The sequence below is a fragment of the Aeromonas sp. QDB39 genome, from assembly GCF_027707585.1.
GTDB lineage: Bacteria > Pseudomonadota > Gammaproteobacteria > Enterobacterales > Aeromonadaceae > Aeromonas > Aeromonas hydrophila.
In genome coordinates this window covers 1-56,473 of the sequence record NZ_JAPCIV010000007.1, presented here as the reverse complement: position 1 = coordinate 56,473, position 56,473 = coordinate 1, and the positions used below count along the sequence as shown (strand labels likewise).

The following is a 56,473-nucleotide window of genomic DNA, read 5'->3' as shown; positions in this document are numbered from 1 at the left end:
AACTCCCATGCCCGCATGACCTACACCAAGGTGGCGGCGATCCTGGAAGGGGATCCCAAGCTGCGTCAGCAGTACGAGCCGCTGGTGGGTCACATCGAAGAGCTCAACAACCTCTACAAGGCGCTCAAGCATGCCCGCCATCAGCGCGGTGCGGTGGAGTTCGAGAGCGAAGAGACCCGCTTCATCTTCAACGCCCAGCGCAAGATCGACCGCATCGTGCCGCTGGTGCGCAACGACGCCCACAAGATCATCGAAGAGTGCATGATCCAGGCGAACGTGGCCGCTGCCCGCTACATCGAGAAGAACGAGGCCGCCGCCCTGTTCCGGGTGCACGACCGTCCGGGCGAAGAGCGTCTGACCGGTTTTCGTGACTTCCTGGCCGAGCTGGGTCTGGAGCTCAAGGGGGGCCTGGAGCCCGAGCCGAAAGATTTCGCCGACCTGGCCGCCAAGTTCGAAGGGCGCCCGGATGCGGAGCTGCTCTCCACCATGCTGCTGCGCTCCATGCGTCAGGCCATTTATCAGGCCGACAACATCGGTCACTTCGGTCTGGCCTTGAAGTCTTACGCTCACTTCACCTCGCCGATCCGTCGCTACCCCGACCTCATTCTGCACCGGGCGATCAAGTATCAGACCGCCAAGGAGCAGCAGGCCAACCTGCGCCACAAGTGGACTCCGAGCGGTGGCTACCACTACCAGCTGGAAGAAGTGGACCCGATGGGCGAGCACTGCTCCATGACCGAGCGCCGTGCCGATGACGCCACTCGCGACGTGGCCGACTGGCTCAAGTGCGAGTACATGCTGGATCACGTGGGTGACGAGTTTGACGGCGTCATCGCCAGCGTCACCGGCTTTGGCTTCTTCGTGCGTCTGGCCGAGATCCACATCGACGGTCTGGTGCACGTCAGCACCCTCACCAACGACTACTACCAGTTTGACCCGCTGCACCAGCAACTGATCGGCGAGAACTTCCGCCGCCGCTACCGTCTGGGTGACAAGGTGCGGGTCAAGGTGATGGGCGTGAATCTGGATGATCGCAAGATCGACTTCGTGATGGTCGAAGAGCCGCTCAAGGCAACTGGCAAGAACGCCAAAGAGATGGCGCGCAAGCAGGCAGAGATCAAGAAAGAGAAGGCCAAGAGCGCACAGCGTCACGAAAAACGTAAAGAGGGCAAGGATCACGGCAAATCCGACAAGGGCGGCCGCGCCAAACCGAGCAACAGACGACCGAGCAAAAAAGCTCGCGATAAGGCCAAGAGCACTAAATGAGTACTGAACTGATCTACGGCATTCACGCTGTATCCGCGCTGCTGGAGCGCACCCCGGAGCGTTTCATCGAAGTGTGGGCCCTCAAGGGGCGCGATGACGACCGGCTGCAACCCCTGCTGGCCGAGCTGGATGCGCTCGGCCTCAAGGTGCAGAGCGTGAACCGCAAGACGCTCGACGACAAGGCGGAGGGCAACAATCACCAGGGCATCATGGCCCGGGTGAAAGAGGCGCCGAAGCTGGCCGAACACGACCTGGCCAGCCTGCTGGACAAGTTGGCCGAGCAACAGACTCAACCCTTCCTGCTGGTGCTGGACGGGGTGACCGATCCGCACAACCTGGGCGCCTGCCTGCGCAGCGCCGATGCGGCCGGAGTGCATGCGGTGATCGTGCCGCGCGACAAGGCCACCGGTCTGACCCCGATCGTGCGCAAGGTCGCCTGTGGCGCCGCAGAGGTGGTGCCGCTGATCCAGGTCACCAATCTGGCCCGCAGCCTGCGCGAGCTGCAGGAGCGTGGCGTCTGGATCGTCGGTACTGCCGGCGAGGCGGATCACGACGTGTATCAGGCCAAACTGACCGGCCCGATGGCGCTGGTGATGGGCGCAGAGGGCAAGGGCATGCGTCGCCTCACCCGCGAGCATTGCGACGAGCTGGTGAGCATCCCGATGGCAGGGGCGGTATCCAGCCTCAACGTCTCGGTAGCGACCGGCGTCTGTCTGTTCGAAGCCGTGCGCCAGCGTCGTGCCTGAGGCAAGCTGAATGGACAGACCCCCGTTTTGCCGGGATCGGGTCACAGATGAGCAGGAGGCCGCGCGCCTCCTCTCTTTTGCCCGTCCGCTGACCCTGAGCCCCCGTGCCTGCCTCTGGCATGCCGGCGATCGACCCGATCAGCTGGTGATGGTGGAGCAGGGGCTGCTGCGGGCCAAGGTGGTGCTGGCGGATGGCCGCGAGTACATCAAGGAGTTCTACTGGGAGGGTGACGAGTTCCTCGACTTCCACCACCTGCTCAGCGGCGAGCCGGCCCGCTACAGCGTGGAGGCGCTGGAGCCCTGTCGGCTCTTGCTGTTCAATCTGGCCGATCTGCGCACGCTCTCCTGCTGGCCCGCCTGGTATCAGCATCTGCTGGCGGTGCAGCTGCGCATCAAGGAGGAGAAGGAGCTGCTGCTCTTGACCGAGAGTCCGCAGGCACGCTATCAGCACTTTCTGCGCAGCTTCCCCGCGCTGGAGGCCAGGGTGCCCGATCACCAGATCGCCGCCTACCTCGGCATCACCCCCATCAGCCTGAGCCGCATTCGCAAACGGCTGAAGGATCTTAACAAAGGTTAATGCCGACCCGTGTGTGGCTGGCTATGCTGCCCTTCTCATCATGAGCAAGGAACCCCCATGAACTGGTCTCTCAAATCTTTCGAACAACTCGACGTCAACGAACTCTATGAACTGCTCACCCTGAGATCCCGGGTCTTCGTGGTGGAGCAGACCTGCGTTTTCCTCGATATGGACGGCGTCGACAAGCGCCCCGACGTGCTGCACCTGCTCGGCTGGCAGGATGGGGCACTGGTGGCTTATGCCAGGCTGATGGCACCTGGTGTGGCCAAGGCGCAGCAGGTGGTGATCGGTCGGGTGGTGACGGCGCCCGAGGCGAGAGGTGATGGCCTGGGTCACCGGCTGATGCAGCAGGCGCTGCAGGAGTGTGCCCGGCTGTGGCCCGGGGTCAGCATTTATCTCGGGGCCCAGGCACACCTGCAAGGTTTCTATGGTCGTCACGGCTTCACTGCCGTGGGTGAACCCTATCTGGAAGATGACATTCCCCACATCGGCATGAGCTCCTCTTAATACCTTTTAAGCATAACAATGAAATTATTATGTCTTGAGGTAGTAAAGAAAACGGGTGCTCGGCGCCATGTTAGTGGGTACCCTCTGAGTGATTAATCGGCAACAGTTGATGGATAGGTTTTAAAAATGGTCTTTTACCCCATTAATTCAGAACAAGATTCAGCGATTGAGCCGTTGAGCCATTTTATTAGCGTTCGCCACTCGAGCGGCTGTCGCTGATGGAGTTGTTGCGCAAGCGGTTCGCACTGGACCTGCAAACCTTCGCCATCATCACCCTGGTGCTGGGCAATCTGGCCCAGGCCTTCTCCGATGTGCTGGTCAAGCTGATCGGCCCCGGCTTCAGTCCCTTCCAATATATGTTCCTGCGCCAGCTGCTGACCCTGCTGGTGCTGCTGCCCTTCATGCTGCGGGTTCCGCGCTCGGCCTGGGGACTGGGTGCCTGGAAGTGGCACCTGCTGCGCGGCCACCTCTGCCTGCTCGGCGGGGGCGGCATGATGCTGGCCCTGACCCAGCTGCCGCTGGCCACGGCCAACGCCATCTTCTACGTCTCCCCGTTGCTGACGCTGCCGCTGGCGGCCTGGCTGCTCAAGGAGAAGATCAATTCCCGCGTCTGGTTGCTGGGAGGCATGGGGCTGCTCGGCGTGGTGTTCGTGCTGCGGCCGGGGGATTTCCATCTGGCCGGGCTGGGCGCCCTGGTTACTGCCTTCACCCTGGCGCTGTTCAACATTACGGGTCGCAAGTTGCCAGCCGGGATCTCGGTGGTGGCGACCCTGTTCTGGGCCAACCTGCTGGCTCTGCCGCTGACCGCCGGGCTGGCGGTACATCAATGGCAGCCGGTGGACTGGCAACTGCTGGTGCTGATCGGCGGCAGCGGCATCATGCAACTGCTCTATCATGCCAGCTGCTTCTACGCCTATCGCCAGGTTGAGGCCAACCGCATCGCGGCGACCGAGTATTCTGGCCTGATGTTCGTGGTGCTGCTGGGGGTCTGGCTGTTTGGCGAGATCCCGGCGTGGAACCTCTGGGTCGGGGTGAGTTTTATCCTGCTGGCCATTCACTGGCAGCGCCGAGTGCGCTGATGACATCCCCATCGGCAGCAGGCCGATGGGTGAGAAAAACAGGCATCTTATGAGGCCGCTCTCTGTCATGGCCGGGCAAACCGGCTATGCTGGGCGGCCTGTTGCTATCGGAACCCTGTCGTGACCCCTACCATCTTTGCTGCCATCCTGTTGGCCGCCCTGCTGCACGCGCTCTGGAATGCGCTGGCCAAGCGCCAGGCCGAGGGGCGCGTCAGCGTCTTGCTGGTTTCCCTCTGCTCCGGCCTGTTTGCCGCTCCCTTGCTGCCCTTGGTGGGCTGGCCTGTGGCGGCCGAATATCCCTGGCTGGCGCTCTCTATTCTGCTGCACTGCGGCTACTGTCTTTTTCTCGGTCGAGCCTACCGGCTGGGTGAGTTCGGCCAGGTCTATCCGCTGGCCCGGGGCAGTGCCCCTCTGGTGACCCTGCTGTTCGGGGCCCTGCTGCTGGGTGAAGTGCCGGGGATGGTGGCGGTGACGGGGGCCGTGGTGCTGGTGAGCGGCGTGCTGCTGATGGCGTGGCGCGGCGGTCTGCGGCTGGCGCCGGCCGCGCTGCAGGCGGTGCTCATCACGGCACTGTTTACCGCCTCCTACACCTTGTCCGATGGGGCGGGAGCCCGTTCGGCCGGTGAGCCGATACGTTACACCCTCTGGCTGTTCGCCCTCACCGCGTTGATGATGCCGCTGCTGATGCGCTGGCAGAGTCGCACCGCCTGGCGCGAGCTGGGGCCTGCGGCGTGGCGCAGCGGCGCCATCGGGGGCGCCCTGTCGTTGTTGGCCTACGGTATCGTCATCTGGGCCATGACCAAGGCGCCCATCGGCCTGGTGGCGGCCTTGCGCGAGAGCAGCGTGCTGTTTGCGGTGCTGCTCTCCTGGGGCTGGCTGGGGGAGACGCTGGGGCGGGTCCGGTTGCTGGCCGCCCTGGTGATCCTGGGCGGGATCCTGCTGATCCGTCTCGGCTAGGGGTAGGCGGATTAAGGCATCCGGGCCGGCCGGTCAGGGAGTGACCCGGGTCGTGAGGGTGAACCCCTCCTCACAGGAGGCCAGTTGCACCTGTACCAGCCCCAGTTCGGCCAGGCTGCCCACGTGGGTGCCGCCACAGGGGATGGTGACCTCCCGACCTTCCAGCGAGCAGTGCCAGTAACGGGAGTCGATGATCGCCTCGCCGGCCCGGCTGCGGCGGATCTCGCCACCGGCCGCCAGCCAGTCTGCCAACTGCTTGTTGATCATCTCTTCTATCTGCGCCAGGTCTGCCAGCAGTGCCTCGCTGTTGACTCCCTTCTTGCGCAGGCTCTTGCCGATCCGGTACTGCTCGCGCGAACCCATGGGCTCGACCCGCGAGGTCTGGATGGCGAGGCGATCGAAGTCCGGCTGATCCAGCGCGTCCTGCTCGTTGACCTCCTTGCGCCAGTAAGGCATCAGCGCCCGGTTGAGCGCCAGTGCCGCCAGATGACAGCCGCTGTGGCCCAGGCTCAGGGCGTGGCGGGCCTCGGCATCCACCCGCAGTGTCACCTGGCTGCCAACAGCCAGCACACAGTGGCCAGCCAGCGGGTGCACCACCACGAAGCGCCACCCTTCTGCGCCCCGCTTGACCGGGATCGCCTGGTCGACGAACAGCTCCCCATCCGGACTGATGGCCCCCATGCGGCAGGGGCCGACGGTCGCGTCACCGCCCTCCCAATGCACGGTACCCACGTCACCCGGCTGATCGGGCCAGAGGTGGCTCTGGGGATGAAAAGGGGTGAGGTCGGTGACCAGCAGGCTGGTGTCGCCGCTCTGGCAGCAGGTGACGCTGGCCTGCTCCTGATAGTGGCCCAGCACGAAGCTGGCTCGGGTATGTGGCATGGATGGCTCCCGCAAATCGAAGAGGAAGAGAGCCGCCAGCATACGCCAAAGCGCAAGCCGGCTCATTAACCTCGGTTAACGAGCCGGCCTTGGGAGGGGATGGCGGGCTAGATCATGGCGACCAGCAGGTAGGCGTTGAGCCCGATCACCAGGGCGACGATGAGGCGGCCGACTGCCTGGGTCACCGGGTGGTTGCGATATTGCCCCATCAGGGCGCGATCGCCGGTCAATATCAGCAGCGGAATGAGCGCCAGCGCGATGCCGAAGCTCAGCACCACCTGGCTCAGCACCAGGATTTCGGTGGTGTTGAGGCCCATGGCGATCACCACGAAGGCGGGGGCCATGGTGATGGCGCGGCGCAGCCAGAGCGGGATGGTGAAGCGCACGAAGCCCTGCATCACCACTTGGCCGGCCAGCGTGCCCACCACGGTAGAGCTGATACCGGAGGCGACCAGCGAGAGGCCGAACAGGGTGGCGGCCGCCTGCCCCAGCAGCGGGGTCAGGGTCTGGTAGGCCGACTCCAGCTCCGCTACCTGCTGGTTGCCGGAGCTGTGGAAGGCGGCCGCCGCCATGGCCATCATGGCCAGGTTGACGAAGCCGGCGATGGTCATGGCGATGGCCACGTCGACTCGGGTGGTGTGCAGCCGCTGGGGGACCGAGCCCTGATCCTGGGTGTGCTGGGTCAATGCCGAGTGCAGGTAGATGACGTGGGGCATCACGGTGGCACCGAGCACGCCGGCCGCCAGATAGACGGCGTCGCTGTTGGGCAGGCCGGGGAAAAGGGCGCCCTCCAGCAGGCTCGGCAGATGGGGGCGGGAGAACACCAGCTCGACGATGTAGGCCGCCGCCACGAACAGCAGCAGGCCGCCCACCACAAACTCCAGCGGTTTCTGGCCGCGGGACTGCAGCATCAGAATGCCCCAGGTGACCACGGCGGTGATGCCGGCCCCTTCCAGCAGGGTGACCCCGAACAGCAGCTTGAAGCCCACGGCCGCCCCGATGAATTCGGCCAGATCAGTGGCCATGGCGATGATCTCCGCCTGTACCCAGTAAGCCCAGACTGCTGGCTTGGGCAGCCGGTCGCGAATGTGTTCCGCCAGGTTCTTGCCGGTGACGATGCCGAGTTTGGCCGAGAGGGTCTGCACCAGCATGGCCATCAGGTTGGCCCACACCACTACCCACAGCAGCTGGTAGCCGAAGGTGGAACCTGCCTGAATGTTGGTGGCGAAGTTGCCCGGATCTATGTAGCCGATGGCGGCGATAAAGGCCGGCCCGAGCAGGGTCAGTTTGAATTTGCGGGCCGGGATGGCCGTGGTCAGCGCGGGTTGCATGGTATCAGCCTCCATAAGTGCATGGAGATAGAATAGATCTAAATGATAATTATTATCAATTGAAGTTTTGTATTGTTCTCATAGATAAAAACATCGGTGGCGGCTGGTTGCAGTGAGGGATGGGATTTTGTACAATACGCCGCCCTAGAAAAGCAGCGTCTAAACACCATTATGTTCCTTGCCTCCGAGGTCTGGCTGCACCTGGGCGGAGGCTGAATTAATCCGTAAGGAGCTAAAATGCGTCATTACGAAATCGTCTTCATGGTTCATCCGGACCAGAGCGAGCAAGTACCTGGCATGATCGAGCGTTACACCGGCGCCATCACCACCTCCGGTGGTACCATTCATCGCCTGGAAGATTGGGGCCGTCGTCAGCTGGCTTACCCGATCGACAAACTGCACAAAGCCCACTACGTTCTGATGAACGTAGAAGCAGAGCAAGCCGTTATCGATGAGCTGGAAACCAACTTCCGCTTCAACGATGCCGTTATCCGCAACATGATCATGCGCACCAAGCACGCCGTAACTGAAGTTTCTCCGATGGCCAAGGCCAAGGAAGAGCGCTTCACCCGTCGTGACGACGAGCGCCGTGAAGAAGCTACTGAAGCTGCTTCCGAAGAGTAATTCTGGATCACTGACTAGAGGATAAAGGCCATGGCACGTTATTTCCGTCGTCGTAAGTTCTGCCGCTTCACCGCCGAGAACGTTACCGAGATCGACTACAAAGATATCGTTACTCTGAAAAACTACATCACTGAATCTGGCAAGATCGTACCGAGCCGTATCACCGGTACCCGCGCCAAGTATCAGCGTCAGCTGGCACGCGCCATCAAGCGTGCTCGTTACCTGGCTCTGCTGCCGTACACCGATCTGCACAACAAGTAAGAATCGGTCCGGCGCTTAAGCCTAACTCAACGAAATTTATAGAGGAAAGGTAATGCAAGTTATCCTGCTCGACAAAATCGCCAAACTGGGCGGTCTGGGTGACCAAGTTTCCGTGAAAGCTGGTTATGCCCGTAACTACCTGATCCCGCAAGGCAAAGCTGTTATGGCTACCAAGGCCAACATCGAGACCTTCGATGCTCGCCGTGCTGAGCTGGAAGCCAAACTGGCTGCCGGTAAAGCTGCCGCTGAAGAGCGCGCTGCCAAGCTGGGTGAACTGGCTGCCGTTGTTATCGCCTCCAAGTCTGGCGACGAAGGCAAGCTGTTCGGTTCCATCGGTACCCGTGACGTGGCTGAAGCCATCACTGCTGCCGGCGTAGCCGTTGCCAAGAGCGAAGTCCGCATGGGCAACGTTCTGCGTAACACCGGTGACTACGAAGTTGTTGTTCAGCTGCACGCTGACGTCAAAGCAACCGTACAGATCCAGGTTGTTGCCCTGTAATAGCGATTCGCTTTTGCAGAAAAAACCCGCGCACTTGCGCGGGTTTTTTATTTTCAGGCCCAGGGTTAGAGTAAGGATCCGTTCTTCTGGAGGAGATCCCTATGGCCTGGGTCGAAGGTCGCGTCCTTGAGCGTATCGAGTGGACACCCACCCTGTTCTCCCTGCGTGTGGCGGCCGAGCTGGCCCCCTACAAGGCGGGGCAATTCACCAAACTGGCTCTCGAGCAGGGCGATCGCCGCGTCCAGCGGGCCTACTCCTTCGTCAATCCCCCGTCAGCCCCCTATCACGAGTTCTATTTCGTCGAGATCCCCGATGGGGAACTGACTCCGTCCCTCGGCTCCCTGCAAGCGGGCGACAGCCTGCTGGTGCAATCCCTAGCGACAGGTTTTCTGACCCTGGACGAGGTACCGGCCGGGCGCGATCTCTGGCTGCTCTCCACTGGCACCGCCATCGGCCCCTTCCTCTCCATGCTGGCCGACGGGGAAGCCTTCGCCCGTTTCGAGAATCTGGTGCTGGTGCACGGGGTGCGCAAGGGGGAAGAGCTGAGCTACCGGGAGCTTATCGCGGGTTTTGCCGCCCGCCACGGCGAGCGTTTTCGCTATGTGCCCTTCGTCAGCCGGGAGGAATGGCCCGAGGCGATGGCAGGGCGGATCCCGGCAGCCATCGCCGACGGCCGGCTGCAGGCGCGGGTCGGGCTGGAATTTGCTCCCGAGCTGAGTCAGGTGCTGATCTGCGGCAACCCGGCCATGGTGAAGGAGACCCAGCAGACCCTGCTGTCATTGGGGCTGACCAAGAACCTGCGGCGGGCGCCCGGCAACATCAGTGCGGAGAACTACTGGTAGAGAAATGGACACAGGGGCCTCGGCCCCTGTGTCAGGGTGACGGGGATGAGGATCAATTCTTCTTGCCGTTGCCGTTGCCGTTGCCGTTGCCGTTGCCTTTCTGCTTGTTGTGGCCCTGGCCCGGGTTGTTGCCGCTGTGGATGCTGCGGTTGTAGTGGTCCCGGTACTTGCCGTCCATCTTGTCGCAGTTGAGCTGGATGCGGCTGTCGCCGATGCCGAGATCCAGGCAGTTGCTCTGCCACCAGTCGTACTCTTTCTGATCCCAGTTGATGTCCAGCTTGATGTCGTCGGTGGAGAGTTTGACGCCATCGTTGTTCTTGGAGGGGGGCGCCGCCATGGCCACGCCTTGGACGAGCAGCAGGGAGAGCAGCAGGATGGATTTGTGCATGATGACCTCAAGTGCGGAAGGATTGGTCTCAGTGTAGAAGCTGGCGCCTTAACCGGGCCGGAACCGGGCACGACATCAGTTGGCGGGCATGTCATGCCGACTTGCCGCGGGCGGGCAGGCGATCAGGCTAGCGGGGTTTGCCGCGGCGGACAACGGGGAGGCGCCGACAATTTGCCCAATCTGGTCGCAGCCTGTCCGTTTGTGAAGGTATCTGAGTCAATTCAAATGATTAGCCTTCATTCTGTGGCTCGGCTGACTATAATCGGCAGCCAACTTTTCCTGCATATCGCACCCCCTTCATCATGACTACACAGGCTTCTACCGTGCTGCGCTACCCCAAGGGGTGGTTCGCCTTGACCACGGTGTACAGTTTTACCGGGCTGGCCATTCTGGCCTCCATCGTCTTCTCCCTGCTGCTGTTTCTCTCCATCGACGAGAACCCTCTGATGAAGTGGCTGTTCGGCGGCCTGGCCATCATCTTCGAGCTGGGCAAGTTCTACGTCTGGTACGAGTACGGCGAGTGCAAGGCGCGGCGGGAGCTGAGCGGGGCCTTCTGGTCGCTGCTGTTTTACAGCGTGCTGGCCGCCATCTCCATCGGTGGCAGCATCGGCGGCATCAACAGCGCCACCAACACTATCCTCAACCAACAGGCGCGCCATGAACGGGAGATCGCCCGCTTCGACGAGCAGATCGCCAGCATAGAGCGACAGATCCAGCTCAACGAGGAGGCGGCCCGCAAGTACATCGAGATGGCGCGTATCTCCAGCGGCGTCAGCGGGCTGCAGCAGGCCAACACCAAGCTCAGGCTGCGCCAGGACGAGCTGCGTCAGGAGCGCGACGCCAAGCCCATCAACGAGCAATCCTCCATGCTGGGGCTGATGAGCAGCCTGGCGGACGGGGTGGGGATGAGTATCAGCCAGGTGCAGTTTCTGCTGGTCTGCTTCCTCTCCGTGCTGCTCGACGTGTTCGGCGCCTTCTTCGTCAGCTTGATCGGCGAGGAGAACCGCTTTCGCCGCAGCTGGCTGTGGCAGCAGGCCAGGGAGCAGACCCTGGCCCGCCAGGCTGAGGTGGCGGCCATGGTGCCCGCCGTGATGGCCAGACCGGAGCCCGAGCCGGAAGTGGTGGCTCAGGTGCGCAGCGCGCTGGAGAGCGGCGAGCTCAAGTGCAGCAAGCGGCGGGTCGCAGAGGCGCTGTCGCTGTCGCTGGAGGAGGTGGATCGGGTGTTCCAGCATCTGCTGGCCCAGGGGGTGCTGGGGCAGGGCAGCAACCGCCACTACCATCTCAGCTCGCAGGGGAGTTGATCATCAGGCCACCGCAGGGTGGCCTTTTTATTGCCGCGCGGGGGCTGTGCTAGTGGGTCAGCACCATCATCAGGCTGAGGAAGGCGGCCAGCCCGCCGCCGATGCCGATGATCCAGTAAAAGCCCTTGGCCCCCTGTTTGAGCGGGATGCGGAAGTAGAGCAGAAACGCCCACCACCCCAGGGCCAGCAACAGAGGAATAAGAAACATTCGAGCCATGGTGTCCTCGCTGTTATTCTGTTGACCCTTGATCAATCAACAGGATGGATTGTGCAATGACGCAGCTACAGATTACCGCATTCGGCGACCCCTCGGTACTTCGGCTCAACCCTTCCCTAGACAAGGTGCCAGCCGACGGCGAAGTGCGGGTGCGCATCTGTTTTGCGGGGGTCAACCCCATCGATGCCAAGACCCGGGCCGGCCTCGGCTGGGCGGCGGCCCAGAACAAGGACAAGCTGCCCTGGACGCCGGGTTATGACGTGGCCGGGGTGGTGGAGAAGATAGGCCCCGGCGTCACCGCGCTGGCCGAGGGGGATCGAGTGTGCGGCCTGGTGGGCTTTCCCCTCGCGGCCGGCGGCTACGGCGAGTCCGTGGTGGCACGCGAGGAGGAGCTGGTCAGGCTGGAGCAGATTGGCCTCAGGCAAGGGGCGGCGCTGCCGCTGGCGGGCCTCACCGCTTGGCAGGGGCTGTTTGAACACGGCGCCCTCAAGGCAGGGCAGCGGGTGCTGATCCTGGCCGGTGCCGGCGGTGTCGGCCACCTGGCGGTGCAGTTTGCCAGCGCCTATGGCGCCGAGGTAGTGGCGACGGCGAGTCGCGACAACCACAGCTTCCTGCACGGGCTGGGGGCCAGTGGGATGGTGGATTACCATGACGCAGACTGGGTAGCCCAAGTGGGCCAGGTCGATCTGGTGCTGGATCTGGTGGGTGGCGAGAGCGGCAAGGCGGCGCTCGCCTGCGTCAAGCCGGGTGGCCGGCTGGTGACGGTGCCCACCATCAGTGCCCAGCAGATCAAGGATGCCGCGGCCGGCAGCGCCATCGAGGTGCTCGGCATGCTGGTACACCCCGACCGCCAGCAGCTGAGCCAGATGCTGACCCTGCTGCGTCAGGGTGAGGTTCAGGTCACGGTCGCCGGGGAGTATACCCTGGCCGAGGGGGCGCTGGCCCATCAGGCCATCGAGCAGGGCCACGTGCGTGGCAAGCTGTTGCTGCGCATGCCCGCCGCGGACGACCTGGCCGGATGAATGGCATCACCGAACTGGGGCTCGGCTGGCTGTTTCTGAGCGCCTTCACCTCCGCCACCCTGCTGCCCGGCAGCTCGGAAGTGCTGCTGGGGGCCATGGCGACCAAGGGGGAGTGGAGCATGGCCAGCCTGCTGCTGTGGGCGACGCTGGGCAATACCCTCGGCTCCATGACCACCTGGTGGCTCGGCTGGCTCGCCACCTTCAAGAAAAAACCGGAAGATTTTCAAGGCCGTGGGGAACAAAAAGCCCTCGGCTGGCTCAAACAACATGGCCACTGGTGTCTGCTGCTGGCCTGGACGCCGGTGATCGGCGATGGTCTCTGTCTGCTGGCCGGCTGGCTGCGCCTCTCCTTCTGGCGCTCTCTCATTCTCATCGGGCTCGGCAAATTGTTGCGTTATGCCTTGGTCTTTCTGCTGGCCAGGCAGATCTTCTAGCTTCACTCACGAGGTAACCGTGAACAAACTCATTCCATTAAGCATGCTTCTGGGCTTCTCCCTGCCCGTGCTGGCGGCACCCACCCTGGTGTCGGAACAGGTCAAGGAAGAGGGCAAACTCGGCATTCCCTATCAGATGTACAAGCTGGACAACGGCCTGACCGTCATTCTGGCGCCCGACAAATCCGATCCCCTGGTGCACCTGGACGTCACCTACCACGTGGGCTCGGCCCGCGAGCAGGTGGGCAAGTCCGGTTTCGCCCACTTCTTCGAGCACATGATGTTCCAGGGCTCCAAGCATGTGGGGGATCAGGAGCACATGCGGATCATCAACGAAGCTGGCGGTGACATGAACGGCACCACCAACAAGGACCGCACCAACTACTACGAGACCGTGCCGGCCAACCAGCTGGAGAAGGTGCTGTGGCTGGAGGCCGACCGCATGGGCTTCTTGCTCGACGCGGTGAGCCAGAAGAAGTTCGAGATCCAGCGCGCCACCGTCAAGAACGAGCGGGCCCAGCGCATCGACAATCAGCCCTACGGTCTGGTGAGCGAGAAGGTGGGGGAGGCGCTCTACCCGCGCACCCACCCCTACTCCTGGCAGCCCATCGGCTACGTGGAGGATCTCGACCGGGTCGACGTCAACGACCTCAAGCAGTTTTTCCTGCGCTGGTATGGCCCCAACAATGCCACCCTGACCCTGGGCGGCGACTTCGATACCAAGCAGGCGCTGGCCTGGATTGAGCAGTATTTCGGCTCCATCCCGCGTGGCCCGGACGTGGCCGAGCCGACCCCCCAGCCCGTCACCCTGCCCGAGACCCGTTATGTGACGCTTGAGGACAAGGTGCATCTGCCGCTGCTCTACATCAGCTACCCGACCGTGTCGCTCGGCGATCCGCAGGAGCCGGCGCTCGACATGTTTGCCGATGTGCTGGGCGGCAGCGCCAGCTCCATGCTCTACCAGTCGCTGGTCAAGAGCGGCAAGGCGATTGATGCGGGCGCCTCCCACTACTGCGAGGAGCTGGCCTGTACTCTGACCGTCTACGCCTATCCCAACCCGGCGGTGGACGGCAGCCTGAAGACCCTCAAGAGCGAGGTGGACAAGGTGATCGGCGAGTTCGCCGGTCGCGGCCTCAAGCCTGAGGATCTGGAGAAGGCGATCAACAGCTATCGCGCCTCGGCCATCTGGGGTCTGGACAGCGTCTCCGGCAAGGTGAGCCAGCTCGCCATGGGCCAGGTGTTCGCCCAGGATCCCAACTATGTCTTCAAGAGCCTGGATGCCATCGGCAAGGTGACCCCGGAGCAGGTCAAGACCGCCTACGACAAGTTCATCCTGAACAAGCCGGCGGTGGTGCTGAGCGTGGTGCCCAAGGGCAAGAGCGACTGGCAGGCCGCCAAACCGAACTTCACCCCGGCCAAGCGCGAGCTGCCGGACTATGCCAAGCATGATCAGGTGCTGGCCGAGCGACCGGTGAAAGACGATTTTGATCGCAGCGTGCAGCCCAAGGCGGCCGATGCGGTGAGCGTCAAGGTGCCCGCCATCTGGCACGGCAAGCTCGACAAGGGGATCGAGATCATCGGCACCCAGAGCGACGAAATTCCCGCCGTTTCCATCATGGTCGCCCTGCCGGGTGGCATGCGGGCCGAGGGCAAGGGCGAACTGGGGCTGGCCAGCCTCACCGCCAGCATGATGGGGCAGGGCTCGGTGCGTTTGACCGAGGCCCAGCTCAGCGACGAGCTGCAAAAGCTCGGCTCCAGCGTCAGCGTCTCCAGCGCCCAGTACAACAACCTGGTCACCATCAGCAGCCTGACCGACAAGCTGCCGCAGACCCTGGCGCTGGTACGCGAGGTGTTCGAGCGGCCCGGCATGCGCGAAGCCGACTTCGAGCGGGTCAAGGCGCAGATGCTGCAAGGGATGAAGCAGAGCGAGCAGCAGCCGGAGTGGCTGGCCGGTCAGGCATTCCGCGAACTGGTCTACGGCAAGCAGAACCGCCTCGGTCAACCGGGTGACGGCGTGCTGGCCGATGTCGAGAAGCTGACCCTGGCGGACGTGAAGCGCTTCTATCAGAACTACTACAACCCGACCAACGCCAAGGTGGTGGTGGTGGGTGACGTGACCCAGGCCCAGGTGGAGGATCAACTCGCCTTCCTGACCCAGTGGAAGGGGGCCGAGCCCTCTCTGGGCAGCCTCAAGCCGGCGGGTGAGCAGGCAAAGCCGGGCATCTATCTGGTGGACAAGCCGGGGGCGCCCCAGTCGGTGATCCGTATCGGCCGCCGCGCCATGCCGTTCGATACCACGGGTGACTACTTCACCGCCGGGCTGATGAACTTCAACCTGGGCGGCAACTTCAACAGCCGCATCAATCTCAACCTGCGCGAAGACAAGGGCTACACCTATGGTGCCAGCTCGGGCTTCTCCGCCAACCGCGAGGCGGGTACCTTCGCCACCGGTGCCAATGTGCGGGCCGATGCGACTGCGGATGCCATCCGCCAGTTCCTCAAGGAGATGGACAACTACCGCAAGAACGGCCCGACTCCGGTGGAGCTCGCCTACATGCGCAGCGCCGTCTCCCAGCAGGATGCCCTCTCCTACGAGACCTTGGGCCAGAAGGCGGGCTTCCTGCTGCAGATGATCATGTACGACCTGAAGCCGGACTATGTGCAGGCCCAGAACAACCTGATCAAGACGGTGTCGGCCGAGACGCTCAAGGCCAGTGCGGCACGCTGGCTTGACCCGGCCGAGATGGTGATTGTGGTGGTGGGGGACAAGCAAAAGCTTGAAAAACCCTTGAAGGAGCTTCATCTTCCCATCTATCCGCTGCAGCTGCCCTGAGGGCGCTACATAATAAAGAGCGCCGCCCCCCTGTGGGGCGGCCACACATGAGCCGTGAATATGACTACGACAAGCTTGTCACTCACCGAGTTGTTGACCGCCCTGGGTTCGCCGGAACGGCTGACCGCCCTCAAGGGGATCCGGCGCGGGATCGAACGTGAATGTCTGCGCATCACCCCGGAAGGAACCCTGGCCCAGACCGATCACCCCCGCAGTCTGGGCTCGGCGCTGACCCATGCCAACATCACCACCGACTACTCGGAGAGCCTGCTGGAGTTCATCACGCCGGCCACCGACTCCATCGACAGCCTGATGGAACAGCTTGGCGACATCCACCGTCACACCATCCACCATCTCGGTGATGAACGGATCTGGCCGCTGTCCATGCCCTGCTTCGTCGGCGACGAGGAGAACATCCGGCTGGCCCAGTACGGCAGCTCCAACATCGGCCGGATGAAGACCCTCTACCGGCAGGGGCTGAAGAACCGCTACGGCAGCCTGATGCAGGTGATCGCCGGGGTGCACTTCAACTTCTCCATGCCGGACAGCTTCTGGTGCGAGTGGCAGGAGCTGGTGTGCGAGGGGTGCTGCAGCCAGCGCTTCATCTCCGACAAGTACATGGGGCTGATCCGCAACGTCTACCGCTTCGGCTGGCTGGTGCCCTATCTGTTCGGCGCCTCGCCAGCCATCTGCGACTCCTTCCTGAAGGGGCGCAAGAGCAATCTGCCGTTCCAGAAGACCGGCAAGGGCACCCTCTATCTGCCTTATGCCACCGCGCTGCGGCTGTCGGATCTGGGCTACACCAACAGCGCCCAGGCGGGGCTCAAGATCAGTCACGACAGCCTGCCGGCCTATGTCAGCAGCCTGCGTCGTGCCATCAACACCCATGATCCCGACTTCGCCAAGATCGGCGTCAAGGTGAACGGCGAGTACCGTCAGCTCAACGACAACGTGCTGCAGCTGGAGAACGAGCTGTACGCTCCGATCCGGCCCAAGCGCACCCCGCGCAGCGGCGAGAAGCCGTCGGACGCGCTGGAGCAGCGCGGCATCGAATACATCGAGCTGCGCACCGTGGATGTGAACCCCTTCACCCCGTACGGCATCGAGGTTGATCAGATCCGCTTCTTCGACCTGTTCCTGGTCTGGTGCCTGCTGCGCCCGTCCCCGGTGCTGGGCGACGAGGAGATTGCCCGCAATCGCCGCAACCAGACCAAGGTGGTGCTGGAGGGGCGTCGTCCCGGCCTCGAGCTGGAAGACGAGCAGGGTCATGCCATCGGCCTGAAGGAGTACGGTCTCAAGCTGTTCGACGAGCTGGCCGAGGTCGCCGCGCTGCTGGATCGCTGCTGCGGTCGCAACCGCTACCGCGAGACCCTGGCGATGCACCGCGAGAAGCTGCTCAACCCCGAGCTCACCTACTCAGCCCGCCTGCTCAAGCAGTTGCTGGAGAGCGGCCAGGACAATGGCTGCTTCGGCGACGAGCTGGCCAACCGCTACCGGGAAGAGATGCTGGCCGGTGAGCTGCAGTACTGGGACGAGGCCTACTTTGCCGGCGAGGCCCGCGACTCGCTGGCCAAGCAGCGGGAACGCGAGCGCAGCGACAGCCTGTCGTTCGACGACTTCCTGGCCGATTACTTCGGGACCAGCAAGACCCCGGCCTGACGGGATCCACTTCTGCTGCAAGCCGCTCTTCGGAGCGGCTTTTTTATTCTCGCTCTCCAGTGGGCGGTTGGCCGTCACGGGCCCGAAAATAACTGTGAGTCAGCCTTCACTTCAGCAGCGCGATGGGCGGTTTTATTGTCAATCGGCTCACATTTTCCTCTTTTGCAGCTTGAGTCTGATGGGCTTGCCGCCTAATTTCTCGATAACTGAAACGATTCAGCTTTCACAAAAACAAGAGACACGAGGATAAATCCATGTTGAAGAGACTTTCCATTGCCGTACTGTTCGCGCTGGGCGCCAGCTCGAGCCAGGCTGCCGAATTCCTGCTGACCGACTCCCAGCAGGGGCTGGATGTGGGGGACTGGAAAATCACCAGCGACAAGCTGGGGATCAAGAGTCCGGCACCGTTCAGCATCGAGAAGAAACGGCTGCATGGCGGGCGTCAGGAGGGGGTAGACCTGCTGATTGTCGACAACGGGGTGATGAAGATAACCCTGATCCCGACCCGTGGCATGGGGATCAAGGAGGTCAGAGCCGCCGACTTGCGTCTCGGCTGGGATTCGCCGGTCAAGGAGGTGGTCAATCCGGCCTTCATCGATCTGGAGAGCCGCGCCGGGCTCGGCTGGCTCGATGGCTTCAACGAGATGCTGGTGCGCTGTGGCTACGAGTGGACCGGTCACCCGGGAGTAGATGACGACGGCCGCCTCAAGAGTCTGCATGGCCGGGTGCAGAACATTCCGGCCTCCGTGGTCAGCGTGACCATAGACGAGGAGCCACCCTACGCCATTCACGTGCTGGGCCGGGTGGACGAGCGCACCTTCAAGATGAGCGAGCTGGTCACCTGGACCCAGCTCAGCATCGTGCCCGGTCAGGCGGAGTTTGCCCTGCAAGACAAGCTGACCAACCACGCCGACTACGAGAACGAGTACCAGATCATCTACCACGGCAACTTCGGGGCCCCCATCCTGGAGGAGGGCGCGCGCGTCAGCTCCCCGGTGAAGCAGATCTCCCCGTTCAACGACTACGCCAAGGGGGGGCTGAAGAGCTGGCAAACCTATCTGGGGCCGACCAAGGGCTTCGATGAGATGGTGTTCAATCTGGTGCCCTACAGCGACGCCGAGGGCAACACCCTGGCGGTGCTGAACAACCGGGCAGGCAGTGCCGGGGTGGCGGTGGGCTACAACACCAGGCAGTTGCCGGTGCTGACCCTGTGGAAGAACACCGACACCCGGGCTCAGGGCTATGTGACCGGCATCGAACCCGGCACCAGCTATGCCTACAGCACCAAGTACCAGCGCCCGCTGGGGCTGGTCCCCAAAATCCAGCCGGGAGAGACCAAGACCTTCGATCTGACCTACCGCCTGCTGCAGAACGCCGACGAGGTGAAACAGGCTCTGGCCAGAGTGGAGCAGATCCAGGCTGGTCGCCCTACCGAACTGCGCGAGCAACCCTTGGTCAAGCTGCCGTAAGTGACGGACAAACAGCAAAAAGCCGCTCTTGAAGCGGCTTTTTTATTTCCTTGAACCCGAGCGGTATCAGACGTGGTTGTACTCAGACATGGTTATACATGGCCTCGATCTCGCTCTGGTACTTGGACTCGATGATCTTGCGGCGCAGCTTCATGGTGGGAGTCAGTTCGCCCAGCTCCATGGAGAAGGCGCTCGGCAGCAGGGTGAACTTCTTCACCTGCTCGAACTTGGCCAGCTCTTTTTGCAGATCCTGGATGCGTGCCTCGAAGAACTCCACCACCTTGGAGTGGCGCAGCAGTTCGGTCTTGCACTGGTACTGCAGGTTGATGGAGCGGGCGTACTCTTCCAGCGACTCGAAGCAGGGCACGATCAGCGCCGACACGAAGTGGCGGGCATCGGCGACGATGGCGATCTGCTCGATGAAGCGATCCTTGCCGATGGTGCCTTCCACCAGTTGCGGGGCCACGTACTTGCCGTTGGAGGTCTTCATCAGCTCCTTGAGGCGCTCGGTGAAGTAGATGTTGCCTTCGCTGTCGAGTTCGCCAGCATCACCGGTACGCAGGAAACCATCCTCGGTCATCACCTCGGCGGTCGCTTCCGGCTTGTTGTAGTAGCCGCGCATCACGGTGGGGGAGCGCACCAGCAACTCGTTGTTCTCACCCAGTTTCACCTCGATGCCGCAGAGCGCCGTGCCGATGGAGCCCAGCTTGAACTGGCTGTCTTCGTAGCAGCAGACGGTGGCGGTGGTCTCAGTCATGCCGTAGCCGTACTTGAGGTTGAGCCCCATGGCCTGGAAGAAGAAGTTAACCTCGTCGGCGAGGCGGGCGCCGGCCACCGGCAAGAAGCGGGTACGGCCGCCGAAGCGGGCGCGCAGCTTGCGAAACACCAGTCGCTCGGCGAGCCAGAGCTGGCCGTAGAGCAGCGGCGAGGCGGTCTTGCCCGCCTGGCGGGTAGCGACCATCTGCTTGCCCACTTTGGTGGCCCAGCCGAACAGGGCCTGGCGCAGACGCGGCGCCTGGGCCACCCTGGCCTGGATCATGGCGTAGGCCTTCTCGTAGAGACGTGGCACGGCGCACATCACGGTCGGCTGCACCTCGCCGATGACATCCATCACCTTCTGCGGATCGCGGATGTAGACGTTCTCGGCGCCGCAATAGAGCACGTAGTAGCTCCAGGCCCGCTCGAACACGTGGCTGAGCGGCAGCATGCAGAGCGACACATCCTGCTCGTTCAGATCGAGGCGGCTGTTGTGCATCTCGAAGCAGGCGGCGATGTTGGCGAAATCGAGCATCACCCCTTTGGGCTCGCCGGTGGTGCCGGAGGTGTAGATCAGGGTCAGCAGGTCATCCATGCGGTACTGGCTCTCGCGCTCGCGCAGCACCTGCTCGCTGGGCTGGTGGTTGCCGGAGACCAGGAACGTCTGGAAGTGGCTTGCCTGCGGGCAGCCGCGCAGGTTGACGCTGCCGTCGAGGGCGACCAGCTGGCGGATCTCGCCGCTTTCAATCAGTTGCAGCGCCTGGTCGTACTGAGGCTGTTCGCCGACGAACAGCACCTTGATGCCGGCATCTTTGACGATGTAGCGCAGCTGATCGAGCGTGCTGGTGGGGTAGATGGGGACGCTGACGCCGCGGGCGGCCAGGATGCCGAGATCGGCCTGGGTCCACTCCGGCATGTTGCGGGCATAGATGCCGACCATCTCGGTGGGCTGGTGGCCGGCGCGGATCAGCGCCTGGGCACAGTAGTCCATGGCCTGTCCCAGAGTACGCCAGCCGATGGCACGCCACTGGCCATCCTGTTGTACGCGCAGAGCGGCCTTGTTGCCAAGCCGGGCGATACGCTCCCGCATCAGTCGAACCAGGTGGTGTTTCGGCATCAGTCAGACATCCTCAAGTAACAGTTGTACGCCCTAAGGGGCACTGAAAATCGCGCTGGAGTTTAAACTCTAAGATTACAGCTTACAAGTGTTCGCCATTTGTCTTGGATCACAAAGTCGTCAATTAGGGTGAGCTTGAGGCATGATGGGGTCTGACATGCGGAGCCATTCAGGGAGGGTGAACAATGAGTGTCGGCATCAAGGGGGTGGTGACCGGGGTATTGCTGTTATTGGCGGGGGCCGGCGGCCTCTGGTTTACGCTGGGAGGCACGGGGAGCTAGGAGGACAACCCCTGGCTGAGCGGCGCCGAGGGCTACGCGCAGGCGCAGCAGCTGGCCTTGCAAAAGGGCTATCCGCTGCTCTACGTGATCGAGCGCGCCAAATGCCGGCGCTGCAAGCTGCTGGATACTACCCTGTGGCAGTCAGCGGAGATGGCGCCGGTGCTGGCCCGGCTGGTCAAGGTGCGCCTCAACCCGGATGCGGGGGATGGCAGCGAGCACATTCTGCGCCGCTTCCCGCAGGTGGCAACGCCGCCAGGCATCTATGTGCAGCAGCCGGGCGAGCCGCTCAAGCCCATCAAGATAGTGGTGGATATCCAGCAGATCTGGATGCCCGGGGTGACTTGGCAGCGCGGCTTCTTCATGCCGCTCTCTGCCGCCGGGTTCGAGGCGGTGCTGCACACCACTCAGAGCCTGCAGGATCCGGCCCTCGACAACGCACCGCTGCTGTAGTGCTGCAGATGTAGTGCCGCAGATGTAGCGCGGCGGCTTAGCCGAAGTCGAACAGGCGGGACATCAGCACGGCATCTTCCCGATCCTGGCCGGTGCCGTAGTAGTCGGCGCGCCGGCAGTACTCGGCAAACCCTTCGCTTTCGTAGAGGCTGATGGCGGTGCTGTTGCCGGCCCGCACCTCGAGGAACCAGGCCTCGGCCTTGTTGGCCTTGCTGCGGGTGAGGTACTCCTTGAGCAGCACCCGCCCCAGCCCCTTGCCCTGAAAGTCGGGGTGCACGCAGATGTTCATCAGCGAGCTGTCGCCCGCCACCAGATCCGAGATGTAGAAACCGGCCGGCTGGCCGTCGACCAGCAGCAGGCCGTTGAGGTAGCGCGGCCCGAAGCAGGAGAGCAGGTTGGCCTGGCTCCAGGGCTCCTTGTGGGCAGCCTGTTCGATGGGGTAGATGAGCTCGAAGTCGGTCTCGAGCAGGGGACGAAATTGCACCATGATGGCTCCGGGTCGGGGCGGCTGAACGAAGAGAGGGTGGGGCGCGGCGCTCAGCCGAGGCGCCCCTTGAGCTGCTGCCACAGCGCCCGTTTCTGGGCCGGGCTGGGCGCGAGCGGACAGATCAGGGCCTCTGGCCAGGCGGGATCGGCCGCCTCCAGCCAGAGCAGGGGCGGAGTGTGGCCAACGGGCAGGCTGCTCAACAGGTTGACCTCGTCGCTGCCGATGCCGAGCAGCTGGCAGAGATCCGCCAGCAGGCCGGGGGCGGGCAGCCGGCTCGCCAGGATCCAGAGCTTGCCGCTTGGTGGCTCGCTCGGCACGGCCGAGGCGGGGGCTGCCTCCTGCTCACTTGCCGGGATCTCATTGGCCGGCGCGGGCGCAATCTGATGGCCCGCCAGCAGGGCTGGCCGGCGCAGTTGCCAGCTTGGGATGCCCATCCGGGCCAGCAGGTGTTGCCGCAGGCGATCGGATGCCTGGTCAGGTTGCTTGGGGGCGGGCTCCCGCGCTGTGGTCAGCTGCACTGGATCTTGCATGGACGATGACTCAGTCTTGATCTGCATTGATGAAAAAAGCTCTGCGCAGGGTACACTCGAACGCGTTTTGCTGCATCTTTTGCGGTATGTTTTAGCCAGGTGAGGCGGCCCGGCGCTCGGCAACCGGCCGGAGCGAGCCACAGGCGGCCTCCCGACAATCCAACAAGCAGGACAGGGAACCTTCGATCGCGTCGCGGGTGTGCCGGTTCCAGACAACCCCAGTATCGGAAGTGTGCCTATGCCACCTTTAGCATCACAGAATCTTCGTCTCGCCCCCATTCACGAGCGCCTGCCACGCCTGCTGTCGGCCCTCGGCGAGGGGCTCTACGAGCGCCAGGATGCCCTGCGGCTCGGCCTGCTGGCGGCCCTGTGCGGCGAGAGCGTGTTTCTGCTGGGCCCGCCCGGCATCGCCAAGAGCCTGATCGCGCGGCGCCTCAAGCTGGCCTTCTTCGATGCCCGCCACTTCGAATACCTGATGACCCGCTTCAGCACGCCGGAGGAGGTGTTCGGCCCCCTCTCCATTCAGGCGCTGAAGGAGGATGGCAAGTATCTGCGGCTCACCGCCGGCTACCTGCCTGAGGCCGAGGTGGTGTTCCTCGACGAGATCTGGAAGGCAGGCCCCGCCATCCTCAACACCCTGCTGACCGCCATCAACGAGCGGCAGTTTCGCAACGGCGACAGCCAGCACCCCATCCCCATGCGGCTGCTGGTGACCGCCTCCAACGAGCTGCCGGCCCCCGACAGCGGGCTGGAGGCGCTCTACGACCGCATGCTGGTGCGGATCTGGATGGACCGGGTGCAGGAGAAGGCCAACTTCCAGGCCATGCTGGCCAGCGACGGCCAATCCCACCAGAATCTGCCGCCCTCGGTGCAGATCCACGGCGAGGAGTACCTGGAGTGGCAGGAGCAGATCGACCGGATCCGGTTGCCGGACGACTGCTTCGAGCTCATCTATCAACTGCGCCAGCAGCTCGACAGCCAGCTGGCCCACAGCTGCTACGTGTCGGATCGGCGCTGGAAGAAGGCCGTCAGGCTCATCAAGGCGAGCGCCTTTTTCAACGGCCGCGACGAGGTGGCCCCGCTCGATCTGCTGCTGTTCAAGGATTGCCTCTGGCATGACGAGGCCTCGCGCACCGCCCTGCTGGAGATGATGACCGAGTTCTCCCGTCTCTACGGCTATCAGCAGCTGGCCATGACCCGTCAACTGATGGGGCTGCGGGAGCAGTTCAAGCTGCTCAAACAGAGCGTGGCCCAGCGCCTGTGCTGCAAGGCCAGAAAGCGCCAGCAGTGGTTCGGGCGCCGCGCCCGCGGCATCCAGATCCCGCTGGCCAACGCCCGCCCGTTCGGCAAACTGGCGCACTTCCACCTGCTCACCCCGGCGGCGCTGGATGGCGACGATCCGGAGCGGCTGGTTGAGACGCTGGTGTTCGACCGCACCCTGCTCTCCCACTGGCATCCCACCGGCGAGGCACTGGTGGGCTGGCCGCTCGGCAACCCCAAGGAGGGCCACTACGAGCTGGTGCTGGACGACGAACTGCGGCTGCACGTGCTGGACTTGCAGCGCCAGCAAATCCCCCTGGTGCTGGTGGAGCGCAACCCCATCCCCGAGGTGGTGATCGCCCCCTGGCAGGCCGCCCTGACCGGGCTGCTGGCAGAGGCTGGCGTGCTGGCGCAGGAGCTCAAGCGCCAGCGCAACCTGTTCGAGCGCCATCAGCAGCACCTCTTCATCGGCCGCCACTGGCTGCAGCAGGTGGAGGACAGCTTCTTCGTGCTGAACCGGGATCTGGACCAGCTGCGCACCGACCTCAGCCACTGGCACGACCGGCTGCCGCAGCTGGACGCCTGAACCATGGCGAGCGCGAAAGGGACTGTGGTGAGCCCGGTCGGCGGAGGTCGCCATGCTTGAGATCGGCATGATGGATCTGGGGCTGCTTATCGGCGAGGGGGAGCTGGCGGGCGAGATGGCACTGCTGTTGGCCTCTACCCCCAAGATCTCCGAGTTCATCAAGCGTTCTCCGCTGCAGGGCAAATTGTTGAAAAAGCGCATCCGCCGCTGGAGCGAACAGCTGGGGGAGGAGATGCGCCACAAGCCGGTGCCGGTGGCGCTGGAGCAGGAGTATCGCCTCTATCAGGCCCACAAGGGGTTGCCGCTGGCCGAGCTGATGGGACGCTTGCCGGCCCTGCTGGATGGGCTGGAGCAGTACAGTCCCTTCGCTGGCGAGGCGCGGAGCCTGGTGCGCCAGCTGATGGCCCACCCCACCGACAGCCAGCGCCAGCTGCTGATCGAGAAGTGGCGCACCAGCCTGGTGGGCAGTCTGCTGCAGTTGCAGCAGCAGATCGCCGAGGCGGAGCGGGAGAAGCAGCGCCAGGAGATCGAAGATCAGCTGCTGGCGAGCCGCACTCTGGCCGATGCGCTGGACCCCAACCAGATCTCCGCCGGCGGGCTGTGGGACCTGGCGCAGGGCAGTTGGCACAAGCGCAGCCTGGTGCTGGTCAAGCAGTACGCCCGCATGTTGCAGCGCGAGCCGCTGCTGGCGGAGATCGCCAACCTGCTGGGGCGCAGCCAGCAGGACAACCGGGCCAACGACTCGCCGGTGCCGCCGGTGCAGGTGCACGAGCTGGAAGAGGTGCAGACCGACGACGTGCCGGACGATCTGGTGGGCATTCACCCCGCCAGCGATCTGATGCGACTGTTGCCGAGCGAGGCGGTGATGCTGGCGCTGCCTGAGCTGGAACTGGAGTTCTACCGCCGCTATCTGGAGCGGCGCCTGCTCAGCTACCAGTCGCGCGGCACCCTGCCGCACCAGCGCATCATGCTGCGCACCCCGGAACTCGGTGGGCGGCAGTTGCAGCAGCGGGGGCCCTTCATCGTCTGCATCGACACTTCGGGCTCCATGGGGGGATACCCGGAGGAGTGCGCCAAGGCGCTGTTTCTGGCGCTGCTCAAGGTGGCGATGGACGAGAAGCGGGGCTGCTACCTGATGCTCTTCTCCACCGAGGTGGCGACCCTGGAGATCACCGCCGACACCGGGCTCGACAAGGCGGAGCGCTTCCTCTCCATGAGTTTTCACGGTGGCACCGATCTGGTGCCCTGCCTCGAGAAGGCCCTGATCAAGCTGGATGACCCCGCCTTTGCCAAGGCGGACGTGCTGGTGGTCTCCGACTTCATCGCCCAGAGCCTGCCCCACAGCCTGCTGGAGCGGATGAACCGCCAGCGCAAGCAGCAGACCCGCTTTCACGCGGTGGCCATGTCCCGCCACGCCAAGCCGGCGCTGCTGCGGGTGTTCGACAACAGCTGGCTGCTCGATTGCGGCCTGCGCGGGCGCCTGCTGCGGCGCTGGCAGCGCAGCTGAGCCGGGCCGTCAGCAGCGAGGCTGGTGGCCGAGCCCCCGTTCGTTGACCTGCTCCTGATCCAGCAGCGGCTGGCCGCTCGGCTGGGAGACGTAGAAGCCCCGCTTGCCGCTGCGCTTGACCCGATACATGGCCTGATCGGCGCGAGCCAGCGCCGTGCTGAAATCATCCTGCGGCCGGATCGCCGCAATCCCCATGCTCAATCCCACCGAGGCGTCGCCGTTGGGCAGCTCGAACGGGGTGGAGATGGCGTTGATGCACTGGCGGGCCAGGTGGCTGGTACGGGGATCGTCGCTGGTCCAGGGCAGCAGCAGCACGAATTCGTCGCCGCCGAGCCGGCCTATCTTCACCCCCTCCTCGCAGCAGTCGCGCAGCCGGCGAGTGAGGGCGATCAGCAGCTCGTCGCCGGCGCGATGGCCCAGGTTGTCGTTGACCTGCTTGAAGTCGTCGAGATCGATGAAGCAGATCGCCTGGTACTCCTGCGGGAACTGGCGCTGCAACGCGGTGCGGTTGAGCAGGCCGGTGAGGGGATCCCGGTGGGCCAGCTGGGCCAGCTGCTGCTCGTACTCTTTCTCGTGGGTGATGTCGATGTGGGTACCCATCACCCGGATGGGGTTGCCCTGTGCGTCCCGCTCCACCACCCGGCCCCGATCCAGCACCCAGGTGGTCTTGCCATCCTTGGCGATCATCCGGTGCATCACCTGATAAAACGGGCTCTTGCCGCTCAGGTGATCGAAGAAAGCCTGTAGCACCCGCTCCCTGTCTTCCGGATGCAGGTGCTCGCGCCAGACGTCGAAGTGGGCCGACAGCTCCTTGGGCTGGTAGCCGAGCATGGCGCCCCAGCGGCGGTTGAAGATGATGAGCTTGCCGGTGGGCACATGGTTCTGCCAGATGCACAGGCCGGTGCCGTCCATGGCGGCTTCCAGCTTCTCCCGCGCATCCTCGGCGACCCGCTTGAGCCGTTCGTTCTCCTGCAGCAGCTTGTCGTAGGCCGCCTGCAGCTCCTGGTATGTCATCAACCCGCGCTTCCCTGTAGTGGATGGCGCTTATAGTCGATGCTGATTTTCCATCTGTAAAGAGGCACGAGGGGTCAGTGTGAGAGCCCGCCAGATCTGGCTGATTTTCTCTCTTTCTCCCTGGTGGCTGTGTGCTTGAACAAGGCAGGATATGATGGTCATAGTGAACACACCTGCCTAGCTGCACCACCAGAGGGGAAACCGAACCGGCATGAAACGCATCATGACCCTGATCCTGCTGACGGGATTGTGCACGCCCCTCGCCTGGGCGGCCCGGGCGCCGCTGACCGAACCCCAGCTCTCCCGCGAGCTGCAACTGCTGGAAGAGGGCTTCCAGCCCGACCGCATATTCCGGCTGCGCATCGCCGCGCTGGTGGCGAGCAAGGATGAATATCCCCTCGACGTGCAGGGGCGCATCGTGCGCCTGCAGTGCTGGGCCATGCCCGCCGAGTGGGACAGCGAGTATCGCGCCGTGGTGGCCTTTGCCGATCAGCAGCTGGCTATCGCCCGGGCCCGCAAGGACAGGATCACCGAAACCGGCCTGCTCACCTGTCGCGGCTTTCACCAGCAGCTGCTCGGCAACATGGACCAGGCCAAGGCCGACTATCAGCAGGCGCTGGTACTGGCCCGCCGACTCGGCGATCGGCTGCAGGAGGCCGACATCCTCAGCTTTCGCGGCGACATGTACGCCTATCAGGGGGAGCTGGCGGAGGGGCTGATGGAGCTTATCGAGGCGCACAAGCGCTTCGAGTCGCTCGGGCAGGATGGCAAGGCGCGGGAGGTGCTGGCCCAGATCGCCAACGCCTACCGGCGGATGGGGCTCTACGAGCGGGCCGAGGGCTATTTCAAGGAGCTGGAGCACGACTACGGCACCCTGGGGGATCAGGAGCGGCTGGTGGACATCCGCTCCCAGCAGGGGCTGCTCTATGCCGAGATGGGGGAGTATGAACGGGCCCTGCCGTTGATGATCCAGGCCGAGCAGCTCTACCGCTCCCAGCAGAAGGAGGGGCTGCTGGCCTGGATCCAGATCGAGATCGCCACCATCCTGCTCAACCAGAACAAGGTGGTTGAGGCGGTGAGCAAGCTGCAGCAGGCGGATGCCATCCTGCGCGGTGGCGAGAGCTCCGACAGCGTGACTTTGGGCCACTGGCAACTGGTGATGGGCATGGCGGAGGCGGCGCAGAGCAACCCGACCAAGGCGCTCTACTACCTGGCCCAGGCCGAGCCCATCTTCGTCAAGGAGAAGAACCAGCGCTTCCTGGCACGGGTCTACGAGGTGCGGGCCCGGATCCTGGAGCAGCAGGGGCAGATCAACGGGGCACTGGCCAGCCTCAAAAAGTACGTCGAGACCAAGCACTCTCTGGAGCGGGTACTCAGGGAGCAGCGTTCGTTGCAGATGCGCTTCGAGTTCGATCTGGCCCGCAAGGAGCTGGAGAACCAGGCCCTCAAGACCAAGCAGCTGCTGCAGGAGGCCAAGCTCAAGCAATTGCAGGAGCGGCGCCATTGGCAATATGCAGTGGTCATTCTGTTGCTGCTGGTGATGGGCATGCTGGCGCTGCATCAGTTCAACCGCTCCCGCAAGATGCGCCGGCTCGCCATGACCGACGACCTGACCGGGCTGCACAACCGCCGCCAGATCCAGGCCAAGGGGCAGGCCTGGTTCAAGCAGGCGCGAGAGCATGGCAAGACCTTGTCGGTGCTGCAGCTCGACATCGATCACTTCAAGCAGGTCAACGACACCCTGGGCCACCACATGGGGGACAAGGTGCTGGCCGAGGTGGCCAGCTGCGTCGCCGCCCAACTGCGCTCCCTCGATCGGGTCGGGCGCAACGGTGGTGAGGAGTTTCTGGTGCTGCTGCCCGACACCAGCCTCGACGAGGCGGTCGAGGTGGCGGAGCGGATCCGCCATCGGGTCGCCCAGCTGCGCATCGACGGGATGCCGGAGGGGCAGCCGGTGCACGTCAGCATCGGCTGTGCCCAGTACAGCCCCCTCGACGAGAGCTTCGGCGATCTGGTGCAGCGGGCCGACGAGGCCATGTACCGGGCCAAGCAGGCGGGCCGCAACCAGGTGATGCGGGCCGAGTAGGGCGCGCAGGCCACCCTGCTCGTCTGCAAAGCCGGGCTGGGTATTTTTCACTCGCGCGGGTATAATGTCGCGCAATTTTGCTTTGGCTCAGGTGAGAAGACCCATGTAACGCAACCCTCTTCCTCTCTCCACCGGTTGGTCTGATGCCAGCTTGGTGTGGCTCGTTGCGTATCCATGCCGGACCGTGAGTCAATGCGGCACTCCGGAATTATCCCACGGTGGCTTAAGGCCACCGCCCAATAGAAGAACGTTGAATTATGTCAGCTGAATTTCTGAGTGAAGTCTCCAAGAGACGCACTTTTGCGATCATCTCGCACCCGGATGCGGGTAAAACCACCATCACCGAAAAAGTCCTGCTGTTCGGACAGGCCATTCAGCGCGCCGGTACCGTCAAGGGCCGTGGCTCAGGCCAGCACGCCAAATCCGACTGGATGGAGATGGAGAAGCAGCGTGGTATCTCCATCACCACCTCGGTGATGCAGTTCCCCTATGCCGATTGTCTGGTCAACCTGCTCGACACCCCGGGTCACGAGGACTTCTCCGAAGATACCTACCGTACCCTGACGGCGGTCGACTGCTGCCTGATGGTCATTGACGCCGCCAAGGGTGTTGAAGACCGGACCCGCAAGCTGATGGAAGTGACCCGGCTGCGTGACACCCCCATCCTCACCTTCATGAACAAGCTGGACCGTGAAGTGCGCGATCCGATGGAGGTAATGGACGAGGTGGAGCGCGAGCTCAACATCATGTGTGCCCCCATCACCTGGCCCATCGGCTGCGGCAAATCCTTCAAGGGGGTGTACCACCTCTACAAGGACGAGACCTATCTGTATCAGAGCGGTCAGGGCCACACCATCCAGGAGAAGCGGGTGGTCAAGGGGTTGAACAACCCGGAGCTGGACGCGGCCATCGGCGAAGATCTGGCGGCCCAATTGCGCGGCGAGCTGGAGCTGGTGCAGGGCGCCTCCCCCGAGTTCGATCACGATGCCTTCATCGCCGGCGAGATGACCCCGGTCTTCTTCGGTACTGCGCTCGGCAACTTCGGTGTCGACCACATGCTGGACGGCCTGACCGACTGGGCACCGTCGCCCATGCCGCGCAAGGCCGAGAGCCGTGAAGTGGCCGCCACCGAGGAGAAGTTCTCCGGCTTCGTGTTCAAGATCCAGGCGAACATGGATCCGAAACACCGCGACCGCATCGCCTTTATGCGCATCGTGTCAGGTACTTACAGCAAGGGCATGAAGATGCGCCACGTGCGCATCGGCAAGGACGTGAACATCTCCGACGCCGTGACCTTCATGGCCGGTGACCGTGAGCAGGCGGAAGACGCCTTTGCCGGCGACATCATCGGTCTGCACAACCACGGCACCATCCAGATCGGCGACACCTTCACCCAGGGTGAAGATCTCAAGTTCACCGGCATCCCGAACTTTGCGCCGGAACTGTTCCGCCGCATCCGCCTGCGCGACCCGCTCAAGCAGAAACAGCTACTCAAGGGGCTGGTGCAGCTCTCCGAAGAGGGCGCCGTGCAGGTGTTCCGCCCGCTCATCAGCAACGATCTCATCGTGGGTGCGGTCGGTGTGCTGCAGTTCGACGTAGTGGTATCGCGCCTCAAGAGCGAATACAACGTTGAAGCGCTGTACGAGGCGGTCAACGTCTCCACCGCCCGCTGGGTGGAAGGGACCGACGTCAAGAAGTTCGAGGAGTTCAAGCGCAAGAACGAGGTCAACCTGGCCCTCGATGGCGGTGACAACCTCACCTACATCGCGCCGACCATGGTCAACCTGCGCCTGGCCCAGGAGCGTCACCCGGACGTCCAGTTCCGCCAGACCCGCGAGCACTGACAAGTGCTTGCCCGCTAGGCAGACAAGATAAAAAAAGACCCCGCCCAGGCGGGGTCTTTTTTTGCATGGCGATCAAGGTGCAAATGGGGGCTGAGCTGCCGTCATCCGTCGACAAGGGGGGCGATGCCCCCTATAAAGGAGGCTGTTACATGATTCAGGGAGTGATGCATGTCGGTCGAACTGCCCGTCGAGGCACAATTTAACGCTTACAACGCCCACGATCTCGAGGCCTTCCTGGCCTGCTTCGCCGAGGCGTTCAAGGGATACCGGATGCCGACGGAGAGCCCGAGCACAGTGGGCAAGGGGGCGCTCAGAGCCTTCTATGCCGAGCATCGTTTCAACAACCCGGCCCTGCGGGCAGAGCTGCTGTCGAGAACCGTCATCGGCAACAAGGTGTTTGATCACGAGTTGATCTATGGCCTCTCCCCCGAGCCGCTGGAGAGCATGGCGGTCTTCGAAGTAGAGGCGGGCCTTATCAAGACGGCCTGGTTCTACTTCCCCACCTGAAAGGCGCCCAGCGCCCCTGTCTGCCTTGGCCTGACTGCAAACACCGCCCGCTAACACCGGCTGGCGTCAGGCCTCGCCCTCCATGCCGCTGGCGAGGCTCGCCAGCCAGCGTTTGACCAGTAGCAACTCCTCCTCGGCCAGCGGGGCGGCCAGCTCCTGCTCCAGCCGGGCGACCCTGGCCTTGGCCTCGGCCAGCAGCGCGGCGCCCGCCGGGCTCAGGCTGAGCTGCTGGATGCGGCCATGCTGGAGGTGAGGAGTGCGGGCCAGCAGGCCGCTGCGCTCCAGGCTGGTCACCATGGGGCTCACCGTCTGGGGGGTGAGCAGGGTGAGGCGGGCGAGCTCGGCGTTGGAGCTGCCGGGATAGGCATCCAGCATGGTGAGCAGGGCAAACTGGGGCGCCGTGATGGGCAGGTCCGCCAGCGCCCGCTCCATGCGCAGGCGCTGGGCGGCCGCGGCCTGGCGCAGCAGATAGCCGAGGTGGCCCGCTTCGCCGCGCTTGCCCTCGCCGGGGGCGGGCAGGGGGATGGGCAGCTCTGTACTCAAGGGGGGCTTGTTTATCATGTCAGGGTGCTGATATGTTGTTCGTGCCCTGATATTAAATCATGCCCAAGGAGAACACCAGAATGAGCACCCGCATCGATTACCCCGACTTTCGCCAGCTGCTGCCGGCGGCTCACGACGCCCTGATCGCCGCCGGCAAGGCGGTGGACGAGGCTGGCCTCGACAAGAGCCTGAGCGAGCTGGTGAAGCTGCGTGCCTCCCAGCTCAATGGCTGCAGCTTCTGCCTGCAATATCACCTGAACATCGCCCGTCGCAGCGGGGTGGGGCAGGCCAAGCTGGATCAGCTGGCGGCCTGGCGCGATGCCACCGTGTTCAGCGCCCCGGAGCGGGCGGCTCTGGCCTGGACCGAGAGCCTGACCCGGCTGCCGCCGGACGGTGTACCCGACGCCCTCTATGGCGAGCTGCGCGAGCACTTCAGCGAGGCCCAGATAGTGCAGCTGTCGGTGACGGTGGCCACCATCAACAGCTGGAACCGGCTCGGGGTGGCGCTGCGTTTCGTGCCGCCCGCCGCCCAGCTCTGAGCGGCAGCCAAACAAAAGGGCGGCATCGCTGCCGCCCTTTTGTCCTTAGCTGATCACTCAGGCCGGTCGTTGGCCATCCTCGGCGCCAAGCGCCAGCACCATGCAGATCTCGCAGGCATCGTGGCCGGTGCAGCCAAGCGGGCCCGGCAGGTGCTCGAAGCCCAGGGATTCGTAGAGCGCGGTGGCCTCGCGCAGCACGGCGGTGGTCTCCAGGTAGCAGCGCTGATAACCGAGCGCGCGCGCCTCGTCCAGCGCCTGCAGCATCAGCCGGCGTCCCAGCCCCAGCCCGCGCAGGGAGGGCATGAAGTACATCTTCTGCAGCTCGCAGACTTGCCCCTCTTCCCCCGCCAGCGGCGCTATGCCACCCCCGCCAAGAATGGTGCCGTCCGGCCCCTCGATCACCCAGTAGCGGCTCTGCGCGCCCTGATAGGTCTCATGCAGCCGATCCAGATTGGGGTCGGCCACCCCGTAACCCTTGTCGGCGGTGAGGCCGTATTCGGCGGAGACGGCACGGATCACGGCGGCGATATGGGGGTTGTCGGCGGCTGTGATGGGACGGATGCGGTAACCCTGCTGGCGACGGGCGCGGGAGAGGGCGCTGCGATAGAGGCGCAGACCGGTCCACAGCTGCTCGCGCTCGGCGAGGGTGAGCTGGGCCAGGGTCTCCTCCATGGCGCTGTCCATCTCCTGATGCAGATCCAGCAGCTGGGCCTGGCCGGCGATGGTGAGGCGCGCCTCCTTGCTGCGACCATCGGACGGATGGGGGTGCCAGCTGATGAGCTCGCGCTCGGCCAGGCGGGCCAGCGGGCGGCTGGCGTTGGACTTGTCGATGCGCAGCCGTTCGGCCAGTTGCTGGTTGGTGGCGGGACCGCTCTCCAGCTCGATCAGCAGATGGGCTTCGAGCGGGCTGAGCGCCAGTTCGCCGCACTGCTGGGAGAGCATGCCGAGTTCGCGTACCAGATCGCGCGACAGGGCGCGCAGGGGGCGGGGATCCATATCAGGGCTTCCTATTTGGTTGTCATAAACAACCAATATAGCCAACTAGTTGTTACTAGCAACTTTTTTTATTGCGCTGGCGAGGGATCGTGAAATCGGCGGGCATAACGAGCGGACACAAAAAAGGGCCCGGGAGGGGGCCCAAACATTGGAAACCCGCGCGAGGGCGCGGATCCCATCCTTGGTCAGGCAAGGTGCCGGCGAGCGTTAGACCAGCTCGGCCAGCATGGTGTCGGCATAGGGAACCAGGGCGTCGCCCTGTTTCACTTTGGCGAGGTAGTCCGGGTTGGCGATAAGCGGGCGACCGATGGCGACGAGGTCGAAGCGGTCGGCCTTGATGGCCTCGGCTGCGGTCTCGGCGCTGTAGTTGCCCACCCCCACCAGATGACCCTCGTAGCGGGCGCGCAGGTAGTCGGAGGCGCGGCCGTCCAGGTAGTCGAAGGTGAGGCTGTCATCGAAGATGCCCAGATGCACATAGGCCAGGTTGCGCTGGTTCAGCTCGGCCAGCAGGTGGTCGAACACGGCGCGATCCCGCGCATCCCCTTCGAGGTGCACGTAGGCGCCGGGAGAGAGGCGCAGGCCCACCCGATCCCCGCCGATGCGGGCATTGATGGCATCCACCACCTCCAGCGCGAAGCGGCTCATATTTTCCGGACTGCCACCGTAGTTGTCGGTGCGCAGGTTGCTGGCGTGGTGCAAGAACTGATCGATGAGGTAGCCGTTGGCACCGTGGATCTCCACCCCGTCAAAGCCTGCTTCGATGGCGTTGGCGGCGGCCTGGGCGTAATCCTCGACCAGCTGGGCGATTTCGCTCTCGGTCAGGGCGCGCGGCACCTGATAGACCAGCTCGCGCATGCGGGGCACAGTGCCCTCGTGGGCGACGGCGGAGGGGGCCAGCACTTCGGCGTGGTGGAAGAAGGGGTGGGATAGACGACCCACGTGCCACAGCTGGGCGAAGATCTTGCCGCCGTTGGCATGCACGGCGCCGGTCACTTTCTTCCAGCCGGCTATCTGCTCGGCGCTGTAGATCCCCGGGGTATTGGGGTAGCCCTGCCCGTCCGGCCGGATAATGGTGGCTTCGGAGATGATGAGGCCGATGTCGGCGCGGCGCGCGTAATAGGCGGCCATCTGCTCGGTGGGCACCAGGCCCGGGCCTGCCATGCAGCGGGTGAGGGGAGCCATCATGAAACGGTTGGCGAGGGTGAGGGTGTCGTTGAGGCGATAGGGCTGAAACAGGGTCTTCATGATCGTCTGTCCTGAGGGAGTGATTCTTGAACGTGCATTCAAGACGTTTTTTGTTTTGTGTGCAAGTCTTTTTTGAACGAGCATTCAACATGGGTTGGTGTTGCCGGCCCGCTGGGGTAAACTTGCCGCCCTCTTATTTCCCCTCGCCGGCCCCTGGTCGGTGAATCCGCTTTTTCAACGGAGAAACCATGCGCAGCGCCGAGTTCAACCGGGACGACGTCTTGCGAAATGCCATGGAGGCATTTCGGGCCAAGGGTTACGCCAAGACCACCATGCAGGAGCTGGTGGCGGCGACCGGGTTGCATCCGGGCAGTCTCTACGCGGCGTTTGGCAACAAGCGCGGCCTGCTGCTGGCGGCAGTCGATCACTATGTACAGGAGAAGAGCGCCCTGCGGCGCAGTTTCTTCGCCGCCGCTAGCCCGCTGGCGGGGGTGCAGGCCTATCTCGAGCAGGTGGTGAACGACGCCCTCTGCGGCACCTGTCTGGTGACCCGCACCCTGATGGAGCTGGCGGAGCAGGACGAAGAGCTGCACCTGAAGCTCAAGGCCATCTATGGCGAGCTGGATGCCGATCTGGCGGCGGTGCTGAGCCTGGCCCTCGAGCGCGGCGAGCTGGCGGCCGGGCGCGATATCCCGACCCTGACCGCCTTCCTGCTCATCAACATCCAGGGCCTGGTCACCTTTGCCCAGTGCCGCCCCGATCCCGCCCTGCTGGGCGGCGTGGTCACCCAGTTGATGACGGCCCTGCGGGCGTAATGCGCCGCCCAGAAACAACCATGGCTCCCGCGGGAGCCATGGTTGTTTCTGGGGATGTCACACGCCGCCAAGTTGTTTGCTCCCTTCTCCCCTTGCGGGAGCCATGGTTGTTTCTGGGGATGCCACACGCCGCCGGGTTGTTTGCTCCCTTCTCCCCTTGCGGGAGAAGGGTTGGGGATGAGGGGGAGGGCTCTGCTCAGTGCAATGAGAGCAAAAGAAGTTCCAGTACGGCCTCCATCCGGTTCAACACATCGTTATTCCACACCCTGATCACCCGAAAGCCCTGCTGATTGAGGTAGGCCGTTCTTGCGCCATCATATTGCCGCCCTGCCGGTTCGTTGTGCTGTGACCCGTCTACCTCGATGATCAGCCTCTGCTCAAGAGAGATGAAATCGACAATGTAGGGCCCGATGGGCATCTGGCGACGGAATTTCACCCCGGCCAGACGGCGGTCGCGCAATTGCAGCCACAGCTTCTGTTCGGCAAGGGTGGCTTCTCGCCTCATTCGCTTGGCAAACGGATGGGTTCTCATGGTGCCTATCCAGAGCTATTTGACCCTATTAGATATAGCCATTCCCCGGTCTGGTGACTGAGTGGGTGGCGTCCCCTCACCCTGCCCCTCTCCCAGAGGGAGAGGGGACAGATCGAGTGACAGTTGTCATTTTGTTGGTCATCTCGGGGCCATCGTGGCGTGATGTGACAATGAGCTGATGAATCGATAGGTCGATGTGCTGGTGGGATGTATTTCGCCCCGGCAGACAGGTTGTCAGCCATGTTGCCAGTGGCGCAGGCTCAGCTCCCTTCTCCCCTTGTGGGAGAAGGGTTGGGGATGAGGGGGCGGTCACATCCAGCCGGGTTACTCCGGATTCACCAGCTCCTTCATCAAATCCTTCAGCCACACCAGCGCGGGTTGCTGTGCATGCACCGGATGCCAGACGCAGTTGAGGTGATAATCCGGCACATCTTCGGGCAGCGGCAGGCTTTTCAGCGGCCAGTGGCTGGCGAGCAGCTCGGCCACCATGCTGGGCAGCACCAGCAGGTGATCGCTCTGGCTGACGATGGCGGCGGCGGACATATAGCTCTGGCTGTTGACCGAGATGGTGCGACTGAAGCCCAGCGTCTTCAGATAGCGATCCAGGCTCGCCTCCGAGGTGCCAAGGGGCGAGTGGAACACATGGGGCATCTCGATCAGTTGCGCTAAGCTGACGCGCTCGGCCTGCAGCGTTGGGTCATCCCCACTCTCTGCGAGTGCCGGGGCGGCCATCGGCAGATCGGCGCGCACCAGCCCGGCCAGCGGCTCGGTGAGCCAGGTCTCCTTGCCGAGATACCCCGGCACCTGCATGTATTCGTCAAAGCCCAGCACCAGGTCTATCTCGCCGCTCGCCAGCTCGGCTTCGGGCAGGGTGTCGCGCAAGATGCGGATCTCGATGGTGACTCCGGGCGCCAGCCGTTTGAGGCGCTGGATGAGCGGCGGGATCAGCACGCACTCCACGTAATCCGTGGTGCAGAGCACGAAGCGGCGCTTCGACTGGCTCGGTTCGAACACCTCCTCATCGCTGAGTTGCTGCTCCAGCAGTCGCAGCGCCTGCTGTACCCCCAGATGTAGCCGCTGGGCGCGCGGTGTCGGCAGCATCCCCTGCGGGGTGCGCACCAAGAGCGGATCGCCAAAGAAGGTACGCAGCCGGTTGAGCGCATGGCTCATGGCGGGCTGGCTGATAAAGAGCATTTCGGCGGCGCGGGTGACACTGCCCTGCGCCATCAGGGCGTCAAAGGCGAGCAGCAGGTTGAGGTCGAGCTGGTGCAGTTTCATCAAGATTATTTGCCAAGCTTATGGGACAATCCATCCTATTCATTTGATGGATGTGAGCGCAACTTCTTACACTGCGACCACTGTTATTTTTCCAGGATCCCCGCGCGGCGTTTCGGTGCCAACTGGGGTCTCAATCCATGCAAGGAGCCTTGCGATGAGCATCAAGACCATGAACACCACGCCGGCCGCTGACGGCTTCACCATGCCCGCCGAGTGGGCACACCAGCAGGCCGTCTGGATGATCTGGCCGTTTCGCCCGGACAACTGGCGTGAGGCCGGTCGCTTCGCGCAAGCCACCTTCGCCAAGGTGGCGGATGCCATTGGGCAAGCCACCCCGGTCTTTATGGGGGTGCCGGCCCAGTTTATGGCGCAGGCTCGCGCCATCATGCCTGCCCATGTCACCCTGGTCGAAATGAACAGCGATGACTGCTGGGCCCGCGACAGCGGCCCCACCATCGTCACCAACGCGGCCGGCGAGTGCCGTGGGGTGGATTGGGGCTTCAACGCCTGGGGCGGCCACAAGGGCGGTCTCTACTACCCCTGGGATCAAGACGAGCAAGTGGCGGCCCAGATGCTGGCACAGCACGGCATGGCCCGTTACGATGCGCCGCTCATTCTGGAAGGGGGCTCCATCCACGTCGACGGCGAAGGCACCTGCCTGACCACCGCCGAGTGCCTGCTCAACGAAAACCGCAACCCGCACCTGAGCAAAGAGCAGATCGAAGCTCACCTGCGCGACTATCTGGGTGTGCAGAGCTTTATCTGGCTGGACGAAGGCGTCTACATGGACGAGACCGACGGCCACATCGACAACATGTGCTGCTTCGTGCGTCCGGGTGAAGTGGCCCTGCACTGGACTGACGACCAGAACGATCCCCAGTACGAGCGCTCCCTGGCCGCCCTCAAGGTGCTGGAAGCGGCGGTCGACGCCAAGGGTCGCAAGCTGAAAGTGTGGAAGCTGCCCCAGCCGGGCCCGCTCTACTGCACTCAGGAAGAGTCTGCCGGTGTCGAGAGCGGCACCGGTGTGCCGCGCGAGGCAGAAGGCCGTCTGGCCGGCTCCTATGTGAACTTCCTCATCACCAACGATCGCATCGTCTACCCGCTGCTGGATGCCGCCACCGACGGCGAAGCCCAGCGTATTCTGGAAGAGATCTTCCCGGAGCATAAGGTCGTCGGCGTGCCGGCCCGCGAGATCCTGCTGGGCGGTGGCAATATCCACTGCATTACTCAGCAGATCCCTTCAGGTCAGTAAGCTGGTCGAAGAGTGTAGAAATTCAAAACCCCACGCCGTGGGGTTTTCTCTCTTGATGACATGATGGTCGCAGGCGCTGATGCGGCGATCATCATTTCAAACAGTCACCCTTTACAGGAGATCCCCATGATCGAAGTGACAGAGGTTTCCATTGCCGAGCTGCGCGGTGCGCTCGAAGCAGGCCGCACCACAGCGGTCGAACTGGTCAAGGCCTATCTGGCCCGGATCGAGGCTTACAACGGCCCCGAGACCGACACCAAGCTCAACGCTTTGGTAGTGTCCAATCCTGATGCGCTGAAAGAGGCGCAAGCGTCCGATGAGCGCCGCGCCCGTGGCGAGACCCTGAGCCCGCTCGACGGCATCCCCTACACCGCCAAAGACAGCTATCTGGTCAAGGGGCTGACCGCCGCCTCCGGCAGCCCGGCTTTCAAGGATCTGGTGGCCCAGCGCGATGCCTTTACCGTCGAGCGGCTGCGCGCCGCCGGTGCCATCTGCCTTGGCAAAACCAATATGCCGCCGATGGCCAATGGCGGCATGCAGCGCGGCGTCTATGGCCGTGCCGAGAGCCCCTACAACGCCGACTACCTGACCGCGCCCTTTGCCTCCGGCTCCTCCAACGGTGCCGGCACCGCCACCGCCGCCAGCTTCTCCGCCTTTGGTCTGGCCGAAGAGACCTGGTCGAGCGGCCGTGGCCCGGCTTCCAACAACGGTCTGTGTGCCTACACCCCGTCCCGTGGCGTCATCTCGGTACGCGGCAACTGGCCGCTGACCCCGACCATGGATGTGGTGGTACCTTATGCTCGCACCATGGCCGATCTCTTGGAAGTGCTCGACGTAGTGGTCGCCGACGATGCCGACACCCGCGGCGATCTATGGCGCTTGCAGCCCTGGGTCAAGATTCCCAAAGCGTCCGAGGTGCGTCCTGCTTCCTACCTTGAGCTGGCTGCCAAGCCCGATGCCCTCAAGGGCAAGCGCCTCGGCGTGCCGCGCATGTTTATCAACAAGGATGAACTAGCCGGCACCAGCGAAAACCCCGGTATCGGCGGCCCGACCGGCCAGCGCATCCATACCCGCGAGGCCGTGATTGCCCTGTGGGAGCAGGCCCGTCAGGCGCTGGAAGCCGCGGGCGCCGAAGTCATCGAAGTGAACTTCCCGCTGGTCTCCAACTGCGAAGGGGACCGACCCGGCGCGCCGACCGTGTTCAATCGCGGCATCGTGAGCCCGGAGTTTCTCAACGACGAGCTGTGGGAGCTCTCCGGCTGGGCGTTCGACGACTTCCTGCGTGCCAACGGCGATCCCAAGTTGAACAAGCTGGCCGATGTCGATGGGCCGAAGATCTTCCCCCACGATCCGGGCACCCTGCCGAACCGCGAGGGCGATCTGGCGGCGGGCATGGACGAGTACGTCAATATGGCCAAACGCGGCCTCAAGCGCTTTGACGAGATTGCTTCGGTGCCGGATGGCCTGCGTGGGCTGGAGAAGACCCGCAAGCTGGACCTGGAGGACTGGATGGACGGGCTCAAGCTCGACGCCGTGCTGTTCCCCACCGTCGCCGACGTCGCCCCGGCTGATGCGGATGTGAATCCAGCTTCCGCCGATATCGCCTGGAGCAACGGCATCTGGGTTGCCAACGGCAACCTCGCCATTCGCCATCTCGGCGTGCCGACCGTCACCGTCCCCATGGGGGTGATGGCCGATATCGGCATGCCGGTGGGCCTGACCTTCGCCGGTCGCGCCTATGACGACAACAAGCTGCTGCGCTTTGCCTCGGCCTTCGAGTCTACCGGCAGCAAGCGGATGGTGCCGCCACGCACGCCGCCGTTGGGGTGATTATTGGCAGAGTTTAAATAGCCAGTGTTAGTCTGGTGATAACAAAAATAAAGCCTACCAATAATGCTGGTGGGCTTTACTCTTTTTAAGAGCACCCTAATAGATTAACAATCTATATCAGTTTCACCGAAAATTTCCACGGCTGAACGTGCCACTTGGGGGAAATTAATAGACCATTCGCTATTTCCATTATAAGGGCTTTTGATTAGGTTGGCGCTTTTGTGTGTTAACACCATTTCATAGTATTTTATTTCTTGTCGTCTACCCTCCATCATTTTAATTATTGTATGCCTTACTTCATCTGGGCAGCGGAGGCCGAAAGTTATCTCTTCTAACTTTAGAGGGGAGTCTTGAAGACCTGTGCTGCTTATCAGGCGATATTCTTTTTCATATCTCCATGCACTGCTTTTCTTTAAAAGAATTTCATTCTCAATGGTTGTTTGTTCATCTTTATCATTTTTAACGAATGCCTTATAAAGAGATGATGTTTTTATCACCCCATACTTGCCATATATAACTGGCCTTATATTAGGTGTAGGCTTTCTATCATTGCTATATCCAATACAGATACCTTTATGTTCATCACCATAATGGCTCCACATTAGCATATTTTTCCCATCTTTCGAAAAACAGAAAACACCTCTACTGTAATGTTCCCTTAACTCTGAAAGTATATTTGAAGTTAATATTCCAGTTTCAGCATCCTCCGGTGTACAGGTATACTCTGGATCGGTTGAGTTATAACTCATTCTATTTAAGTTATCTATTACTATAGATTTTGCCATTTCTTCTAGTAAGGGTTTTATTTTTGCTTCAATGTCTTTACCTCTAATGTTCTTTTCTGCATTTTTAAGTGTTCTAGGAAACTTTAGCCTAGCATATATCTTTCTTAGCTCTTCAATTGAAGAATTATTCTCAATGGAGAACATTTTGCAGTCAAGTGGGTCATTAAAGGTTGCGGGTGAGGCATAAAATATTTTATCCCAACAAAGAGATTCTATTAGGTTAGTATTCATTGCCCTGTATTTGTAGAAAATTTCTTTCTTCATCACCGTGCCTGCACGTTTTAGTGAGTAATTTCATGCATCATAATATGATTTCATATTTGTTTTCTAATCTATTGTCAGGATAGATTGAGCATTGTTTAGCTTGCATGATTGTCTTCACAGTTAGTGCCATGGGTTCGAATAGTGAATCGTATTCAGACGATCGCGGATAGGAGGTCGCCGAGAGGCCGCTGATATCCAGAGTTTCTTGCCTGTCTTGCCATGACTCGGTGCGTGGCGGTATGTGGCTTATTGTTACCTCCCCCTCATCCCCAGCCCTTCTCCCGCAAGGGGGAGAAGGGAGCAAATATGCTCCGCTGATTGTGTGTTGGCTTCGGTGGTGCGGGTGAATATGAGTGGCTTGGAATTGGCATGGACCATCCCCTCTCCCTCGGGAGAGGGTTAGGGTGAGGGGCCGTTATCTGTGTTGCAGGTTCGAATAGCGCAGCGTATTCGGACGATCGCGAATAGGAGGTTGCAGCCGATTTCTCCGGACTTTCCTCAGACTTCACCTTCTCTTCACACAAGCCCATTTTCCCTTCACACATCCCCCGTATTTTCTGCCCACTGATAAATGGGTCCGGCTTGTCACAGGGGTGACGAGGGGCCGGTTGGAGCGAGGGAGCAAGATGATGAAGGGTTGGATAAAGTGCGGGCTGGCCGGGGCTGTGGTGCTGATGGCGAGTTTCTGGGGTGGCAGCGTGCGGGCGGCGGGGATGTCGCTGACGCAGGTGAGCGGCCCTGTCTATGTGGTGGAGGACAACTACTACGTCAAAGAGAACTCCATGGTCTATTTCGGGGCCAAGGGAGTGACTGTTGTAGGGGCGACCTGGACGCCGGATACCGCCCGCGAGCTGCACAAGCTGATCAAACGAGTCAGCCGCCAGCCGGTGCTGGAGGTGATCAACACCAACTACCACACCGACCGGGCTGGCGGTAACGCCTACTGGAAGTCCATCGGTGCCAAGGTGGTATCGACCCGCCAGACCCGGGATCTGATGAAGAGCGACTGGGCCGAGATCGTTGCCTTTACCCGCAAGGGGTTGCCGGAGTACCCGGATCTGCCCCTGGTGCTGCCCAACGTGGTGCACGATGGCGACTTCACCCTGCAAGAGGGCAAGCTGCGCGCCTTCTACGCGGGCCCGGCCCACACGCCGGACGGCATCTTTGTCTACTTCCCCGACCAGCTGGTGCTCTATGGCAACTGCATCCTCAAGGAGAAGCTGGGCAACCTGAGCTTTGCCGATGTGAAGGCCTATCCGCAGACACTTGAGCGGCTGAAAGCGATGAAGCTGCCGATCAAGACGGTGGTGGGCGGTCACGACTCGCCACTGCACGGCCCCGAGCTTATCGATCACTACGAGGCGCTGATCAAGGCAGTACCCCAGTCATAAGTCGCCCGGCGGCAGCACGAATGACGTGCTGGACGCACTAAAAGAGACGCCCGGCCGGGCGTTTCTGGCAGGGGGACGCCCTTGCCCCCTGTTTCGGGCTGTTCAAGGGCGGCCCCCTTTCATAAGATGGGCCTCTCTTCACGCAGTTAGCGGGCCTTTCGTGATGCACGCAATTCAAGACGAACAACCCGATTCACTTGGCCGCCTCAAGCAGGCTTTCATCACCGGCATGTGGGCGTCGCTGGCCAGCATCATCATCGGCTTCGCCTTCAAGGTGTGGCTGGCGCAGTGGGTGGCCAAGGGGGAACTGGCGCTGTTCAACAGCGTGGTGGATTTGATCTCCCTCTCCTTGATCCTGATGACCGGCTTTCGCTCTTCCATGGTGGTGAGCTACTCCCAGACCAAAAACGATCGGGACATCATCAATATCTTCCGCTACTTCCTCATCGGCATGGTGCTGCTCACCTGGGGGCTGGTGATCCCCTACATCAAGCACGGGCTCCATATCCGGGCCGAATATCTGCAACTGGTAGGGGTCATCTTCGGGCTGGGGCTCAAGGTCTACTTCACCAATCTGGTGGCCATGTACCGGATGTACGGGATCTCCAACCGGGTCACCTGGCTGGAGCCGCTGGCCAATGGCCTGCTGTTTATGGCCTGCTATTTCGCCCTTGGCCTGGATGCGCTCCCTTCGCTCTTCTACGGGCTGACCTTCTCCTCGCTCGCCATCGCCGGCTACATGTATCTGCACCGCCGTCGGGCCATCGCCACCCGACCGCTGGCCAAGGTCGAGCTTGGCCCCGAGATGCGCAGCTATGTGAAGAAGAGCTTTACCGCCTCCCTCGAGGCGGGGGCCAGCATCCTGATGATCTACATCACGGTCCTGCTCACCATCCGCCACTTCAGCCTCGACGAGCTGGGGGATTTTCAGGTGGTGGTGCGCCCCATCTTCACCTACATGACCACCCTGTTCGTCTTCCCCATCTACCGCTTCGTGCTGCCTGAGCTGGCGGTCAATCTGCGCAGCGGCGATCACCGCCAGATCCGGCTGATCCGGTGCTGGATCTTCCGCCTCAGCGCCATCGTCAGCCTGGTGTTCTTTCTGGTGATGCTGCTGGCGGGCAAGCCGCTGGTGTCGCTGCTGTTCCCGGCTGACTATCTGGGTGCCGTGCCGGTGCTGCTGCACTTCTCCCTCTTCTTCATCTTTATGATGCTCAACGGCTACCAGCTTGCCTACATCAAGGCCCACGGCCACTTTACCCAGAGTCTGCTGATCCGGGCGGTGGGCATAGTGGCGCTGGTGGCGGCCTACTACCTGGTGGCCCGCTTCACCACCAACGTGGTGGCCATTATCGTGGCGCTCGGCCTCGGTTATCTGGTGATGTTCGTGCTCTCCACCCTGGCCGAGCAGCGCATCCTGCGGGCCCTGCCGCCCATGCTGGCCAGTAACGGGTAGCCGCCGGCCGGCAAATAAAAAAACGCCCGGTCGGGCGTTTTTTTATCGGCGGTGCAGTGGCGGCTTAGCGTTTGCCCTTGCCACCCTTGTTGCCAGCCAGCGCCTGCTTTCGGGCGCGCTGCTTCTGGGCTGCCTTGCTGCTGCGACGTGGCTCGGGCTCGAAGCGGGTCAGATCTGGCTCAAAGCCCGGGAACCACTGCTGGGGCAAACGGGTGTCGAGCACAGCCTCTACCTTCTCCAACAGTGGCGCATCTTCCGGGCTGAACAAGGTGATGGCGAGCCCCTTGTTGCCGGCGCGACCAGTGCGCCCGATGCGGTGCACGTAATCCTCCGCCACAAACGGGAATTCCATATTGATCACATAGTTGAGATCCGTGATATCTAGGCCGCGGGCCGCCACGTCGGTGGCAACCAGCGCCTGCAGGGTGCCGGCGCGAAACTCCAGCAGCACCTTCTCCCGCGCGCTCTGAGATAGATCGCCGTGGAAGGCCAGCGCATTGATGCCCGCCTTGCCGAGCTGCTGGGCCAGCTTGTCGGCCCCCTGGCGGGTGCGGCTGAAGATCAGGGTCGGCGCCCAGCCCTTCACCTTGAGCATGTGTTCGACCAGCGCCAGCTTGCGATCGCCATCCACCGTATAGACCCGCTGCTCCACCTCGGCCGCCGTGGTGTTGCGCGGGGCTACTTCGATAAGTGCCGGGTCACGCAACAACACTTTGCTCAAGGCAAACAGGTTGTCATCGCAGGTGGCCGAAAACAGCAGGGTCTGGCGATCCGCCGGGATCTGTTTCAGCAGCGCCTTGATCTCGTCCATAAAGCCCATGTCGAGCATCCGGTCCGCCTCGTCAAACACCAGATGGCGCAGCGCCGCCAGACTCAGCGCCCCCTGCCGCAGATGATCGAGCAGCCGGCCCGGGGTGGCGATCAGGATATCCACCCCGGCTTTCAGCGCCTCCACCTGCGCCGCGATACTCACCCCGCCGTAGACCAGCGTGCTGGTGAGGTCGGTGCCCTTGGCGTAGCGCGTGACGCTCTCATGCACCTGCACCGCCAGCTCGCGGGTCGGTACCAGCACTAGTGCACGGATGGGGCTAGGGGCATCGTTCGTCGGGTTTTGCAGCAACTGCTCCAGCAGCGGCAGCACGAAGGCGGCGGTCTTGCCGGTGCCGGTCTGGGCGCCCGCCATCAGATCGCGTCCCGCCAGAATGACCGGGATGGCGCTGGCCTGCACCAGGGTCGGCGCGGCGTAGCCAAGCTCGGCCAGGGTCTGCTGCAAGTGGGGGGAGAGTGCCAGGTCGGCGAAGGAGGCAATGGACATAAGGGTACCCGTCGGGATGGGCGCGGCCACGCCGCGCTGGAAACAGTCTTGATGGCCGGCATGGTAACAGATGCGGGGCCGCGGGCAGAAGGCGCCGCCGGCTCAGCGGCAGTGAAACACTTCTTCCAGCGCATCCACCACGGCGCGCACCCGGCTGGCTTTTTGCAAGTCGGGGTGGAGCACCAGCCAGATGTCGACCGGATCGCACAGGGTGGGCAGCACGCGCACCAGTTCCGGCTCCTTGTCTGCCAGAAAGGTGGAGAGCAGGGCGATGCCGAGCCCCTGGCGAGCCGCCGCCAGCAACAGCAGCTGGGCGTTGCACTGCAGCACCACGTTGGGCTCGTGCAGCGGCTCCCCGCACAGGCTGTGCCAGTGGCGGGAGACAAGCTCCCTGGCAAACAGCAGCAGGGCGTGCTGGCTGAGAGCGTGGCCGCTCTTGGGCGTGCCGTGGCGGGCCAGATAGTCGCGGGAGGCATAGAGCCCCATCTCTATGGTGGTGAGGCGCTTGATCACCAGCTCGTCGTTGTCCGGGCGCAGCCCGCGGATGGCGAGATCGGCCTCCCGGTAGGCGATGTCGCTGACGCTGACCGCGGTCTGCAGGCTGAGCCGGATGCCGGGGTGGCGCTCGCGCAGCAGGGTGAGAGCGGGCAGCACGAAGGCCTGAGCCAGGGTGTCGGTGGTGGCGATGCGCACCTCGCCGCACAGGCTCTGATCGCCGGCGCTCGCCTTGCGTTCGATGGCCTTGATGGCTTGCTCCATGGCGCTGGCATCCGCCAGCATGGCCTCGCCGAGGGAGCTGAGATCATAGAGCTTGGGGGTACGGATAAAGAGCTTGGAGCCGAGGTTCTGCTCCAGCGCCGTGATGCGGCGCCCCACGGTGGCCTGATCGACCCCCAGTACGCCGGCGGCGCCGCGCAGGGTGCCCTGCCGTGCCAATGCCAGAAAAAACCGCGCGTCGTCCCAGTTGATCATCGAGCCTCCCACTCAAAGTGCCCCGGCGGGGCGTGCCCATTAGAAGCCAGTGCCGGCGGGATCACAAGGCGAGAGTGCCCTTCTCGACATGCAGATAGATGTCACTGACATGCATTATTGAAGCAGACTGATGCATTCGTGTCGCTGTCGAGGGGCCTTGATGGGCGCTATCATGGCGCCTCTCGTCAGCGGCCTTGCCCGCCCTCATCGGAGCCTTGCATGTCATCATCTCTTTGCGCCGCCGCCCCCTCTGCGGCGGCCACCTCCCATCGCGCCATCCTGCTGTTTCTGCCGCTGGCGCTGATGTCGGCGCTGCTCAACAGCAGCGTGCCCACCCCCCTCTATCCCCACTATCAGCAGGTGCTGGCCCTGAGCGATGTCAGCCTCACCCTCATCTATGGCGGCTATGCGGGCGGGGTGCTGATCTCCCTGTTCGGGGTGGGCAATCTGGCGGGCAGGGTGAGCGATCTGCGCGCCATGATCCTGCCGGCCCTGCTGGCGGTACTGGGGGGCGCCCTGCTGTTCTCTCTGGCGGACTCCTTCTGGTCGCTCTTGCTGGCGCGGGTGCTGGCCGGGATCGGCACCGGCGCCCTGACCGGCGCCGCCAACGTGGCCCTGCTGCGCTTTGGCCCGCGCGATGGCGGCAAGCGGGCCGCCCTCAGCGCGACCCTCTCCTTCACCACCGGGCTGGCGCTCGGGCCGGTGTTCAGCGGGTTGGCGCTGCAGCTGGAGTGCTATCCGACCCAACTGCCCTTCCTGCTCATCATGGGGCTGGCGGCCTGCGCCATGGCGGGGGTGGCATTGAGCTGGCCGGCCAGCGCGCAAGGGGCGCCGGCTGCGGCAACGCAGCAGGGCAGGGGATCGCTGGGGGAGGGGCTCAAGGCCACCGGGGCGGCTTTCTTTATTTGTGCACTGGCGCTGTTTACCGCCTGGGCGGTGGCGGCCAGCCTGCTGGCCATCGGTCCCAAGGTGGCGAGCCAGCTGCTGGGGCTGCGGGATCTGGGCCTGTTCGGCTATCTCATCGCAGCCTACATGGTGCTCTCCGGCCTGTGCCAGCTCTGGGCCCGCAGGCTCGATGCCCGTCACACCCTGCAAAGCGGTGCCCTGGCGCTGGCGCTCTGCATGTTGCTGTTTGCCGGCGCCGTGCATGCCCAGTCGTGGTGGCTGGCGGTGCTCGGCTTGCTGGTGGCCGGTTATGCCCAGGGCGCGGTGTTCGTCGGCAGTGCGACCCTGGTCAACCGCATCGCGCCGGCTGCCAGCCACGCCCGGCTGGTGTCGCTCTTCTACGTGATCGCCTATGTGGCGAACTGGGTGCCGGTGCTGCTGGGCTGGGTCAGCGATGGTGCCGGTGTGCAGGCGGCGGTGGATCTGCTCACCGTCGGCAGCGTGCTGATCAGCCTGGGGCTGGCCTGGGCGGCCTGGCGCACCCGCTTCGAGCCGGCTGCCGGCTAGCGTGACTCAGTCGGCCAGCACCACCCGCTCGGCCGACAGATGGTGCATCCATTCGCGCAGGATCAAGAGGGCTGCGGCAAAGCGCCGGGTCTTGGGCAGGTTGGCTGCGGCCAGCGGGTCACCCTCCACCATGGCGGCAAACTGGCCGAACAGCTGCTCCAGGCTCTCCCGGCTCAGTTCACGACTGCCGAGCACCTCGGCCAGCGGCAGCGGCGCCTGCAGGGTCACCACCTCATGGGGCGGTACCTCGGCGGCCAGCGGCATCAGCACGTCCTCCACCACCATGATGGCCTGCTCCAGCTCCAGCGCGCTCGGCGGATCCCGGCGAAACGGGCCCGGTGTCATGGCTTCGAGGCCGAAGCCCAGGTCGCGGGTAAAGCGGGTTCCGTCGGCCCGGGTCAGCTGCAGCTGGCTGCTGTGCTCCCCCAGGCTGAGAAGGATGGCGGTCTGGTGGCGGGTCATGGGGTCTCCTTAGTGGCGGTCGCGACTCAGCCTTATCCATACACCCGCCGCGACCTGCTGGCGAGGGCTTTCGGCGCCCCCCATCCGGGGAATACGGCTTGCAATATATGGAAGTAATGGCATTCTGGATGTCTAGATGGTTGTCTTGTCGTTACCTTCAGGAGTTCAGATATGGATATTCGTACCGCCCCCCGTGCGCTTGCGCTCGCCCTGTTGCTGGCCAGCAGCCTTGCCACCGCCAACGAAGCGCTGGTGATCCAGACCGACTTCGGTCTCAAGGATGGCGCCGTCTCGGCCATGAAGGGAGTCGCCTTCGGGGTGGATCGCACCCTGCCGCTCTATGACCTGACCCACGAGATCCCGGCCTACAACATCTGGGAAGCCTCCTACCGCCTCTATCAGACCCTGCAGTACTGGCCCAAGGGGACCGTGTTCGTCAGCGTGGTGGATCCGGGGGTCGGCACCGATCGCAAGTCGGTGGTGCTCAAGACCAAGAGCGGCCACTACATCGTCAGCCCGGACAACGGCACCCTGACCCTGGTGGCCGAACACTTCGGCATCGACACCGTGCGCCAGATCGACGAGAAGACCAACCGTCTCAAGGGCTCCGAGAAGTCCTACACCTTCCACGGTCGCGACGTCTATGCCTACACCGGCGCCCGGCTCGCCTCCGGTGCCATCAGCTATGAGCAGGTAGGGCCCAAGCTGCCGGCCGAGGTGGTGAAGATCCCCTATCAGCCGGCAGTGGCCGAGCAGGATGGCACCCTCAAGGGCACCATTCCGATCCTGGACGTGCAGTACGGCAACGTTTGGACCAACATCGACGACAGCCTGCTGACCAAGGCGGGGATCAACAAGGGTGACAACGCCTGCATCAAGATCAGCGAAGGGGATGCACTGAAGTACGAGGGCAAGGCCCCCTATGTCAGCAGCTTTGGCGACGTGCCGGAAGGCCAGCCGCTGGTCTACCTCAACAGCCTGTTGCAGGTGTCGGTGGCGCTGAACATGGACAGCTTCGCCGCCCAACATCAGGTGCAATCCGGCGCCAACTGGCATATCAGCCTGAAGAAGTGCTCCTGATAGCGAGCCGAGGTTGCCGGCTGACCGGTACACGGAGATAAAGAGGGCAGGCATCGACGGATGCCTGCCCTCTTGTCATGGTGCCCGCGACAGCGTGGTTGTTGTCAAAACACATATTTGCAAGGTGATATTGATAATGATTGTCATTTGACTGGATAATCGCCGACTCCTCAGACCACTCACCCTTTGCACGATGAAAACCAGCCTCTTACTGGTCAGCCTGCTGATCCTGACCGCCTGCAATGACAACCATAGCCAGGCGCCCGTTCCCTCTGTGCCGGTGGTGACACCGCCCGTGGTAGAGCCGCCGGTGGAACCTCCGGTGGTGACGCCACCCACAGAGCCGCCGATTGAACCGGTACCGACCCATACCCGCAGCGAGTTGACCGTGCGGCTCGATGTGACGGCCCGCCTGGGTCAGGGGGCCACCCTGCTGCTGCGCCAGGCCGCTACTGGCATCGCGGTGAGCGGAGAGGTGGGGGAGGAGCGCCCCTTGATCATGACGCTGCCGGCCGGTTTGCTGCTGGATCAGCCGCTGGAGCTGGTGGGGAGCGACGGCAGCTATATTCTGCGCGCCGCGACGGCCCGGGTGGCCGATCTGGGCGCCACGACCCTGTCGGCCCGGCGCGCTGACGTGCCTTCCTTGCGACTGGATGAAGAGGAGACGGCGCTGTTCCTGCTGGCCGACCGCAATGGGGACGGCACTCTCGATCAGGGCGAGTGGGGGCAACTGGCACAGATCCGTCTGCAACAGCAACCTCTCATTCAGGACTATGCGACCCTGTTGCTGGCCCAGCGCCAGCCGGGAGCCGAGCTCAACTATCCGGACAGCTGGCAGATGCTGCTGGCCCTGCGTGCCGATCAGGGGGAACGCAGCTGGTATCGGCGCAGCAACAGCGGCCCCATCGAGGCGGCAAGGCTGCTGTTCTATCCCGCCCAACCCCGCCAGCCCGACGAGCCGGAGACGGCCGACCTGCTGCGCCTTGATGAGCAGGGTCGGCTGACGAGCGGCACTGACTGGCGTTGCCTGCACGATGTGCGCAGCACCGCCGGGGTCAAGGGCAGCCAGTATTGGCTGCACGCCAGCGGCAGCAGTGCGTTGCCGCAGGCCAGCCGTGCCGGGCTGGGGGTGGTGCCAACCGGCTGCGGACGCAGGGACTGGCGACTGCCTGGCCTGGCCGAATTCGAACGGTTGCTGGCGGCGGACAAGCAGAGTTGGCGCTACCCCCACACCTTTGCCCTGGCTGTGCCAACCCGGATCTGGCTGCAGGACGGCGCCGGCCACCCCGCTCTTTACCAGCCCGCCACGGGCAGCTGGCTCGAGGAGGGGGAGGGCAGCGTGCTCTGGTATGTGCTGGCGCCCTATCCGGTACGCCCTTCGGTCATCCGTGACGACAGCATGCCCGACATGGCCGCCCTGCGCGCCCGGTATGCCGGCCCTGCCGCCCAATGGCCGGCGGCCAGGGTTGATGAGGGGGTCGAGTGGCAGGAGCTGGGGCCGCTGCCGGCGGTGCCCTTCCCGGCCGACAACCCTTACAGCCGGGCCAAGGTGGTGCTGGGTCAGCAACTGTTCTTCGACAAGCGGCTCTCCCGGGCGCAAGACATCAGCTGTGCCAGCTGCCACGATCCGCAAAAAGGGTGGAGCGACGGGCTGAGCGTCTCGGTGGGCCACCAGGGGCAGAAGGGGACCCGCAACGCCCCCTCGATTATCAACAGTGCCTTTAGCAGCAGCCAGTTCTGGGATGGCCGGGTCGGCTCCCTTGAGGAGCAGTCTTTGCACCCCATCCAGAACCCGGTGGAGATGGCGCTGGATCACGACGAACTGCTGGCGCGTCTGCAAGCCAGCCACGACTACCCGGCGGCCTTTGCCACGGCGTTCGGTGACGAGGGGATCAGCCTGGAGCGGATTGCCAAGGCGATCGCCACCTTCGAGCGCACCATCATCAGCCGCGACAGCGACTTCGAGCGCTTCGTCCAAGGCGACGGGCAGGCCCTGAGCGACAAGGCGCTGTGGGGGATGCACCTCTATCGCACCGATGGCCGCTGCATGAACTGCCACTCCGGGCCGCTGCTGAGCCAGTACCGGTTCGAGAGCGTGGGGCTGGCCTACTATGGCCGCAATCTGGAAGACCGCGGCCGCTTCCTGCACACCCGCCAAAAGGCAGACATGGGGCGCTTCAAGACCCCCAGCCTGCGGGACGTGGCGTTTACCGCACCTTATATGCACAACGGGGTCTTCCCCATCCTGGCGCAGCGCATCGGCAGTTCCGTGCAGGGGGTGGTGGCCATGTACAACTTCGGGGTGACCAAGTGGAGCAGCGGGGTGGGCTTCCCGACCGGGGTGGCGCAGTACGATCCCTTCTTCCCGCAAGCCTCCGATCACCTGCATGCGCTCGGTCTCTCCAACGACGAGCTGGATGCCATCGGCGAGTTCCTGCGCAGCGTGTCTGCCGAGCCGAGGCGCACCCCGGCCACGGTCGCCGAACTCGGATTGAGCGGGGTGGCTGACGAGGCGCCGGTGCCTGCCATCGTGATCGATCTGCAGGTGACGCCGGCAGCGCCCCGGCTGGAAGTGGGCCAGGCGCTGGCTCTGCAGGCCGGACTGCGGCTCAGCGATGGCATGCTCAGTCCGGCGCAGGGCCCAATGCAGTGGCGCAGCATGACGCCGGAGCGGGTCAGCGTCGACGGCGATGGGGTGCTCCACGCTCTGGCGGTGGGGCCTGCCCGGGTGCAGGTGAGCACGAGTGAGCGGATGCTGGAAGTGGCGGTGCAGGTGGTGGATGCCCAGCCTGACTTCAACCAGGGCTGCCGTCATCCCGAACTGGCGGCGGGCGAGTTGATCTTCGTCTGCCCCCTGACTCGCGCGGAAGCGGACCGGCTGGCGCTGGCCTACGACGGCAGCGCCAGGGATGAAGATGGGGATTACAACCCCTTCCCCCACGACTATGTGGTGATGAGCCAGGAACGGGCTCGCGACTACTGCCAGCAGCTGGTGGCACGTGGCCACGATGATTGGCGCCTGCCGGCGGCCAGGGAGCTGACGGCACTGTTTGCCGCCTATCATCAAGTCGGTGAGGAGATGAAGCTGCTGACGGAGCAGGGCTGGCCGCTCTACAGCCGGCTCTGGAGCAGTGATGCCCCCAACGACGACGGGGAGGCTCCCCTGCTCGATCCGGGCAGCGGCGAGCTCATCACGGATCTGCCACAAGAGGCTCACGGCGTCGCCTGCGTGCGGGCACGTTAAGGAATTCGAGTCATGATCTCGACAAGGGCGCTGCGGCGCCCTTTTCATGGCCGGTCCAGCGGTGAGCCTTACTGCCCCTTGAGTGGGGCGGCGGCAGGTTGGATCCTAATGGGCTGGGGCGGCAGCTCGCGGACGCTTACTACCACCTCATAGCGTTTGTCGGCTTCGGCCGGCGGAATGTTCTTGAACAGCGCCTGGGCCGTGGCCTGAGGATCCTGGCCCAGCTTGCTGGCGTGATAGAGGGGGGCGGGCAACGCCGGCGGGCGCGCATCGGGACGACCGGCTGGGGAAGGTGGTAGCTCGCAGGCCTGGGCCGACAGGCTGGCAAGCAGCAGAGTGAGCGCGAGGGGGTAACGTGACATGGGGATGACTCCATTCAGGGAAGATGGTCCATCAAACGCCAGGCGGACCGCTAGCTCAACGGCTTTTACGCTCCCTTTTCACCCTCTTTACAGTCATGACAACGGGCGCCTCGGCGCCCGTTGTGGATCCTGGCAACCGCGGGACTCAGAACTCGTTGGAGAGCGCCTTGTACCCCTTGACCAGATCGATGTTGGTGTGGGCCACATCCTCGGAGAACTCGGCGGCATCCACCGACACCCGCGGGATATGGTCCAGATCGCTCTGCTGGTTGATGCGGGTGGTGGAGGGGACGTAGAACTCCGGCGGCAGATCGCAGCCGTCCACCACCGAGTTGTGGCGCACCACGGCGCCGTCACCGATGTGGCAGTTGAACAGCACGCTGTTGAAGCCGATGAACACCCGGTTACCCACTTCGCACGGGCCGTGGACTATGCTGCGGTGGGCGATGGAGGTGTACTCGCCGATGGTGACCGCAGCGCCGGACTTGGAGTGGATGACGACCCCGTCCTGAATGTTGGAGTTGGCGCCGATGACGATGGGCTCCATGTCGCCGCTGGCATCCACCTCGTCGGCGCGGATCACCGCATAGGGGCCGACAAACACGTTCTCCTTGATGATCACCTTGCCACAGATGATGGCTGTCTTGTCGATATAGGCTGACTCGTCGATGACCGGCAGATGGCCGGAGGGATTCTTGCGGATCATGTTACATCCTGTTGAAGAGGAAAGCGGACGGGAAGCAGGCCGGACGTGCGGGCCCGCCGGAGAGTCAGCTTACGCCTCGGTGCCGGGAGGGGAAACCCTTTACTGGTCTGACCCCGACATGGGCCGGCGCCCCGGCAGGGTGTTCCCTCTGGGCAAAATATGGGAGCATGGCCGTTCTCGAGGGCAAAACGGCCCGCTCGACATTATGTGTATAACCCTGGATACCCAAGATGAAGAAGATTGTTGTGCTGCTCGGCATGCTGCTGGCCCCCTGGTTCTCCTCCGCCGTGCAGGCCAAAGGGGAGGCTGGTGAATTTGACTATTACGCCATGGCGCTCTCCTGGTCACCGGAGCATTGCGCCATCAAGCCGGCCGACCGGGACCAATGTTCCCGCCAGTTGGGATTCGTGCTGCACGGGCTCTGGCCCCAGTATCAGCGCGGCTACCCGAGCAGCTGTACCCGCGAGCGGCTGGATCCGGCGATGGAGCAGCAGTTTGCCGGGCTCTATCCCAGCCGTTTTCTCTATCGCCATGAGTGGGAGAAGCACGGTACTTGCTCCGGCTTGAGCCAGCGCGGCTTTCATCAGCTGGCCAGCGACCTGCGCCAGAAAGTGAAGATCCCGGCTGCCTATCAGTCTCCCGCCGAGCCGCTGCGCAAGAGCCGTTTCCAGCTCAAGGCGGATCTGGCCAGTGCCAACGACTGGCTGGCCCCGGACAACATCACGGTGGCCTGTGCCGACGGTGGCCGCTTCCTGCGGGAGGTCTATATCTGCATCAACAAGGAGGGGACGGCAGCCGTCACCTGTTCCGACGAGATGCAAAAGCGCGAGTTGCGCTCCTGCGGTCAGCCGGACTTCCTGCTGCGCAGCGTACGTTGACCGCTTATCTTCATCAGGCCCCTCGCGGGCCTGATGTGCAATGAGGGTATGGGAAAGGAGTCTGATCAATGAAGAGCAAGCAAGGATTTTCGGGCGAGGAGCGGGCGCTGCTGCTCGGCGTGAAAGGGGTGGGGCCCACCGTCATCGGGCGGCTTGAACAGCTTGGTTACCACAATCTGGTGCAATTGGCCGAGGCCGATACCGGCCATATCGTGCAATTGGTGGCCAGCATGCTGGGCTCGACCTGCTGGCAGAACAGCCCGCAGGCCCGGGCGGCCATCGATGGGGCCATCGCCCTGGCGCGCAGCCAGGTCGGAGGTGTCTCTACGGAGCAGCGAGAGGCGACATCATGACGCTGTTTGCCGAACTGGGGTTGCGCTACCCCATCATTCAGGCCCCCATGGCCGGTGTGCAGGACAGCGCGCTGGCACTGGCTGTGACTCGGGCCGGCGCGCTGGGCTCATTGCCTGCGGCCATGCTGAGCCTCGCTACCTTGCGCGAAGAGCTGACCCGGCTGGCGGCGAGCGCTGAGGGGCCATTTAACATCAACTTCTTCTGTCACCGGCAGGAGGCGCCGGATCCCGCCGTCCAGGCCCGCTGGTTGCAGCGGCTGGCGCCTTACTATGACGAATACGGCGTGCGTGATGCTGCCGGCACGGCGGCCCCCAGTCGGGCCCCCTTCAATGCCGAGCATGCCGCCATGGTGGCCGAGTTCACACCGGCCGTGGTCAGTTTTCATTTCGGACTGCCCGAGCCCGAGTTGCTGGCCAGGGTGAAGGCCAGCGGGGCCAAGGTATTTGCCAGCGCCACCACGGTCGCTGAAGCCCGCTGGCTCGCCGACCATGGCGCCGATGCCATCATCGCCCAGGGGCTGGAGGCCGGCGGCCATCGCGGCCATTTCCTCGAGGACGATCTCAGTCTGCAGCAGGGCACCTTTAGTTTGTTGCCACAGATAGTCGAGGCGGTGAGGCTGCCGGTCATCGCCGCCGGCGGCATTGTCGATGGCCGCGGCATTCGCGCCGCATTGGAGTTGGGCGCCAGCGCCGTGCAGATGGGCACCGCTTTTCTCTGTTGCCATGAAGCGACCACCTCGGCCCTGCACCGGGCGGCACTGCTCTCGCCAGCAGGGCGACACACGGCGCTGACCAACCTGTTCAGTGGTCGCCCGGCCCGCGGCATCGTCAATCGCCTGATGCGAGAGCTGGGCCCGCTGTCTGAAGATGTGCCTGGGTTTCCTCATGCCAGTGGCGCGCTGGCACCGCTGCGCAGTGCAGCCGAACAGCGGGGAGACACTGGGTGTTCGCCGCTCTGGGCCGGCCAGAATGTCTCTGGTTGCCGTGACTGGCCGGCTGCCGAGCTGATCTCGCGTTGGGTAAAAGAAGCCGGGTTGGCTGAAGTGATGCATATATAGGAAGTCAACGTGAGCGCTGGCTCAAGCGGGGGGATGGAAAACAGGGTAAACGAAGACTCGGATCTCCCTGTTTTACTCGTTATCTGTGGGTAAGTCTGTACAAAAGCTGTGCTTGGATATGAATAACTAAAAAAGTGCGCTTTTTTGCAATTTTATTGCATTCACCCCCTTGCCAGCGTGATCAATCTCTCTATAATGCGCCCCATCGACACGGCAAGCGGCAACGCAAACAATCGGGTCGGTAACCTCGAAAAGCCTTTGCAAATAAGGCTTGACTCGAGAAGGCGGTTGAGTAGAATGCCACTCCCGCAGCAGCCAAAAGCTGCGTCGCTCTTTAACAATTTGAATCAAGCAATCTGTGTGGGCACTCACAGCATCGAGCATCAAAAACAATTTTTGATATCAA

General features: G+C 63.2%; 52 protein-coding genes and 1 pseudogene (1 of these 53 cut by a window edge). 34 read left to right on the top strand and 19 right to left on the bottom strand.

The window, feature by feature from the left end; translation table 11 throughout:
* From rnr to PG899_RS05695, 6 genes are all read left to right on the top strand, one after another.
* Positions 1–1,266 carry the 3' portion of a ribonuclease R gene (rnr, locus tag PG899_RS05720; protein WP_016349442.1) on the top strand. 1,128 nt of this gene lie to the left of the window's left edge, so the window shows 1,266 of its 2,394 coding nt (coding positions 1,129–2,394); its start codon lies beyond the left edge, outside the window; its stop codon occupies positions 1,264–1,266.
* A complete protein-coding gene (gene rlmB / locus PG899_RS05715; RefSeq protein ID WP_011704663.1) occupies positions 1,263–2,012 on the top strand; it encodes a 23S rRNA (guanosine(2251)-2'-O)-methyltransferase RlmB in 750 nt (249 codons plus the stop codon). Before rnr ends, rlmB begins: the two co-directional genes overlap by 4 nt.
* 10 nt (positions 2,013–2,022) lie before the next feature.
* A complete protein-coding gene (locus PG899_RS05710) occupies positions 2,023–2,589 on the top strand; it encodes a Crp/Fnr family transcriptional regulator (protein WP_077095907.1) in 567 nt (188 codons plus the stop codon).
* Between the two features lie 57 nt (positions 2,590–2,646).
* Complete coding sequence (locus PG899_RS05705; RefSeq protein WP_041217473.1) at positions 2,647–3,096, top strand: GNAT family N-acetyltransferase; 450 nt, start codon at positions 2,647–2,649, stop codon at positions 3,094–3,096.
* A 218-nt stretch (positions 3,097–3,314) separates the two neighbouring features.
* Entirely contained in the window at positions 3,315–4,175 is an 861-nt protein-coding gene (locus tag PG899_RS05700; protein ID WP_041217472.1) for a DMT family transporter, read from the top strand.
* 120 nt (positions 4,176–4,295) lie between these two features.
* Positions 4,296–5,132, top strand: coding sequence for a DMT family transporter (locus PG899_RS05695; protein WP_041217471.1), 837 nt, complete (start codon positions 4,296–4,298; stop codon positions 5,130–5,132).
* 33 nt (positions 5,133–5,165) lie between these two features.
* On the opposite strand, the gene PG899_RS05690 is transcribed toward PG899_RS05695, so the two are convergent.
* A complete protein-coding gene (locus tag PG899_RS05690) occupies positions 5,166–6,056 on the bottom strand; it encodes a hypothetical protein (protein WP_179101377.1) in 891 nt (296 codons plus the stop codon).
* A 65-nt stretch (positions 6,057–6,121) separates the two neighbouring features.
* Entirely contained in the window at positions 6,122–7,345 is a 1,224-nt protein-coding gene (locus PG899_RS05685) for an Nramp family divalent metal transporter (protein WP_179101378.1), read from the bottom strand.
* Positions 7,346–7,582: 237 nt separating this feature from the next.
* Here PG899_RS05685 and rpsF point away from each other — a divergent pair, with 237 nt between their 5' ends.
* The 4 genes from rpsF to PG899_RS05665 all read left to right on the top strand — a co-directional run bounded on the left by rpsF (position 7,583) and on the right by PG899_RS05665 (position 9,571).
* A complete protein-coding gene (gene rpsF / locus PG899_RS05680; RefSeq protein WP_005308887.1) occupies positions 7,583–7,969 on the top strand; it encodes a 30S ribosomal protein S6 in 387 nt (128 codons plus the stop codon).
* Between the two features lie 30 nt (positions 7,970–7,999).
* Positions 8,000–8,230: a 30S ribosomal protein S18 gene (rpsR, locus tag PG899_RS05675; protein WP_005308890.1), complete on the top strand. Its 231-nt coding sequence runs from the start codon at positions 8,000–8,002 to the stop codon at positions 8,228–8,230.
* A gap of 52 nt (positions 8,231–8,282) precedes the next feature.
* On the top strand, positions 8,283–8,729 hold the full coding sequence (gene rplI / locus PG899_RS05670) for a 50S ribosomal protein L9 (protein ID WP_011704669.1): 447 nt from the start codon (positions 8,283–8,285) through the stop codon (positions 8,727–8,729).
* Positions 8,730–8,830: 101 nt separating this feature from the next.
* Positions 8,831–9,571: a ferredoxin--NADP reductase gene (locus PG899_RS05665; protein ID WP_077095909.1), complete on the top strand. Its 741-nt coding sequence runs from the start codon at positions 8,831–8,833 to the stop codon at positions 9,569–9,571.
* A 52-nt stretch (positions 9,572–9,623) separates the two neighbouring features.
* Here the strand turns inward: PG899_RS05665 and PG899_RS05660 are convergent, their stop codons facing one another.
* Entirely contained in the window at positions 9,624–9,959 is a 336-nt protein-coding gene (locus PG899_RS05660) for a hypothetical protein (RefSeq protein ID WP_077095910.1), read from the bottom strand.
* Between the two features lie 302 nt (positions 9,960–10,261).
* Here PG899_RS05660 and PG899_RS05655 point away from each other — a divergent pair, with 302 nt between their 5' ends.
* Positions 10,262–11,260, top strand: coding sequence for a Preprotein translocase subunit SecY (locus PG899_RS05655; protein ID WP_065479583.1), 999 nt, complete (start codon positions 10,262–10,264; stop codon positions 11,258–11,260).
* A 49-nt stretch (positions 11,261–11,309) separates the two neighbouring features.
* On the opposite strand, the gene PG899_RS05650 is transcribed toward PG899_RS05655, so the two are convergent.
* Positions 11,310–11,477, bottom strand: a complete 168-nt coding sequence (locus PG899_RS05650; protein ID WP_005308905.1) for a hypothetical protein — start codon at positions 11,475–11,477, stop codon at positions 11,310–11,312.
* A 56-nt stretch (positions 11,478–11,533) separates the two neighbouring features.
* Here PG899_RS05650 and PG899_RS05645 point away from each other — a divergent pair, with 56 nt between their 5' ends.
* The 5 genes from PG899_RS05645 (at position 11,534) to PG899_RS05625 (ending at position 18,894) form a co-directional block, all read left to right on the top strand.
* Positions 11,534–12,499: an NADP-dependent oxidoreductase gene (locus tag PG899_RS05645; RefSeq protein ID WP_179101379.1), complete on the top strand. Its 966-nt coding sequence runs from the start codon at positions 11,534–11,536 to the stop codon at positions 12,497–12,499.
* Positions 12,496–12,933, top strand: a complete 438-nt coding sequence (locus PG899_RS05640; RefSeq protein WP_029304641.1) for a YqaA family protein — start codon at positions 12,496–12,498, stop codon at positions 12,931–12,933. Before PG899_RS05645 ends, PG899_RS05640 begins: the two co-directional genes overlap by 4 nt.
* Before the next feature lie 19 nt (positions 12,934–12,952).
* A complete protein-coding gene (locus PG899_RS05635; RefSeq protein WP_077095912.1) occupies positions 12,953–15,766 on the top strand; it encodes a M16 family metallopeptidase in 2,814 nt (937 codons plus the stop codon).
* A 60-nt stretch (positions 15,767–15,826) separates the two neighbouring features.
* On the top strand, positions 15,827–17,425 hold the full coding sequence (gshA, locus tag PG899_RS05630) for a glutamate--cysteine ligase (RefSeq protein ID WP_029301984.1): 1,599 nt from the start codon (positions 15,827–15,829) through the stop codon (positions 17,423–17,425).
* A 254-nt stretch (positions 17,426–17,679) separates the two neighbouring features.
* Positions 17,680–18,894, top strand: coding sequence for an aldose 1-epimerase family protein (locus tag PG899_RS05625; protein ID WP_077095913.1), 1,215 nt, complete (start codon positions 17,680–17,682; stop codon positions 18,892–18,894).
* A gap of 82 nt (positions 18,895–18,976) precedes the next feature.
* Here the strand turns inward: PG899_RS05625 and PG899_RS05620 are convergent, their stop codons facing one another.
* On the bottom strand, positions 18,977–20,767 hold the full coding sequence (locus tag PG899_RS05620; protein ID WP_077095914.1) for an AMP-dependent synthetase/ligase: 1,791 nt from the start codon (positions 20,765–20,767) through the stop codon (positions 18,977–18,979).
* Between the two features lie 185 nt (positions 20,768–20,952).
* Here PG899_RS05620 and PG899_RS05615 point away from each other — a divergent pair.
* Positions 20,953–21,498 (top strand): annotated as a pseudogene (locus PG899_RS05615) (hypothetical protein).
* A 37-nt stretch (positions 21,499–21,535) separates the two neighbouring features.
* Here the strand turns inward: PG899_RS05615 and rimI are convergent.
* Both rimI and PG899_RS05605 read right to left on the bottom strand, forming a co-directional pair.
* The gene (gene rimI, locus PG899_RS05610) at positions 21,536–21,985 is read right to left on the bottom strand and encodes a ribosomal protein S18-alanine N-acetyltransferase (RefSeq protein WP_029301988.1); all 450 of its coding nucleotides are present in this window, start codon (positions 21,983–21,985) and stop codon (positions 21,536–21,538) included.
* A 50-nt stretch (positions 21,986–22,035) separates the two neighbouring features.
* On the bottom strand, positions 22,036–22,515 hold the full coding sequence (locus PG899_RS05605; RefSeq protein WP_077095915.1) for a DNA polymerase III subunit psi: 480 nt from the start codon (positions 22,513–22,515) through the stop codon (positions 22,036–22,038).
* 238 nt (positions 22,516–22,753) lie between these two features.
* Here PG899_RS05605 and PG899_RS05600 point away from each other — a divergent pair, with 238 nt between their 5' ends.
* The gene (locus tag PG899_RS05600) at positions 22,754–24,361 is read left to right on the top strand and encodes an ATPase RavA domain-containing protein (protein ID WP_179101380.1); all 1,608 of its coding nucleotides are present in this window, start codon (positions 22,754–22,756) and stop codon (positions 24,359–24,361) included.
* Between the two features lie 52 nt (positions 24,362–24,413).
* Positions 24,414–25,868, top strand: coding sequence for an ATPase RavA stimulator ViaA (gene viaA / locus PG899_RS05595; RefSeq protein WP_270697191.1), 1,455 nt, complete (start codon positions 24,414–24,416; stop codon positions 25,866–25,868).
* A 9-nt stretch (positions 25,869–25,877) separates the two neighbouring features.
* On the opposite strand, the gene PG899_RS05590 is transcribed toward viaA, so the two are convergent.
* Positions 25,878–26,882, bottom strand: a complete 1,005-nt coding sequence (locus PG899_RS05590) for a sensor domain-containing diguanylate cyclase (RefSeq protein ID WP_043127922.1) — start codon at positions 26,880–26,882, stop codon at positions 25,878–25,880.
* Positions 26,883–27,105: 223 nt separating this feature from the next.
* Here PG899_RS05590 and PG899_RS05585 point away from each other — a divergent pair, with 223 nt between their 5' ends.
* From PG899_RS05585 to PG899_RS05575, 3 genes are all read left to right on the top strand, one after another.
* Entirely contained in the window at positions 27,106–28,968 is a 1,863-nt protein-coding gene (locus PG899_RS05585; RefSeq protein ID WP_077095918.1) for a GGDEF domain-containing protein, read from the top strand.
* A gap of 254 nt (positions 28,969–29,222) precedes the next feature.
* Positions 29,223–30,812: a peptide chain release factor 3 gene (prfC, locus tag PG899_RS05580; RefSeq protein WP_085946238.1), complete on the top strand. Its 1,590-nt coding sequence runs from the start codon at positions 29,223–29,225 to the stop codon at positions 30,810–30,812.
* A 168-nt stretch (positions 30,813–30,980) separates the two neighbouring features.
* The gene (locus tag PG899_RS05575) at positions 30,981–31,319 is read left to right on the top strand and encodes a nuclear transport factor 2 family protein (protein WP_045790638.1); all 339 of its coding nucleotides are present in this window, start codon (positions 30,981–30,983) and stop codon (positions 31,317–31,319) included.
* A 66-nt stretch (positions 31,320–31,385) separates the two neighbouring features.
* Here the strand turns inward: PG899_RS05575 and PG899_RS05570 are convergent, their stop codons facing one another.
* Positions 31,386–31,880: a MarR family winged helix-turn-helix transcriptional regulator gene (locus PG899_RS05570; RefSeq protein ID WP_135320598.1), complete on the bottom strand. Its 495-nt coding sequence runs from the start codon at positions 31,878–31,880 to the stop codon at positions 31,386–31,388.
* A gap of 62 nt (positions 31,881–31,942) precedes the next feature.
* Here PG899_RS05570 and PG899_RS05565 point away from each other — a divergent pair, with 62 nt between their 5' ends.
* Entirely contained in the window at positions 31,943–32,401 is a 459-nt protein-coding gene (locus PG899_RS05565) for a carboxymuconolactone decarboxylase family protein (protein ID WP_011704690.1), read from the top strand.
* 57 nt (positions 32,402–32,458) lie between these two features.
* Here PG899_RS05565 and PG899_RS05560 read toward each other — a convergent pair whose 3' ends face one another.
* Both PG899_RS05560 and PG899_RS05555 read right to left on the bottom strand, forming a co-directional pair.
* Positions 32,459–33,397 (bottom strand): bifunctional helix-turn-helix transcriptional regulator/GNAT family N-acetyltransferase, encoded by a 939-nt coding sequence (locus PG899_RS05560; protein WP_077097973.1) that lies wholly within the window; start codon positions 33,395–33,397, stop codon positions 32,459–32,461.
* Between the two features lie 207 nt (positions 33,398–33,604).
* A complete protein-coding gene (locus tag PG899_RS05555; protein ID WP_179101522.1) occupies positions 33,605–34,642 on the bottom strand; it encodes an alkene reductase in 1,038 nt (345 codons plus the stop codon).
* 188 nt (positions 34,643–34,830) lie between these two features.
* On the opposite strand from PG899_RS05555, the gene PG899_RS05550 reads away from it, so the two are divergent.
* Positions 34,831–35,397 (top strand): TetR/AcrR family transcriptional regulator, encoded by a 567-nt coding sequence (locus PG899_RS05550; RefSeq protein WP_024944533.1) that lies wholly within the window; start codon positions 34,831–34,833, stop codon positions 35,395–35,397.
* 196 nt (positions 35,398–35,593) lie between these two features.
* Here the strand turns inward: PG899_RS05550 and PG899_RS05545 are convergent, their stop codons facing one another.
* Positions 35,594–35,929: an endonuclease domain-containing protein gene (locus PG899_RS05545; protein WP_044799187.1), complete on the bottom strand. Its 336-nt coding sequence runs from the start codon at positions 35,927–35,929 to the stop codon at positions 35,594–35,596.
* A gap of 324 nt (positions 35,930–36,253) precedes the next feature.
* Positions 36,254–37,207: a LysR family transcriptional regulator gene (locus PG899_RS05540; protein WP_179101521.1), complete on the bottom strand. Its 954-nt coding sequence runs from the start codon at positions 37,205–37,207 to the stop codon at positions 36,254–36,256.
* Between the two features lie 154 nt (positions 37,208–37,361).
* Between PG899_RS05540 and aguA the strand changes: the two genes are divergently transcribed.
* Entirely contained in the window at positions 37,362–38,459 is a 1,098-nt protein-coding gene (gene aguA / locus PG899_RS05535) for an agmatine deiminase (protein ID WP_077097967.1), read from the top strand.
* A gap of 126 nt (positions 38,460–38,585) precedes the next feature.
* A complete protein-coding gene (locus tag PG899_RS05530; RefSeq protein ID WP_077097966.1) occupies positions 38,586–40,289 on the top strand; it encodes an amidase in 1,704 nt (567 codons plus the stop codon).
* Positions 40,290–40,393: 104 nt separating this feature from the next.
* Here PG899_RS05530 and PG899_RS05525 read toward each other — a convergent pair whose 3' ends face one another.
* Positions 40,394–41,338, bottom strand: a complete 945-nt coding sequence (locus PG899_RS05525) for a DUF2971 domain-containing protein (protein WP_077097964.1) — start codon at positions 41,336–41,338, stop codon at positions 40,394–40,396.
* Positions 41,339–41,964: 626 nt separating this feature from the next.
* Between PG899_RS05525 and cphA the strand changes: the two genes are divergently transcribed.
* Positions 41,965–42,729: a CphA family subclass B2 metallo-beta-lactamase gene (gene cphA, locus PG899_RS05520; protein WP_081398618.1), complete on the top strand. Its 765-nt coding sequence runs from the start codon at positions 41,965–41,967 to the stop codon at positions 42,727–42,729.
* A 163-nt stretch (positions 42,730–42,892) separates the two neighbouring features.
* Positions 42,893–44,185, top strand: a complete 1,293-nt coding sequence (locus PG899_RS05515; RefSeq protein WP_077097960.1) for a lipopolysaccharide biosynthesis protein — start codon at positions 42,893–42,895, stop codon at positions 44,183–44,185.
* 64 nt (positions 44,186–44,249) lie between these two features.
* On the opposite strand, the gene PG899_RS05510 is transcribed toward PG899_RS05515, so the two are convergent.
* A complete protein-coding gene (locus PG899_RS05510; protein ID WP_077097958.1) occupies positions 44,250–45,500 on the bottom strand; it encodes a DEAD/DEAH box helicase in 1,251 nt (416 codons plus the stop codon).
* 102 nt (positions 45,501–45,602) lie between these two features.
* The gene (locus PG899_RS05505) at positions 45,603–46,472 is read right to left on the bottom strand and encodes a LysR family transcriptional regulator (protein ID WP_077097956.1); all 870 of its coding nucleotides are present in this window, start codon (positions 46,470–46,472) and stop codon (positions 45,603–45,605) included.
* 219 nt (positions 46,473–46,691) lie between these two features.
* Between PG899_RS05505 and PG899_RS05500 the strand changes: the two genes are divergently transcribed.
* Positions 46,692–47,924 carry an MFS transporter gene (locus tag PG899_RS05500; protein WP_190283852.1) on the top strand — a complete coding sequence of 411 codons (1,233 nt, stop codon included), beginning with the start codon at positions 46,692–46,694 and terminating at the stop codon, positions 47,922–47,924.
* A 6-nt stretch (positions 47,925–47,930) separates the two neighbouring features.
* On the opposite strand, the gene PG899_RS05495 is transcribed toward PG899_RS05500, so the two are convergent.
* Positions 47,931–48,386, bottom strand: a complete 456-nt coding sequence (locus PG899_RS05495; protein WP_103828945.1) for a hypothetical protein — start codon at positions 48,384–48,386, stop codon at positions 47,931–47,933.
* A gap of 171 nt (positions 48,387–48,557) precedes the next feature.
* Here PG899_RS05495 and PG899_RS05490 point away from each other — a divergent pair, with 171 nt between their 5' ends.
* A complete protein-coding gene (locus PG899_RS05490; RefSeq protein WP_042051314.1) occupies positions 48,558–49,466 on the top strand; it encodes an SAM hydrolase/SAM-dependent halogenase family protein in 909 nt (302 codons plus the stop codon).
* A gap of 193 nt (positions 49,467–49,659) precedes the next feature.
* A complete protein-coding gene (locus PG899_RS05485; protein WP_077098267.1) occupies positions 49,660–52,710 on the top strand; it encodes a cytochrome c peroxidase in 3,051 nt (1,016 codons plus the stop codon).
* A 68-nt stretch (positions 52,711–52,778) separates the two neighbouring features.
* Here PG899_RS05485 and PG899_RS05480 read toward each other — a convergent pair whose 3' ends face one another.
* Positions 52,779–53,072 carry a hypothetical protein gene (locus PG899_RS05480; RefSeq protein WP_077098265.1) on the bottom strand — a complete coding sequence of 98 codons (294 nt, stop codon included), beginning with the start codon at positions 53,070–53,072 and terminating at the stop codon, positions 52,779–52,781.
* Between the two features lie 145 nt (positions 53,073–53,217).
* Entirely contained in the window at positions 53,218–53,778 is a 561-nt protein-coding gene (locus tag PG899_RS05475) for a carbonic anhydrase (RefSeq protein WP_005309014.1), read from the bottom strand.
* A 230-nt stretch (positions 53,779–54,008) separates the two neighbouring features.
* On the opposite strand from PG899_RS05475, the gene PG899_RS05470 reads away from it, so the two are divergent.
* The 3 genes from PG899_RS05470 to PG899_RS05460 all read left to right on the top strand — a co-directional run bounded on the left by PG899_RS05470 (position 54,009) and on the right by PG899_RS05460 (position 56,067).
* Positions 54,009–54,656 carry a ribonuclease T2 family protein gene (locus PG899_RS05470; RefSeq protein WP_162518031.1) on the top strand — a complete coding sequence of 216 codons (648 nt, stop codon included), beginning with the start codon at positions 54,009–54,011 and terminating at the stop codon, positions 54,654–54,656.
* A gap of 68 nt (positions 54,657–54,724) precedes the next feature.
* A complete protein-coding gene (locus PG899_RS05465) occupies positions 54,725–55,009 on the top strand; it encodes a Pathogenicity locus (RefSeq protein WP_077098263.1) in 285 nt (94 codons plus the stop codon).
* Positions 55,006–56,067, top strand: coding sequence for an NAD(P)H-dependent flavin oxidoreductase (locus PG899_RS05460; RefSeq protein ID WP_077098261.1), 1,062 nt, complete (start codon positions 55,006–55,008; stop codon positions 56,065–56,067). The genes PG899_RS05465 and PG899_RS05460 overlap by 4 nt, the downstream gene beginning before the upstream one ends.
* The last annotated feature ends 406 nt before the right edge of the window (positions 56,068–56,473 follow it).

Coding starts and splice junctions, on each gene's coding strand:
- rlmB (WP_011704663.1), top strand. CDS start 1,263: ATGAGTACTGAACTGATCTACGGCATTCACGCTGTATCCGCGCTGCTG.
- PG899_RS05710 (WP_077095907.1), top strand. CDS start 2,023: ATGGACAGACCCCCGTTTTGCCGGGATCGGGTCACAGATGAGCAGGAG.
- PG899_RS05705 (WP_041217473.1), top strand. CDS start 2,647: ATGAACTGGTCTCTCAAATCTTTCGAACAACTCGACGTCAACGAACTC.
- PG899_RS05700 (WP_041217472.1), top strand. CDS start 3,315: ATGGAGTTGTTGCGCAAGCGGTTCGCACTGGACCTGCAAACCTTCGCC.
- PG899_RS05690 (WP_179101377.1), bottom strand. CDS start 6,056: ATGCTGGCGGCTCTCTTCCTCTTCGATTTGCGGGAGCCATCCATGCCA.
- PG899_RS05685 (WP_179101378.1), bottom strand. CDS start 7,345: ATGCAACCCGCGCTGACCACGGCCATCCCGGCCCGCAAATTCAAACTG.
- rpsF (WP_005308887.1), top strand. CDS start 7,583: ATGCGTCATTACGAAATCGTCTTCATGGTTCATCCGGACCAGAGCGAG.
- rpsR (WP_005308890.1), top strand. CDS start 8,000: ATGGCACGTTATTTCCGTCGTCGTAAGTTCTGCCGCTTCACCGCCGAG.
- rplI (WP_011704669.1), top strand. CDS start 8,283: ATGCAAGTTATCCTGCTCGACAAAATCGCCAAACTGGGCGGTCTGGGT.
- PG899_RS05665 (WP_077095909.1), top strand. CDS start 8,831: ATGGCCTGGGTCGAAGGTCGCGTCCTTGAGCGTATCGAGTGGACACCC.
- PG899_RS05660 (WP_077095910.1), bottom strand. CDS start 9,959: ATGCACAAATCCATCCTGCTGCTCTCCCTGCTGCTCGTCCAAGGCGTG.
- PG899_RS05655 (WP_065479583.1), top strand. CDS start 10,262: ATGACTACACAGGCTTCTACCGTGCTGCGCTACCCCAAGGGGTGGTTC.
- PG899_RS05650 (WP_005308905.1), bottom strand. CDS start 11,477: ATGGCTCGAATGTTTCTTATTCCTCTGTTGCTGGCCCTGGGGTGGTGG.
- PG899_RS05645 (WP_179101379.1), top strand. CDS start 11,534: ATGACGCAGCTACAGATTACCGCATTCGGCGACCCCTCGGTACTTCGG.
- PG899_RS05640 (WP_029304641.1), top strand. CDS start 12,496: ATGAATGGCATCACCGAACTGGGGCTCGGCTGGCTGTTTCTGAGCGCC.
- gshA (WP_029301984.1), top strand. CDS start 15,827: ATGACTACGACAAGCTTGTCACTCACCGAGTTGTTGACCGCCCTGGGT.
- PG899_RS05625 (WP_077095913.1), top strand. CDS start 17,680: ATGTTGAAGAGACTTTCCATTGCCGTACTGTTCGCGCTGGGCGCCAGC.
- PG899_RS05620 (WP_077095914.1), bottom strand. CDS start 20,767: ATGCCGAAACACCACCTGGTTCGACTGATGCGGGAGCGTATCGCCCGG.
- rimI (WP_029301988.1), bottom strand. CDS start 21,985: ATGGTGCAATTTCGTCCCCTGCTCGAGACCGACTTCGAGCTCATCTAC.
- PG899_RS05605 (WP_077095915.1), bottom strand. CDS start 22,515: ATGCAAGATCCAGTGCAGCTGACCACAGCGCGGGAGCCCGCCCCCAAG.
- PG899_RS05600 (WP_179101380.1), top strand. CDS start 22,754: ATGCCACCTTTAGCATCACAGAATCTTCGTCTCGCCCCCATTCACGAG.
- viaA (WP_270697191.1), top strand. CDS start 24,414: ATGCTTGAGATCGGCATGATGGATCTGGGGCTGCTTATCGGCGAGGGG.
- PG899_RS05590 (WP_043127922.1), bottom strand. CDS start 26,882: ATGACATACCAGGAGCTGCAGGCGGCCTACGACAAGCTGCTGCAGGAG.
- PG899_RS05585 (WP_077095918.1), top strand. CDS start 27,106: ATGACCCTGATCCTGCTGACGGGATTGTGCACGCCCCTCGCCTGGGCG.
- PG899_RS05575 (WP_045790638.1), top strand. CDS start 30,981: ATGTCGGTCGAACTGCCCGTCGAGGCACAATTTAACGCTTACAACGCC.
- PG899_RS05570 (WP_135320598.1), bottom strand. CDS start 31,880: ATGATAAACAAGCCCCCCTTGAGTACAGAGCTGCCCATCCCCCTGCCC.
- PG899_RS05565 (WP_011704690.1), top strand. CDS start 31,943: ATGAGCACCCGCATCGATTACCCCGACTTTCGCCAGCTGCTGCCGGCG.
- PG899_RS05560 (WP_077097973.1), bottom strand. CDS start 33,397: ATGGATCCCCGCCCCCTGCGCGCCCTGTCGCGCGATCTGGTACGCGAA.
- PG899_RS05555 (WP_179101522.1), bottom strand. CDS start 34,642: ATGAAGACCCTGTTTCAGCCCTATCGCCTCAACGACACCCTCACCCTC.
- PG899_RS05550 (WP_024944533.1), top strand. CDS start 34,831: ATGCGCAGCGCCGAGTTCAACCGGGACGACGTCTTGCGAAATGCCATG.
- PG899_RS05545 (WP_044799187.1), bottom strand. CDS start 35,929: ATGAGAACCCATCCGTTTGCCAAGCGAATGAGGCGAGAAGCCACCCTT.
- PG899_RS05540 (WP_179101521.1), bottom strand. CDS start 37,207: ATGAAACTGCACCAGCTCGACCTCAACCTGCTGCTCGCCTTTGACGCC.
- aguA (WP_077097967.1), top strand. CDS start 37,362: ATGAGCATCAAGACCATGAACACCACGCCGGCCGCTGACGGCTTCACC.
- PG899_RS05530 (WP_077097966.1), top strand. CDS start 38,586: ATGATCGAAGTGACAGAGGTTTCCATTGCCGAGCTGCGCGGTGCGCTC.
- PG899_RS05525 (WP_077097964.1), bottom strand. CDS start 41,338: ATGAAGAAAGAAATTTTCTACAAATACAGGGCAATGAATACTAACCTA.
- cphA (WP_081398618.1), top strand. CDS start 41,965: ATGATGAAGGGTTGGATAAAGTGCGGGCTGGCCGGGGCTGTGGTGCTG.
- PG899_RS05515 (WP_077097960.1), top strand. CDS start 42,893: ATGCACGCAATTCAAGACGAACAACCCGATTCACTTGGCCGCCTCAAG.
- PG899_RS05510 (WP_077097958.1), bottom strand. CDS start 45,500: ATGTCCATTGCCTCCTTCGCCGACCTGGCACTCTCCCCCCACTTGCAG.
- PG899_RS05505 (WP_077097956.1), bottom strand. CDS start 46,472: ATGATCAACTGGGACGACGCGCGGTTTTTTCTGGCATTGGCACGGCAG.
- PG899_RS05500 (WP_190283852.1), top strand. CDS start 46,692: ATGTCATCATCTCTTTGCGCCGCCGCCCCCTCTGCGGCGGCCACCTCC.
- PG899_RS05495 (WP_103828945.1), bottom strand. CDS start 48,386: ATGACCCGCCACCAGACCGCCATCCTTCTCAGCCTGGGGGAGCACAGC.
- PG899_RS05490 (WP_042051314.1), top strand. CDS start 48,558: ATGGATATTCGTACCGCCCCCCGTGCGCTTGCGCTCGCCCTGTTGCTG.
- PG899_RS05485 (WP_077098267.1), top strand. CDS start 49,660: ATGAAAACCAGCCTCTTACTGGTCAGCCTGCTGATCCTGACCGCCTGC.
- PG899_RS05480 (WP_077098265.1), bottom strand. CDS start 53,072: ATGTCACGTTACCCCCTCGCGCTCACTCTGCTGCTTGCCAGCCTGTCG.
- PG899_RS05475 (WP_005309014.1), bottom strand. CDS start 53,778: ATGATCCGCAAGAATCCCTCCGGCCATCTGCCGGTCATCGACGAGTCA.
- PG899_RS05470 (WP_162518031.1), top strand. CDS start 54,009: ATGAAGAAGATTGTTGTGCTGCTCGGCATGCTGCTGGCCCCCTGGTTC.
- PG899_RS05465 (WP_077098263.1), top strand. CDS start 54,725: ATGAAGAGCAAGCAAGGATTTTCGGGCGAGGAGCGGGCGCTGCTGCTC.
- PG899_RS05460 (WP_077098261.1), top strand. CDS start 55,006: ATGACGCTGTTTGCCGAACTGGGGTTGCGCTACCCCATCATTCAGGCC.